A 44,575-nucleotide genomic window follows, 5' to 3' on the forward strand; every position below is an offset into this window, starting at 1 on the left:
CTACCCCGACCGTGAGCCGTTGCCGGCGCCGCCGCCGGGCGGCCGGCCGCCCGGCCCGCCCGCCGAGGCCCCGCCGAACCTGCAATCGACCCCCGGGCCGACACCTCTGCCGCAGTACGTGCCGGCGCCCGGCGGCATCCCGCCCGTCACACCCGCAGATGGAGGAGGCCAGTGACGCGTATGCCGCGGACCTTCCTCATCGCCGCGCTGGTGGTGATCCTCGCCGGCGGTGTCGTCGTGCTGCTTCGCACCACCGATCGGATCGACCGCACCCACGCGGTCGCCTACTTCGAGAACACCAACGGCATCTATGCCGGCGACTACGTCAGCATCGTCGGGGTGCCCGTCGGCAGGATCGAATCGATCGAGCCGCAGCCCGAGTCGGTGAAGGTCAGCTTCTGGTACGACAGCAAGTACAAGGTGCCTGCCGACGTCAAGGCGGCGATCCTGTCGCCGACTCTGGTGACGGCGCGCAGCATCCAGCTCACGCCCGCCTACACCGACGGGCCCGTCCTGCGCGATGACGCGGTGATCCCGCGGGAACGCACCGCAGTGCCTGTGGAGTGGGATCAGGTCCGCGAACAACTGGCCAAGCTGGCCGACAGCCTGCAGCCGACCGAGCCCGGCGGTGTGAGCCCACTGGGCTCGGCGATCAACACCACCGCCGACAATCTGCGGGGCCAGGGCGCCAACATCCGCGACGCCGTCATCAAACTGTCGCAAGCCATTTCAGCGCTGGGCGACAAGAGCACCAACGTCTTCTCCACCGTCAAGAACCTGGCCATCCTGGTGTCGGCGCTGCAGGACAGCACCGACGTGATGCGCCAGCTCAACCAGAATCTCGCCAGCGTGACCGGACTCCTCGCCGACGATCCCGACGAGGTGGCCAACGCCGTCCGCGATCTCAATGCCGTGGTGGGCGAGGTGCAGACGTTCGTGGCCGAGAATCGCGAATCGCTGGGCACCACCTCCGACAAGCTCGCCGGGGTCACCCAGGCGCTGACCGACAGCCTCGGTGATCTCAAGCAGTTCCTGCACGTCGGCCCGAACACGCTGCAGAACTACGTGAACATCTGGCAGCCGGCCCAGGGGGCGGTCAGCAGCGTCCCGATGATCAACAACTTCTCCGATCCGATCTCGTTCCTGTGCGGCGCCATCCAGGCGGCCTCCCGGCTGGGCGCCGAGGAGTCGGCGAAGCTGTGCGTGCAGTACCTGGCGCCCATCATCAAGAACCGGCAGTACAACTTCCTGCCCGTCGCGCAGAACGTGTTCGTCGGTGCCAGCACCCGGCCCAACGAGCTGACCTACAGCGAGGACTGGTTGCGGCCCGATTATGTTCCGCCGCAAGGCCCCTCGGCACCGTCCGTCGCTCAGGGGCCGGGTCCCGGCCCGGCACAAGCGCCCACCGAGGGGGCGCCGCTGCCCCCGTCGATGGGCCCGCTGCTGCCCGCCGAGGCGATTCCGACCACGCCCGACCCGGCCGCCGGCCTGCAGGGCATGATGGTGCCCCCGGGAGGGACGCCGTGAGGCCCGCGGTGCGCGCCGCCGCCGTCGCGGTCGTCTCGGTCGGACTGCTGTCGGGTTGCTCGGAGTGGCGTGGCCTGAACTCGGTTCCGCTGCCCGGCGTCGAAGGCACCGGGCCGGGGGCGTTCACCATCGAGGCGCAGATGCCCGACGTCAACGCGATCGAACCGAACTCCCGCGTGCGCGTCGGTGATGTCAACGTCGGCCACGTCCGCAAGATCGAGCGCCAGGGCTGGCACGCCCTGGTGACGATGGAACTCAACGGCAACGTCGTGCTCCCCGCCAACGCCACCGCGACCCTGGGGCAGACCAGCCTGCTGGGGTCTCAGCACATCGAGCTGGCCCCGCCCACCGACGTCGCCCCGGCGGGCCGACTGCACCAGGGGTCGCTGATCCCGCTGTCGTCGTCGAAGGCGTTCCCGACCACCGAGCAGGCACTGGCCGCGGTGGCGATGCTGCTCAACGGGGGCGGTATCGGGGACATCCAGGACATCACCGAGGCCTTGAGCGTCGCGTTCGCCGGGCGGGAAGGTGACCTGCGCAGCCTGATCGAGCAACTCGACCTCGCGATCGGCTACCTCGACGACCAGAAGCAGGACATCATCGACGCCGCCGACAGCCTCAACAACCTGGTCGGGCAGTTCGCCGACCAGAAACCGGTCGTGGACAAGGCGCTCAAGACGATTCCCGACGCTCTGTCGGTGCTCAAGGACCAACGCAAGAACCTGGCCGAGGCGCTGACGCAGCTCGGCAGATTCAGTGCACTGGCCGCAGATTCGGTCAATCAGACCAAGGAGGCCCTCGTCGCCGAGCTCCGCGATCTCGGTCCGACGGTGGAGCAGCTGGCCAATGCCGGACCGGCGCTGACCCGTGCGCTCAGCTTCCTGCCCACGTTCCCGTTCCCGAAGGAAACGCTGACCAACTGGATTCGCGGTGACTACGCCAATCTGACGCTGGTCCTCGATCTGACGCTGAGCCGCATCGATCAGGGCATCTTCACCGGCTCGCGGTGGGAGTGCGACCTGACGTGGCTGGAGCTGCAGTGGGGCCGGACCATCGGTCAGTTCCCGAGCCCCTGCAATGCAGGTGGTCCCGGCACCGCGGGCAACCCGCTGGTGGCCCCGTACCGATTCGACCAGGGGCGCTGACATGCGGCTGACGCGGCGAATACTCCTGCAGATGGCGATCTTCGCGCTCATCGCGACGATCGCGCTGACGATCATGGTCTTCGGTTACATGCGGTTGCCGGCGTTCTTCGGCGTCGGGCAGTACCAGGTCACGATGAAGCTGGCCGAAAGCGGCGGCCTGTACCCGCGCGGCAACGTCACCTACCGCGGCGTCGAGGTCGGCGAGGTCAAGAGCATCGCGCTGACCGACACCGGGGTGTCCGCGGTGTTGACGCTGAACTCCGACGTCCCGATCCCCGCCGACGTCGAGGCCGAAGTGCACAGTGTGTCCGCGGTGGGTGAGCAGTTCGTCCAGCTGTTACCGCGCAGCGCGGGCGGCCCGATGCTGCGCAACGGCGACGTCATTCCCGAGGACCGCACGACGGTGCCGACCGACACGAACACCGTCCTGGACGCCACCAATCGAGGGTTGCAAGCGATACCGCAGGAGAACCTGCAGACCGTGGTCGACGAGGCGTACACCGCCGTCGGCGGCCTGGGTCCGGAGTTGCGCCGTCTGGTCAGCGGCAGCTCGACACTGGCCATCGACGCCCGCGCGAATCTCGACTCGCTGATCACCGTCGTGGATCAGTCGCAGCCGGTGCTGGACAGCCAGATCGAGACCGGGGACTCCATCCGGGCCTGGGCGTCGAACCTGGCGACGGTCACCGGTCAACTGCAGCGGCAGGACCAGGCGGTGGGCGGCATCCTCGACAAGGGCCCGGGTGCCGCCGAAGAGGTGCGGGCGCTGTTCGACCGGCTGCGACCCACGCTGCCGATCGTGCTGGCCAATCTCGCCAGCGTGGGCGAGGTGCTGGTCACCTACCAGCCCAGCCTCGAGCAGCTGCTGGTGCTGCTGCCGCAGGGCACCGCGGTCACCCAGGCCGTCGGCGTGCACAAGCGCAACACCAAGCAGGACTACATGGGTGATGCGCTGAACTTCAACCTCAACCTCGCGATCCCGGCCTTCCCGGCGCCGATCCCGCTGCCCCCGCAGGCGTTGCCGCCACCGTGCACCACGGGCTTCTTGCCCGCGCAGCAGCGGCGGGTGCCGACGTTCGAGGACTATCCGGACCGTCCGCCGGGCAACGTCTACTGCAGGGTGCCGCAGGACGCGCCGTTCAACGTGCGCGGCGCCCGCAACCTGCCGTGCGTCGAGAGGCCCGGCAAGCGGGCGCCGACGTGGCAGGAATGTGAGAGCGACGAGGTGTACGTGCCGCTCAACGACGGATACAACTGGAAAGGCGACCCGAACGCCACGGCGTCCGGGCAGGCCGTGCCCGACATTCCGCCGGACATCCCACCCACCGGAGCTGCTCCAGCGCAACCCGCGCCCCCGCCGATCGCGGCCGCCGAATACGATCCGGCAAGCGGCACGTACGTCGGACCGGACGGACGTGTCTACACACAGTCCAATCTGGCCAACGGTGCCGCAGAGGAGAAGACATGGCAGACGATGCTCCTCCCCCCGAAGGGGAAGTGACGGAGACAGCACCGGACACCAGCGTCGAACCGACAGACACCGACAGCGCTGACACCGACAGCGCCGACACCGACGGTGCCGACACCGACGAGAACGCCGACGCGCGGCCGCCGCGCGAACCGTGGTCCTCGGTGAAGATCGCGCTCGTCGGGGGACTGGCCGGCGTCGTGGCGCTCGCGGGTCTGACGGGCTGGCTGGGATTCCGGACCTGGGAGTCGCAGCGGGCCGAGCAGGCTCACGAATTGTTCCTGCAGGTGGGCCGCCAGGGTGCGTTGAACTTGACCACGATCGACTGGCAGGAGGCCGACGCCGACGTGCAGCGCATCCTGGACTCGGCGACAGGCACGTTCTATGACGACTTCCAGAAGCGAGCCCAGGCGTTCGCCGATGTCGTGAAGCAGGCGAAATCGAAGTCCGAGGGGACCATCGCCGAAGCGGGCCTGGAGTCCTCGACGGACAACGAGGCCGAGGTGCTGGTCGCGGTGAACGTCAAGACGACGAATGCCGGGGCCCCCGAACAACAGCCGCGAGCCTGGCGGATGCGGATCTCGGTGGAGAAGATCGGCGACGAGGCCAAGGTGTCCAACGTGGAGTTCGTGCCGTGACCGACGAGAAGAGCACCGAGGTGACCGAGGTGACCGCCGAGACCGCCGACGAGACGGTCGACGAGACGTCGACGGCACAGGAGGCCCCACCGATCGAGGACCAGAGCGGCGCGGCCGCCCCGGCGACGCGGCGTCGGCCGACCTGGTCGCGGGTCGTCGCATTCGCGGTGCTGCCGGCGCTGGCGCTGCTCCTCGCCCTGGGTGCGGGCTACCTGAAGTGGCAGGACAACGGCGTGCGCAACGGTGAGGTCGCCGCGGCGACGTCGATGCAGGCGGCGCGGGACGGCACAGTCGCGTTGCTGTCCTACACGCCCGACAAGGTCGAGCAGCAGCTCGGCGCCGCGCGTGATCTGCTCACCGGCCAGTTCCGCGACTCGTACACGTCGCTGACCAATGACGTCGTGATCCCGGGCGCCAAGCAGAAGCAGATCGCTGCCGTGGCGTCCGTGCCCGCCGCGGCGTCGGTGTCCGCCACGCCCGAGAAGGCTGTCGTGCTGGTGTTCGTCAATCAGACCGTCACCGTCGGCAACGACGCTCCGACCGACACGAACTCGAGCGTGCGTGTCACGCTCGAGAAGGTTGGTGACCGCTGGCTGATCTCGGAGTTCGACCCGGTCTGATCACGTCCTGCGACCGGGGTGGCTGCGGCCCAGCAAGGGCAGCAGCAGCCGGTGCGGTGCATAGCGATAGAGCAGCGCAGCCGCCCTGTTGGGCACGCCGGGAACGATCACGCCGCGCCCCTTGTCGAGGCCGTCGATCGCTGTGCGCGCCACCGCATCGGCCTGCTCCCACAGGAACGGCGGCAGCATCTTCTCTGCCTCCTCGTCGGGAATGCCCGCGGTAGCGCCGAACTCGGTGCGTACGGGCCCGGGGCACACCACGGCCGCGGTCACGCCGCTGTCCCGCAGTTCCTCACGCAGGGCTTCGGTGTAGGACAGCACGAACGCTTTGGCCGCCCCATAGGAGGCCTGGAACGGCACCGGCCCGAACGCGCCGACCGAGGCGACGTTGAGCACCGCGCCGCGCCCGCGTGCCACCATCGCGGGCACGAATCGCGCACTCAGATCCACCACCGCCGCGACGTCGAGCTCGATCAGTCGCAGTTCGTCGGACACACTCACCCGCGCGACCGGTCCCAGGTTCGACATGCCGGCGTTGTTGACGAGTATCTCGACGGTCACCCCGAGTGCGGCCACCTGATCGGGCAGCGTGGCCCGCTGCGCCGGATCAGCCAGGTCGACGGGAAGCACATAGGCGCGGGAGTCGAGGGACTGCGCCAGCGCGGTCAGTTTGTCGGCACGCCGGGCCACCAGCACCACCGGGTAGCCGCGGGCGGCGAACTCGCGGGCGATCTGTTCGCCGATGCCCGACGATGCGCCGGTGACGAGCACCGCCCCGGTCTCCGAGACAGGTGGCAGCAGCGTCATGGCGTCAGCCTAGCCTTGGCGTCATGACGTCGCGCCGACTCACCGCTGTCGACGCGCAGATGCTCCTGCTGTCGGCGGCGACCCCGAACGACCAGTTCCTGCTCTACGGTTTCGGCGCACCGGTCGACGCCGCGGCGGCGCTCGCGGGGGTCCGTGACGCTGCCTCCCGCTGTGCCGAGCTGAGGGTCAGGGTTCGCGATCGCGGCCCGTGGCGCTACCCGGTGTGGCAGCGATGCGACGTGGGTGCCGACCAGTTCGTGGTGCACGACGCGACCACGTGGGCGGGTGCGCTCGCGACGGTGGCCGCGCTGGCCGGTGATCAGGTCGATGCCCATGTCCACCCGTGGCGGCTGCACGTCTTTCCCGACGTCGACGCGCTCCCTGGTGTCGGTGCGGGATCAATTGCGGTGCTGCAGATTTCGCATTCCCTGGCCGACGGCGGGCGAGCGTCGGCTTTGGCGGCTCGGCTCTTCGGGCGCGCGGGGGCCCTGGAGGCGGTGAGGCCGTTGCCGACCCACGGCTTCGTGTATCGGTCGGCGGCCGCTGCCCGTGCGCATCGCCGACTCGTCCGGGACACCGACGCGGGACTCGTTCCGGCGCCGGCGGTGTCGTGCCCGGCGTTGCGCAGCAACACCGCGCCGGTTGGCGCGGTCCACGTCCGCACCGTCGTCCGCCGTCGCGATGAGCTGGCCGGTCCGACGGTCACCGTCGCCGCGCTCTCCGCGATCTCGGCAGCCCTGTCCGCGCACCTGCGGGCGTCCGGCGACGATCCGGAGCGGCTCGGTGCGGAGATTCCGATGGCGAAACCCGGTGTGCGTCGGGCCAACAACCACTTCGGCAACGTCGGCGTCGGGCTCTACCCGCAGCTGCCGCATCGGCAGCGGGCGCAGGCGATCGTCCAGGACCTGCTCCGGCGCCGCCGGCGGGTGTCGCATCCGGCGATGGCCGCGCAAGATACGTCCTTCGCCGCCATCCCGGCCGCGCTGCTGCGGTGGGGGATGGGGCAGTTCGACCCGGCGCAACGCTCACCGACGGTCGCCGGCAACACCGTCGTCTCCAGCGTGAACAGGGGGCGGGCGGACCTCTCCTTCGGTGCCGCGCCTGTTGTGCTCACCGCGGGCTTTCCCGCACTGTCGCCGATGATGGGTCTCACGCACGGGGTGCACGGCATCGGCGACACCGTCGCGATCAGTCTTTACGCCGCCGAGTCGGCGATCGGCGACATCGACGCCTACACCGAGCGGCTCGTTCACGAACTCGGTTGAGCGGCAGGCTCGCTTCTCTCCGCGACCGCCCGCAACGACTGCTGCGCGGTCTCGCGATCATCGCCCATCCCGACCAGCGCGTCGATGATGAGGGGCCCCAGAACCTGTGTCAGACCGTGGCCCTCGTGGCCGAAGAAGCCGGCGGTCTCGAGCATCACCGCGCCATGGTTGAGGCTCCACAGTCGAGCAGCCACGGAACTCTCGTCGTCGGGTCGGATACGTCCGGCGGCCATCATCCGGTGCACGGCGTTGCGGAGCGCGCCGAACGAGGCCGCCCATTCGGCGCGATCGGTGGCGTTGCCGGTCGTCGTCAGATCCGACCGGTGCTGGGCGATGGACGCCGGGGCGGACGTGCCGAACATCAGCTGATAGCGCTGGGGGTTGGCCATCGCGAAGCGGTGATAGGCCAACCCCATGGCCAGGAAGTCGGCCACGGGATCGTCGGTCAGCGGCACTTCGGTGAGCACGGCGGTGAACCTGTCGAAGACCTCCCGAGCGATCGCATCGAGAAGCCCCGTCATACCGCCGAAGTGCGTGTACAGCGCCATCGTCGACGTTCCCGCTTCGGTTGCCACTGCACGTGCGCGCAACGCGGCCACGCCGTCGCGTTCGAGGAGGCGCACCCCGGCGTCGATCAGGGCTTCCGGCATCGAGCTCATGGTTGCCATCGTGCCATAACGGTGTTATACAAGACGCACGATAACGCTGTTATAGGAGGCGGACATGGGAAATCGCTACCTCGAAGGCGTCTACGCGCCGCTGTCGGAGGAAGTCACGCTCACCGACCTGGAGGTCACCGGGTCGATCCCCGAGCACCTCGATGGTCGGTATCTGCGCAACGGGCCCAACCCGATCGGCGAGATCGATCCGAAGCTGTACCACTGGTTCGTCGGCGACGGCATGGTGCACGGCATCCGGCTGCGTGACGGCCGCGCCGAGTGGTACCGCAACCGCTTCGTCCGCGGGCCGGGCACGGCGCGTGCACTCGGCGAGACAGTGCCCGATCAGCGGTACACGGTGTCGCCGATCGGCGCGAACACCAACGTGATCGGCCACGCCGGCAAGACGCTGGCCCTCATCGAGTCGGGCGTCGCGGCCTACGAACTCACCGACGAACTCGACACCGTCGGGGTCTGCGATTTCGACGGCACGGTGCGCGGCGGCTACACCGCGCACCCCAAGCGCGACCCCGAGACCGGGGAACTGCACGCGGTGTCCTACCGCCTCGGCCAGAAGAACACCGTGCAGTACTCCGTGATCGGAGTCGACGGTCGCGCCCGCCGCACCGTGGACATCGAGGTCACGGGAAGTCCGATGATGCACGACTTCTCGCTCACCGAGCGGTATGTGGTGTTCTACGACCTGCCCGTCACGTTCGACGTCGAGCAGGCCGTGGAGATGACCGTGCCGCGGGCACTGCGCCTGCCGGCCCGGTTGATGATGTCGGCTCTTCTCGGTCGGGTGCGCATCCCCGACCCGGTGGCCGCACGCATGCCGGCCGCGCCGAGCGCCGACCGTCGCTTCCCGTACTCGTGGAACCCGCGCTATCCCGCACGGGTCGGCGTGATGCCGCGCGAGGGCGGCAACGCCGACGTCCGCTGGTTCGACGTCGAGCCCTGCTATGTCTTCCACCCGATGAACGCCTACGACTCGGGCGACACCGTCGTGCTCGACGTCGTTCGCCACCCGAAGATGTTCGCCACCGACCATCTCGGCCCCAACGACGGGCTGCCGACACTCGAACGCTGGACGGTCGATCTGGCCGACGGCAAGGTCCGGGAGTCACGCATCGACGACCGCCCGCAGGAATTCCCCCGCGTCGATGAGAGGCTCGTCGGCAAGCGGCACCGCTACGGGTATGCGCCCGGCTTCTCTGCTGAGGGGGAGGAAACGTTGTTCAAACACGATCTGGTGGGCCACAATTCGGCGGCGCGCTCGTTCGGGGCCGGGAAGGCCGTCGGCGAGTTCGTGTTCGAACCCAACGCCGCCGATGCCGACGAGGACGGCGGCGTGCTGATGGGTTACGTGTACGACCGGGCCACCGATTCCAGCGAGCTGGTGATCCTCGACGCGCAGACCCTCGACGATGTGGCCGCGATCAAGCTGCCGCACCGCGTGCCCGCCGGCTTCCACGGCAACTGGGTGCCTGCCTGATCTGAGTCACTGATCCCTAGGGTCACCTGACCCCTAGGGTCACCTGACCCCCGCGAGCAGACGCATACTCGCGCGACACGCCGCAATTCCACGCGAGTTTGTGTCTGTTCGCGGCCACAAGAACTGGAACACGTTCTAGTCTGGGGAGCCATGGGGTTTCTCAAGCAAGACGCACCCGTCGTCGACTACGCCGAATGGAGCAAGGGAACCCGCGCGGAGCGGATCGTCCCGATGGCCAGACACTGGGCCGAGGTGGGCTTCGGCACGCCGGTGGTGATGCACCTGTTCTACGTCGTCAAGATCCTGCTCTACGTGCTCGTCGCGTGGTTGGTGGTTCTGACCACCACGGGCATCGACGGGTTCACCGATGTCGCGGCCTGGTACCACGAGCCGATCGTGTACCAGAAGGTCGTCTTCTACACGATGCTGTTCGAGATCATCGGGTTGGGCTGCGGCTTCGGACCGCTGAACAACCGGTTCTTCCCGCCGATGGGCTCGATCCTGTACTGGTTGCGGCCCAGCACCATTCGGCTACCACCGTGGCCGAACCGGATCCCGCTGACCCGCGGGGATGCCCGCACGCCGGTCGACGTGGTGCTCTACGGCGCCCTGCTGGTGATGCTGCTGGTTGCGCTGTTTTCTGACGGCACCGGACCCATCCCGGAGCTCGGCTCGCAGATCGGGGTGCTGCCGGTCTGGCAGACCGCGGCCATCCTGGCGCTGCTCGCCCTCGCCGGGCTGCGCGACAAGGTGCTGTTCCTGGCCGCGCGCGGCGAGGTCTACGGGGCACTGGCCGTGTGCTTCCTGTTCACCGGCGCCGACATCGTGATCGCGGCCAAGCTGGTGTGTCTGGTCATCTGGATGGGCGCGGCGACGTCGAAGCTCAACAAGCACTTCCCCTTCGTCATCTCGACGATGATGAGCAACAACCCGGTGATCCGCCCACGCTGGATCAAACGCAAGTTCTTCGAGCACTTCCCGGACGACCTGCGGCCCGGTCGGGCATCGCGCGTGCTGGCGCACGTCTCGACGGCCATCGAGATGCTCGTGCCGCTGGTGCTGTTCTTCTCCCACGGCGGCTGGGTCACCGCGATCGCGGCGTTCGTGATGCTGTGCTTCCACTTCGGCATCCTGTCGGCGATCCCGATGGGGGTGCCGCTGGAGTGGAACGTCTTCATGATGTTCTCGGTGCTGGCGTTGTTCGTCGGCAACGCCGGTATCGGGCTGGGCGATCTGCAGAGTCCGTGGCCGCTGGTGCTCTTCGCGGTGTCCGCGGGCACCGTCGCGATCGGAAACCTGTTCCCGCGCAAGGTGTCCTTCCTGCCCGGCATGCGCTACTACGCGGGCAACTGGGACACGTCGCTGTGGTGCGTCAAGCCCTCGGCCGACGCCAAGATCGCCGCCGGCGTTGTCGCGATCGCGAGCATGCCCGCGGCGCAGATGGAGAAGTTCTACGGCAGCCGCGAGACCGCCGAGATGTACCAGTACATGGGGTACGCCTTCCGCTCGTTCAACACCCATGGCCGCGCGATGTTCACCCTCGCGCACCGGCTGATGGCCGGACACGACGAAGCCGACTACGTGCTGACCGACGGAGAACGCATCTGCAGCACCGCGATCGGGTGGAACTTCGGCGACGGCCACATGCACAACGAGCAGCTGATCGCCGCGCTGCAGAAGCGCTGTCACTTCGAGCCGGGGGAGGTGCGCGTGCTGCTGCTCGACGCGCAGCCGATCCACCGGCAGCGTCAGGAGTACCGGCTGGTCGACGCCGCGACGGGTGAGTTCGAGCGGGGGTACATCCTGGTCGCCGACATGGTGACCCGGCAGCCGTGGGACGACACCGTGCCGGTACACGTCACGTGGCGTAAGGACATGTCCGAAACGGCTTGAGTCAGCCCATCACGTCGCGGATCGGCACACTCTCCAGACCGGTCAGCAGCAGCTCCCGCGATACGTCGAGGTGCTTGCGCCAGTGCTGCTCGGCGCCCGCGGCGTCGCCGGCCCGCAGGTAGGTCATCAACTTGCGGTAGGAGCGAATCAGCTTGTCGTAGTCGGCTTTCGACACGGGCCTGCGCTCGTTGAACACGAAGGCCGTGTGCCGCACCGTGATCTCGTGCAGCATGCCCGCGACGATGGACAGCGTCGTGTTGCCCGAGAGCTGCACCACCCGAAGATGAAAGGTGCCGGTGTTCTCGGCCAGCCGGTCGGACTCGCAGCCCTGGGCCACCAGATCCTCGAGCAGTGCGTCGAGTTCGGCGAAGGCCTCGGCCGAGCCGGATTCGGCCAGCAGACGTGCCGCGAGCGGTTCGATGCCGGCTTTCGCGGTGAGCAGATCGGCGATCGTGGCGCCGGAGAGTTCGAGTAGCAGCCCGGCCGGCCGGGCCACCACCTCGGGCCCGGGCACCCGCACGCGTGCCCCGGTGCGCGATCCTCGCCGCACTTCGACGAGCCGCTCGGACTCCAGCACGCGGACGGCTTCGCGCAGTGTCGGCCGGCTGACCCCGAAGTGGGCCATCAACTCGGCTTCGTTGGGCAGGAAATCCCCGTCGGTCAGCTGCCCGTCGACCACCATGCGACGCAGCGTGCCCGCGACCAGCTCGGCGGTCTTCGGTGACCGCACCCCAGGCCGCGCGCCGGTCGCGTCGATCATCGGCGCCAACCGGGTGCTTCGCGTCACGATGTCTCCACGATCTGAACAGGGTCCTGCCGCCGCGTTGTGCGGCGAGCTGTGCAACTCAGTAAACCATGTGAGGGCGATGTTGCCGGTGTCGGAATCGACCGGTGTTTGTCCGTCGGACGCGATGACCTGCATGGCAGGGTAGCGGCATGCCGGAGGAATTGACCGCCGAGCGGGCCGCGCAGCGGCTGCGCCCCGCCGACACGTTGGGCATCCCGCTCGGACCGGGGCAGCCGCCGGCCTTCCTGCGAGCGCTCGGCGCCCGCACGGACTGGACGGCGCTGCACGTGTACGGGGCGCTGCTGGCGGTCGGCACCGAACTCTTCTCCCGCCCGGGGGTCCGCTACCTGTCGGGTTTCTACGGTCCGCTCGAACGCGCGTTGCGCGACTCCGGCGCCGACGTCGACTTCATGCCGGCCGACTTCCGGCGTTTCGGGCCGCTGCTGCACCGGCAGCGGCCCCGCGTGATGGCCACGGTCGCGACGCCGCCGGATGCCGACGGTTGGTGCTCGCTGTCGTTGCACGCCGGTGCCACCGTCGCCGAACTGCACCGGGCCGGCTCCGATCCGGACCGGCTGCTGGTCGTCGAGGCGTCCGAGGGGTTCCCGCGCACCGGGGGGTGGGGTGAGCGACATCGCCACGCGCTGCACGTCGACGAGATCGACGTGCTGATCCCGTCGACGGAGCCGCCGCTCTCGCTGCCGAGCGCGGCGCCCACCGAAACCGACGCCGCGATCGCCCGGCACGTCGTCGGATTCATCCCCTCCGGGGCCACGCTGCAGACCGGGATCGGCGCTATCCCGAGCCAGATCGCCGCCCTGCTCGCCGAGGGGGAGGCCGGCGACTTCGGGCTGCACAGCGAGATGTTCACCGACGGGTGCATGCGTCTGCACGAGGCGGGAAAGGTCACCAACGCGCGCAAGGGCCAGTACGACGGTGTGAGCGTCACGACGTTCGCGTTCGGATCGCCGGACCTCTACAGCTGGCTGGACGGCAACGCCGAGGTCGCGTTCCTGCCCGTCGAGGTCGTCAACGCGCCGGAGGTGATCGCGGCCAACGCGGACATGATCTCGATCAACGGCGCGCTTGCGGTTGACGTGCACGGCCAGGTGGTGGCCGACACGATCGGCGACGAACAGTTCAGCGGGATCGGTGGCGCCGAGGACTTCGTCGCCGGCGTCGGGCTCGAACTGTCCGACCGGTCGCTGATCTGCCTGCCGTCCACGTTCGAGCGCGACGGCGTTCCGCACTCCCGCATCGTGGCGCAGTTCGCGTCCGGCGCGATCGTCACCACGCCGCGCCACCAGGTCGACGTCATCGTCACCGAGTACGGCGCTGCCGAGCTCGAGGGGCTGACGGTACGGGAGCGCGGCCATGCGCTGGCCGCTATCGCACACCCGCTGTTCCGGGACGAATTGATCGACGCGGCGGACCGCGCCGCCCGCCGTGCATGAGCAAGTTGACCTAGTAAACCTTGTCGTTTAACTTCGAAGAATCCGTCCAATGAAGGAGTGTCTTTCCATGCCAGAAGCCGTCATCGTCGAAGCTGTGCGGTCCCCTGTCGGCAAGCGCAACGGCGGACTCTCCGGAGTGCATCCGGCCGAGCTGTCCGCGCAGGTCCTCAACGGTCTCGTCGAGCGGGCCGGGGTCGACCCCGCGCTGGTCGACGACGTCATCTGGGGCTGTGTCATGCAGGCCGGCGAGCAGGCGCTCGACATCGCCCGCACCGCTCTGCTGACGGCCGGATGGCCGGAGTCCGTGCCCGGGGTGACCGTGGATCGTCAGTGTGGATCGAGCCAGCAGTCGGTGCACTTCGCCGCGGCCGGTGTGGTCGCCGGACATTACGACGTCGTCGTCGCCGGCGGTGTGGAGTCGATGTCGCGGACCCCGATGGGTTCGTCGTTGGCCGGTGGCGGAAACCCGTACCCCGCGGGCTTCAAGGACCGGTACAGCAAGACCCCGAACCAGGGCATCGGCGCCGAGATGATCGCCGAGCAGTGGGGCCTCAGCCGTACCGATCTCGACCAGTTCTCCCTCGACTCGCACGAAAAAGCCGCCGCCGCACAGGATGCCGGCGCTTTCGAGGATCAGATCGTGGCGATCAAAGACCAGGACGGCAACCCTGTGCTGAAGGACGAGGGCATCCGCCGCGGCACGACCCTGGAGAAGATGGGTCAGCTCAAGCCCGCGTTCCGTGAAGACGGTGTGATTCACGCCGGCAACAGCTCTCAGATCTCCGACGGCTCGGCGGCCCTGCTGTTCATGTCGGCCGAGAAGGCCAACGAACTCGGCCTCAAGCCGCTGGCGAAGGTGCACACCGCGGTGCTGGCGGGTGCCGACCCGGTCATCATGCTGACCGCCCCGATCCCGGCGACGCAGAAGGCGCTCAAGCGCTCCGGGCTCTCGATCGATCAGATCGGTGCGTTCGAGGTCAACGAGGCATTCGCACCGGTGCCGATGGCGTGGCTCAAGGACATCGGCGCCGACGAGAAGAAGCTCAACCCCAACGGTGGCGCGATCGCGCTGGGTCACCCGCTCGGCGGCTCCGGCGCCCGGATCATGACCACGCTGCTCTACCACATGCGCGACAACGGGATTCAGTACGGTTTGCAGACGATGTGCGAGGGCGGCGGCCAGGCCAACGCCACCATCCTGGAGCTGCTGTGAGCGAGGCGCCGGGCGCGCTGGTCGAGCGCCGCGGCAACGTCATGGTCATCACGATCAACCGGCCTGAGGCGCGCAATGCCATCAACTCGGCCGTGTCGATCGCACTTGGTGATGCCCTCGAGGAGGCGCAGAACGACCCCGACGTGTGGGTGGTGGTGATCACCGGCTCGGGGGACAAGTCCTTCTCTGCCGGAGCGGATCTCAAGGCGCTTTCGCGCGGTGAGGACATCGGTCACCCGGAGCAGCCGAAGTGGGGCTTCGCCGGTTACGTCCGCCACTTCATCGACAAGCCGACCATTGCCGCCGTCAACGGCACAGCTCTCGGGGGTGGCACCGAACTGGCGCTCGCCAGTGATCTCGTCGTCGCGGGACAGAGCGCCAAATTCGGTCTGCCGGAGGTCAAGCGCGGTCTCTTCGCGGCGGCTGGTGGGGTGTTTCGCCTCGTCGATCAGATTCCGCGAAAAGTGGCGCTGCAGATGATGTTCACCGGCGAGCCGATCACGTCGGAAGAAGCACTGAGCTGGGGCCTGATCAACGAGGTGGTACCGGACGGCACCGAATTGGATGCGGCTTTGGCGCTGGCGCAACGCATCACGGTCAACGCCCCGCTGGCCGTCCAGGCCAGCAAGCGGGTGGCCGTCGGTGCCGATGACGGTCTCGTCGTCGACGACGAACCCGGCTGGAAGCGCACGCGACGTGAGATTGCCGTCGTCTTCAGCTCCGAGGATGCCAGGGAAGGGCCGCTGGCATTCGCTCAGAAGCGGGAGCCAGTATGGAAAGCCAAGTGAGGGAACAGGTATGAAGCGCACCATTTACGAGGCCGAGCACGAGGCGTTCCGCGACACCGTGCGGGGATACATCGAGAGCGAACTCGTGCCCAACGCCGAGAAGTGGGAGGCCGATCGCATCATCGACCGGTCGGCCTACGTCGCGGCGGGCAAGCACGGGCTGATCGGCTTCAACATGCCCGAGGAGTACGGCGGTGGCGGCACCGACGATTTCCGGTTCAACGCGATCATCGACGAGGAGATCGCCAAGGCCGGTGTGCCCGCACCGGGGCTGAGCCTGCACAACGACGTCGTCGGGCCCTACTTCAAGGACCTCACGAACGACGAGCAGAAGGAGCGGTGGCTCCCGGGTATCACGAGCGGCGAGACGATTATCGCGGTCGCGATGACCGAGCCTGGCGCAGGCAGCGACCTCGCCGGCATCCGCACCTCGGCCGTGCGGGACGGGGACGACTGGATCCTCAACGGGTCCAAGACCTTCATCTCCTCGGGCATCAACAGCGACCTCGTCGTCGTCGTGACCCGCACCGACCCCGACGCGGGCCACAAGGGGTTCACGTTGTTCGTGGTCGAGCGGGACATGCCCGGCTTCACCCGCGGCCGCAAGCTCGACAAGATGGGCATGCACGCCCAGGACACCGCCGAACTGCATTTCGAGAACGTGCGGGTGCCGAACGCCAACATCCTCGGCAAGGAGGGTCGCGGCTTCTACCACCTGATGCAGAACCTGCCCTCGGAGCGGTTGTCGATCGCGATCTCCGCGATCGCCGGCGCGCGTGAAACCTGGCGCCAGACACTGCAATACGCGAAGGATCGCAAGGCGTTCGGCCAGCCGATCGGCAGCTTCCAGCACAACCGGTTCCTGCTCGCGGAGATGGACACCGAGCTCGATGTCACCGAGCAGTACGTGGACCGGTGCCTGCAGGCCGTCGTCGACGGCGAGCTGACCGCCGTCGAAGCGGCCAAGGCGAAGTGGTGGGCGACCGAGGTGGCCAAGAAGGTGGTCGATCAGTGCCTGCAGCTGCACGGCGGCTACGGCTGGATGATGGAGTACCGCGTCTGCCGTGACTATGTCGACGGGCGCATCATGACGATCTTCGGTGGAACCACCGAGATCATGAAAGAGATCATCGGCCGCGACCTCGGCCTGTAGAACAAACGATTTCGGCGTGGTTGTCGTCGCCAGGCGACGACAACCACGCCGAAATCACTAACCGATCGGGGCTTCTGCGGCCGGGGTGGTCGGCGTCTGGGCCGGCAGCGGCGCAGCCGACGTGGTGGCCGCGGTGGTCGGGGCCTCAGACGTGGCCGACGTGCTCGTCGATGTCGACGTCTTCGGGGCCGGCGCGTCCGCAGGGTTCAGCACGTGATCGACCAGGTAGATCCGCGCGTTCTCCGCCTGGATGCCACCGCACACCACCTGGGTGGTCTCGTTGACCTTGAGGTTGTCGCCGGAACCGGTCACCTCGATCTCGGTGCCCTCCTGCGTGGGCCGCTGGCCCTTGACGTCATCGGGGCCCAGCAGGCCGAGGAAGACGTGGTAGTACAGCAGGCTGGTCAGCGCGGCCGGGTCGGTGCGCAGCATCTCCTGCTGCTCGGGCGGCAGCTCGGCGAACGCCTCGTTGGTGGGCGCGAACACCACGAACGGGCCGTTGTCGAGCACCGGGTCGATGTTGACGGCCGGGTTCAGCTGGCCGGACACCGCGGCGTTGAACGAGCTGATGTCCGGGATGCTGGCCAGCACCTTGCTGACGGGCACATTGGCCAGGCTCTTCCAGTTCGGCACTGCTTGCTTGAACGGATCGCACTTGCCCTGCGGGTCGGGGATCTCAGCCGTCACGGTGGTCGTGGTCGGCTCGGCGGATGCGGTCACAGCCAGCGGAACCGACAGGGCGATCGCGGTGGCACTCGCAGCGATGCCGATGGCCTTGCTGGGGCGGGTCTTCACGTTCTGCTCCTCATGCTCGTCAGGTCGCTTGGCATGCTAAGCGCACGCTCGGGTCACGACCAAGTCGAGAATGTGTCGCGGTTGTGCCACGAACCGTTACAGAAGAACCGCTGACCAGCGGTTATCGCGCGCCGACAGCCGGCGTGCAGAGCTGCTCGGAGAGCTGCCACAACTCCAGCGCGCGGGCCTCGTCCACCGCATACGCCGCCGCCTCGGCGACCGCACAGTCGGACAGATACACACCCCCAGCAGGGGTCACGTCGTCGCTGACCGCGGCCCACACCTGCGTCGCCGCGCCGTACTCGGGCGTGGTGAACTGCCGGTTGGTGCGGCCACGCCGGGTCAGGTCGGCGAAGTCCTGGTCGTCCATGTGCCGGGCCAGCGAGGTGGCGACGATGCCGGGGTGCACCGCATAGGCGTGCACCCCGCTGTCGCGCAGGCGTCGGTCCAGTTCGACCGCGTGCAGCACATTTGCGGTCTTCGATGCGCCGTACGCGACGAACTTGTCGTAGTCGCGGTGCTCCCAGTTGGCGTCATCGAGGTCGATGTCGCCGAGCCGATGACCTTCCGAGGACAGGTTCACCACACGCGCGCCGTCGGCAGCGACCAGAGCGGGCAGCAGCGAGCGGGTCAGCTCGAAGTGACCCAGATGGTTGGTGCCGAACTGCATCTCGAACCCGTCGACGGTGCGCTCGAACGGCGTGAACATCACCCCGGCGTTGTTCATCAGCACGTGGACGGCCGGGGTCAGGTCGCTGATCTCCGCCGCTGCCGCAGTCACCGATTCGAGCGAGGTGAGGTCCATGCGCACCGTCGCGGTCGACGCCTGCGGTACCTGCTCGCGAACCCACGCCTGCGTATCGGCGAGCGCCGCCGCGTCGCGACCCGTCAGGACCACTCGTGCACCGGTGTGGGCCAGGCATCGGGCCGACTCCCGGCCCAGTCCCGACGTCGCGCCGGTGATCACGACGGTCTTACCGGTCAGATCGACGCCCTCGACGATCTGGCGGGCGGTGGGGGTCGACGTCATTGTCGAGTCGGAGGTCGTCACGACGAGAGGATCGCACGCGCCTGCCGAGCATGCGGCAGCCGACCCTACGATGGCGCCATGCCGGAGCCGCTGATCCTCCCCATCGCCGGGCACGCGCCTACGCTGCATCCGCAGAGCTGGGCCGCGCCGAACTCCACCCTCGTCGGCCGGGTGATCCTCGCCGAGGGGGCCAGCGTCTGGTACGGCGCCACGCTGCGCGCCGAGACCGAGGACATCGAGGTCGGGCCGGGCAGCAACATCCAGGACAACGTGACGATCCACGTCGACCCGGGTTTCCCTGCGCGCATCGGCAGCGGCGTGACCGTCGGCCACAACGCGGTCCTGCACGGGTGCACCGTCGGCGACGACACCCTGATCGGGATGGGAGCGGTGGTCCTCAACGGAGCCACCATCGGCGCGGGATGTCTGATCGCCGCCGGCGCGGTGGTGTCGCAGGGCGCGCAGATCCCGGCGGGACACATGGTCGCCGGGGTGCCCGCCAAGGTGCGCCGCGAGCTGGGCGACGCCGAGAAGGACGGCATCCGGACCAACGCGCTGCTGTACCAGGAGCTGGTCAAATTGCACCGTGACACAGGCAACGTCTGACATAGCGGCGGTTGGGGTACAGGCCAGTCGTGGGTAATCGGACTCTGGTCACCGGCGCGAGCGGGTACATCGGCTCTCGCCTGGTCGCGTCTCTCCTGGACGCCGGCAACGACGTCGTCGCGGTCAGCCGCCATCCCGAAAGGCTGCGCGAGTTCGGCTGGCACGACCGTGTTTCCGCAGTCGAACTGGATGCCGGCGACGCAGCGTCGGCGCGGCGGGCGTTCGACGAGGCCGGTCCGATCGACGTCGTCTACTACCTGGTGCACGGAATCGGCCAACCCGGTTTCCGGGAGGCCGACAACGAGGCCGCTGCCACTGTCGCCGAGGCGGCCAAGGCGGCGGGGGTGCGCCGCATCGTCTATCTCGGCGGATTCGTGCCGCAGGCCGCCGACGGCGGACCGCTGTCGGAACACCTGGCCAGCCGGGCCGAGGTCGCGCACGCGCTGCAGATCGACGGCGGACCCGATGTCGTGTGGCTCGGCGCGGCGATCGTTCTCGGGGCGGGGTCGACGTCCTTCGAGATGATGCGCTACGTCGCCGACCGGTTCCTGCTGCTGCCGATGCCCGAGTGGTCGGCCAATCCGATCGACCCGATCTCGATCCGCGACGTGCTGTACTACCTGGTGGCCGCAGCGGACGAGACGGTCCCCGCGGGCTCCTATGACATCCGGGGACCCGAGACCACCACGTACGGCGATCTGCTGCGCACCTACGCGCGCATCGCCGGCATCTTCCGGACCCCGGTCCCGGTCTACGGCATCGACACCGGTCTGGTGTCGAAGGTCAGCGGCGCCATCCTGCCGGTGCCCGGCGGTCTGGCCGGCGACCTGATCGAGTCGCTGGACTTCCCGATGATGGCGACCCAGAACGGGCTCGACGTGCCCGACCCGCCGGAGGGACTCACGAGTGTCGAGGACGCCATTCGCGCAGCCGTGACGAGCCCCTCGCGCCGACCCGTCGACCGTCTCGCCGACCCCCACCACCTCGCCGACACCGATCCCGATTGGGCAGGTGGCGACGCGTTGCGTTTGCGGCAGATCGCCTCCGCTGTGACGCCGCATGTCGTCCACCCGGTACTCGGACTGATCGGTCTGGTGCCCAAACCCGTCGCCGCTGCCGTCCGCACCGGTCTGGATCACGTGATCGGACTGGTGCCCAGGGGGAGTACTGCGTGAACAGCTCAGAGCACACGCCGCTGTCCGGCGAGATCAAGCAGATCGCGCGCACCAAGGCGCCTGCATTCAACGAGCCGCCGTCGATGGTGACCCGGCGCAAGTTCGTCGTCGGGGTGTTCCTGCTGATCGGCGCGGCACTGCTCGGCTATTCGCTCAGTCGTCCGCCCGGGGACAGCTCCTTCGTGTGGCTCACGCTGGCGCTGGCCGCGGTGTGGGCCATCGGGGCGTTCCTGTCCGGACCCTTGCACTGGGGGCATGTCAGCTTCCGCGGCCGTAACCAGCGCCCGGTCATCACCGGTACCGGCGTGGGCCTGGGCCTCGGCGCGATCTTCGTCGTAGGCGCTCTGGTGGCGCGGCAGATCCCGCCGGTGCGCGACTACATCACCAGCGTGCTCGAGTACGTGAACACCGCGCCGCTGTGGGTGATTGCGTTCATCACGGTGATCAACGGCCTGGCCGAGGAGATGTTCTTCCGTGGTGCGCTCTACACGGCGCTGTGGAAGTACAAGCCGGTGCTGGTCTCGACCGTGCTGTATGTGATCGCGACCGCGGCCACCACCGGTAACCCGATGCTGGGTTTCGCGGCCATCGTCCTGGGCACCGTGTGCGCGCTGGAGCGCCGTGCCACCGGCGGAGTACTCGCCCCGATGCTGACGCACTTCTTCTGGGGGCTGGTGATGGTTCTCGCCCTGCCCCCGCTGTTCGGCGTCTAATCCAGCGGGTGCGCGACCTCGTCGCGCCGCATCCGGGCGGCGGCCATCGCGATGCCCGCCAGCAGCACCGGCACCAGGCCCGCGGTGAGGAAGATCGTCGGCATCGACACCACCTTCGACAGCGGGCCGATGATCGCGAACGACACCGGCATGAACGCGAGTGAGACGAAGAAGTCCAGGCTGGACACGCGGCCCAGCATCTCCGGCGGTACCCGCCGCTGCAGCAGCGTGCCCCAGATGACCATGCCCGCGCCGTCGGTGACGCCGATGACGAAGGTGGCCAGCGCCATCACCGGGAACGACGAGGTGACGCCGACGACCGCCAGCGGTATCGAGCCCAGTCCCCACATCGTCATCATCACCGTCAGATAGCGGCGGGGCAGTTGCCGTGACGACACCGTCAGCGCACCCAGCGCGCTGCCGAGGCCGAAGAACGCGAGCACCAGACCATAGGTCTTCTCGCCGTCGGCGAACCTGTCGCCGACGATGAAGGGCAGTAGGACCTCGATCGGGCCCAGGACCACCAGCACGAACACGCTGGCGAACAGCAGCGTCCACAACAGCCACGGTGTGCGCCACACGAACGCGAAGCCCTCGCGTAGATCGCGCAGCAGGTGCGACTTCGGTTGTGTGACAACGCGTGTGCCGGCCGGCCGGGTCGCGATGAGCAGCGCGAGGCCGATGGCGAACAGGATCGCCACCACGAGTGCGCCCGCGGCCGGGAACGTCGCGCCGATCAGCACGCCCGCCACCGCAGGGCCGGCGGCGCGCTGGAACACCGGGCGTACGACGCCTTCGACGCCGTTGGCGGCCAGCAGCTGCTCGGCCGGCAGGATGCGCGGGAGCAGGGCGCTGTAGGCCGGGAAGAAGAACGCGGCGGCTACGCCCAGGGCGCCGGCTGCGATCGCGAGATGCCAGATCTGCAGCGTGCCGGCGAAGCCGAGCACCGCGATGACGGAAACCACTGTGGTGTTGACGAATTCGACGACGATGATGATGCCGCGTTGGGGGAGCCGGTCTGCGGCCAGGCCGCCGACGAGGACGAAGGCGACCAGGCCGAGCCCCAGGCAGGTCGCGACCAGCGACAGCGAGGTGGGATCGTCGTCGATGGCGATCACCTGCAGCGTCATCACCACCGCCCACATGCCCTCGGCGAAGATCGACAGGGAGACGGCGGCGATGAGCAGGCGGTACTCGCGGATTCGGAAGGGCGCGAGCACGCGCCAGCGGGCTTCTGCCGCCGGCGTCTCGATGTGGTAGTCCGTGCTCACTTGTCGATGGTGGCCGACGAGTGGTGCTCGCGTCGAACGATTTTCGAGGCGCGCTTGCGCCCAGATGGGCGAAAGGGCGAGAGTCTCTCGCACTTTTCCGCCCAAATGTCGGTTTGGGCGGGGGTGGGTCAGGTGTCGGTGAAGGTGGGCTCCCGGCGCTGCTGGAACGCACGCGCTCCTTCGCGGAAGTCGTTGGCGTCCAGCAGTATCAGCTGGCCCTGCTTCTCGCGCTCGAGGGCGCCCTCGAGTTCGGTCAGCGTCGCGGCGTTGACCGCGTCCTTGGTCTTGCGCAGTGCCACGGCGGGTCCGGCGGCCAACCTGGCGACGACGGCGTCGACCTCGGCGGCGAAGTCATCAGCCGGGAACACCGCGCTGACCAGCCCCCAGTCGAAGGCCTGTGCGGCGGGGATGCGCTCGGCCAACAGCGCCATCCGCATCGCCCGGATTCGCCCGACCGCCGCGGCGATCAATGCCGAGGCCCCGCCGTCGGGCATCAACCCGATCTTGGTGAACGCCAGCATGAAAAATGCCTTCTCCGAGGCCAAAACGACATCACACGCCAGCGCCAGTGACGCCCCGACACCCGCTGCCGCCCCCTGCACCACCGCGACCGCCGGCTGCGGCAGCGCCACGATCGCGCGGATGGCGCGGTTGGCGGCGTCGAGCACCTCGGCCGGCGTTCCCGCCCCGTCTGGATCGGCGTGGTCGGACTCGCTGATACCCGCGCCGGAGGAGAAGCCGCGCCCGGCCCCCTCGATGCGCACCACCCGCACCTCGGGGTCGCCCGCGGCGCGGTCCAGAGCGTCGGCCAGCGTGGTCAACATCGCTGCGGTCAGCGAGTTCAGGCTGTCCGGGCGGTGCAGTTGCAGAGTCAGCACACCGCCCTCGCGGCTCACCCGAAGGTCGTCGATACCCGCGTAATCCTGCGTCGTTGACATAGTCAGGCACCCTAGGTGGGTCGAGAAGGTTATACAAGTAAGCTATGTCGGGCTCGACCGAGCGACCGACGAAAAGGACGGGTGGAGATGGCTGGACCTCTGCAGGGACTGCGTGTGGTGGAGTTGGCCGGCATCGGCCCCGGACCCCATGCGGCGATGATCCTCGGCGACCTGGGCGCCGATGTCGTACGCGTGGAACGTCCAGGCAAGGGCGGTGGTGCGCCGAGCGGGGACTACCTGCTGCGTAACCGGCGTTCGATCGGCGCCAACCTGAAGGACCCGGCCGACGTCGAGAAGGTGCTCTCCCTGATCGCCAAGGCCGACGTGCTGATCGAGGGGTTCCGTCCCGGGGTCACCGAACGTCTCGGCCTGGGGCCCGAGGATTGCGCGAAGGTCAACGAGCGCCTGATCTATGCGCGGATGACCGGGTGGGGCCAGGACGGACCGCGGGCTCAGCAGGCCGGTCACGACATCAACTACATCTCGCTCAACGGCACGTTGCACGCGATCGGCCGGGCCGGTGAGCGCCCGGTGCCGCCGCTGAACCTGGCCGGCGACTTCGGTGGCGGGTCGATGTTCCTGATCGTCGGCGTCCTCGCTGCTCTCTTCGAGCGTCAGACCTCCGGCAAGGGGCAGGTGATCGACGCCGCGATGGTCGACGGCTCCAGCGTGCTGATGGCGATGATGTGGGCGTTCCGCGGCACCGGCATGTGGAGCGACGAACGCGGAACCAACATGCTCGACACCGGTGCGCCCTACTACGACACCTACACGTGCGCCGACGGCCGCTACGTCGCGGTGGGTGCGATCGAGCCGCAGTTCTACGCCGAGATGCTCAAGGGCCTCGGGCTCGATGCCGGTGATCTGCCCGGCCAGAACGACGTCAGCCGCTGGCCCGAGCTGCGGGCGCGGCTGACCGAGGCATTCGGCGCGCAGGATCGGGACCACTGGGCCTCGGTGTTCGCCGGTACCGATGCCTGCGTCACCCCGGTGCTGTCCTTCGCCGAGGTCGAGTCCGAGCCGCACAACACCGAGCGTGACACCTTCTACCGCGAGAACGGGAACCTGTACCCGGCGCCGGCGCCGCGGTTCTCCCGCAGTGTGACGGACGCCCCGAAGGCGCCGGGTGTACCGGGAGCCGATACCGAAGCTGTTCTGCAGGACTGGATTTAGCCAACAGAAAGGAACCGATCAATGGAGATCAAGGACGCGGTCGCGGTCGTCACCGGAGGTGCCTCCGGTCTCGGTCTCGCGACCACGAAGCGCCTGCTGGACCGAGGCGCATCCGTCGTGGTCATCGACCTCAAGGGCGCCGAGGCGGTCGCCGAATTGGGGCCGCGCGCCAAGTTCGTCGAGGCCAACGTCACCGATCCCGAGCAGGTCGCCGCTGCGCTGGACGCGGCGGAGGAGATGGGGCCGGTCCGTATCGACGTCAACTGCGCGGGCATCGGCAACGCGATCAAGACGCTCGGTAAAGAGGGGCCCTTCCCTCTCGACGGCTTCCGCAAGGTCGTCGAGGTCAACCTGATCGGTACGTTCAACGTCATTCGCCTTGCGGCAGAACGCATTGCCAGGACCGAGCCCATTGGCGGTGAGCGTGGCGTCATCATCAACACCGCGTCGGTGGCCGCGTTCGACGGGCAGATCGGGCAGGCCGCGTACTCGGCATCGAAGGGCGGCGTGGTCGGCATGACGCTGCCGATCGCGCGCGACCTGTCGCGTGATCTGATCCGCGTCGTCACCATCGCGCCGGGCCTGTTCAAGACCCCGCTGCTGGGCTCGCTGCCCGAGGAGGCGCAGGCCTCGCTGGGCAAGCAGGTGCCTCACCCGGCCCGCCTCGGTGACCCCGACGAATACGGCGCGCTCGCCACGCACATCGTCGAGAACCCGATGCTCAACGGGGAGACGATCCGGCTCGATGGCGCGATCCGGATGGCCCCGCGATGAGCGCTTGCGCGAAGAGCAGAGGACAGCGGTAGACCATGGCCATCAAGACGAAGTTCACCGAAACCTTCGGTGTCGAGCATCCGATCGCCCAGGGCGGTATGCAGTGGGTGGGTCGCGCGGAACTGGTTGCGGCCGTGGCCAATGCGGGCGGGTTGGGTTTTCTGACCGCGTTGACGCAGCCGACGCCGGCGGATCTGGCCAACGAGATCGCCAAGACGCGGGATCTGACCGACAAGCCGTTCGGGGTGAACCTGACGATCCTGCCGACGATCAATCCGCCGCCCTATGACGAGTACCGCCAGGTGATCGTCGACGCCGGTATCAAGATCGTCGAGACGGCGGGATCCAACCCTGCGCCACACCTGCCGATGTTCCACGACAACGGCATCAAGGTGCTGCACAAGTGCACCTCGGTGCGGCATGCGGTCAAGGCGCAGAGCCTGGGTGTGGACGGCATCAGCATCGACGGCTTCGAATGCGCGGGTCATCCCGGCGAGGACGACATTCCGGGCCTTGTGCTGATCCCGGCGGCCGCGGACAAGATCGAGATCCCGATGATCGCCTCCGGCGGGTTCGCCGATGCGCGGGGTCTGGTGGCGGCGCTGGCGCTGGGCGCCGACGGCATCAACATGGGGTCGCGGTTCATGTGCACCGTCGAGTCGTGCATCCATGAGAACGTCAAAGAGGCGATCGTCGCCGGCGACGAGCGGGGTACGGAGCTGATCTTCCGCAGCCTGCACAACACGGCGCGGGTGGCATCGAATGTGGTCTCGCGCGAGGTGGTCGAGATCCTCGAGGGCGGCGGCCAGTTCGACGACGTCAAGGATCTGGTGGCCGGCTCGCGGGGCCGAAGGGTGTTCGACGACGGCGACGTCGACGCCGGAATCTGGACTGTCGGCACGGCCATGGGCCTGATCAACGACATTCCGACGGTGGGCGACCTGGTGTCGCGCATCGTGGCCGAGGCAGAGGACCTGATCCGCGGCCGGCTGGCCGGGATGGTCGCACAGACCTCAGCGGTCTAGCAGGGTCGTACTACACGGTGAAGAGCGCGCGTCCGAGAGGGCGCGCGCTCTTTGTCACACGGCAGTAGGAAGAGTCTGCTCGTCGTCGAGCTGTTCCGACGTCAATCCCTCGACGAGAACATCGCCGTGGTAAAGGGCGTCGAAATCAACCTTGATGACATCAGCATTGGTGTCGTCGATCCACATGTACTGAACAGTAACCACGAGCTCTAAGGAATCTTTGAGCCTCGTTTCGGAAAACTGTGGCAATTCTTACCGGCGGGTAGGTTCAGCCCGGGTTCGGCGGTCGCCGGCGCGGCTACCATGGCGGCGTCATCGCAGGAGGCGAAGGTGCTGCAACGGATCGCGTCGTCGGCCATCGCCGCTCCGCGCCGCATCCTCGCGGCCGCGGCCCTGGTCATGGTGGCCTGCGGAATCTTCGGCATCCCGGTGGCCGGGAAGCTGTCCGCGGGCGGGTTCGGTGATCCCACCTCGGAATCGGCTCGGGCATCCCAGATCCTCATCGACCACTTCGATCAGGGCGATATGGACCTGCTGGTCAGCGTCACCTCCGACCGCGGTATCGAGGCGGCGCGTCCGGTCGCCGCGGAGATCGTGGCGGGGCTGGCCGCCTCGCCCCACGTCAGTCAGGTCACCTCGGCGTGGACCGCCCCGCCGCAGGCAGCGGCGGCACTGGCCAGCCGTGACGGGAAGACCGGGTTGATTCTCGCCGGCATCACCGGCGGGGAGACCGGCGCGCAGCGCCACGCCGAGGAACTCGACGAACGCCTGCTGTACGACCGCGACGGCGTGACCGTGCGCGCGGGCGGCGTCGCGATGACCTACGTGCAGATCAATGCGCAGACCGAACGCGATCTGCTGCTGATGGAGTCGATCGCGATCCCGCTGAGCTTCGTGGTGCTCGTGTGGGTGTTCGGTGGGCTGCTGGCGGCCGGCCTGCCGCTGGCTGTGGGCGGGTTCGCGATCCTCGGTTCGATGGCTGTGCTGCGGACCGTCACGCTCGTCACCGACGTGTCGATCTTCGCGCTGAACCTGTCGATCGCGATGGGCCTGGCGCTGTCCATCGACTACACCCTTCTGATCATCAGCCGATACCGCGACGAACTCGCCGATGGCGCGGACCGTGAGCGTGCGCTGATCCGCACGATGACGACAGCGGGCCGCACCGTGCTGTTCTCGGCGTTGACGGTGGCGCTGTCGATGGTCGCGATGGTGATCTTCCCGATGTACTTCTTGAAATCATTCGCCTACGCCGGGATCGCCGTGGTGGCGTTCGCGGCGCTGGCGGCAATAGTCGTGGCGCCCGCGGCGATCGCGCTCGCCGGTGACCGGCTCGATTCTCTCGACGTGCGTCGCCTGCTGGGCCGGTTGCCGCGCCGCCTCCCACGGCGACCCGAACCGGCACCCGTGCCCATCGAGCAGATGTTCTGGTACCGCTCGACGAAGTTCGTGATGCGTCGCCCGATTCCGATCGGCCTGGCTGTGGTGACACTTCTCCTTCTGTTGGGTCTGCCGTTCTTCGGGGCGAAATGGGGCTTCCCCGACGACCGGGTGCTGCCGCAGTCCGCCTCGGCGCGCCAGGTCGGCGACGAGATGAGGGAGAACTTCGCGGTCGATTCGTCGAACAACGTGGTCGTCGTGCTGCCCGACGTCCGTGACGTCACCCCCGAAGAGCTCGACGGGTATGCCGCGGCGCTGTCCCGGGTCGGCGACGTGACGACGGTGTCGGCGCCGGGCGGCACGTTCGTCGACGGGGCGAAGGTGGGCCCGCCGGCAGCTGCGACCGGAATGGCCGACGGGCGAGCGTTTTTGACTGTCGGCAGCACGGCGCCGCTCTTCTCCGACGCGTCGGAGACCCAGCTCGACGGGTTGCACGCCGTCGAGACGCCTGACGGCAGGGAGGCGATGCTGACCGGGCTGGCGCAGATCAACCGGGACAGCTCCGCATCGATCACCTCACGATTGCCTGCGGTGCTCGGTGTCATCGCGGCCATCACCTTCGTCCTGCTCTTCCTGCTCACCGGGTCGGTGGTGCTGCCGCTGAAAGCCCTGGTGCTCAACGTGTTGTCGCTGACTGCGGCGTTCGGTGCGCTGGTGTGGATCTTCCAGGACGGTCACCTCGGAGCGTTGGGCACGACGCCGACAGGCACGCTGGTGGCCAACATGCCGGTACTGCTGTTCTGTATCGCGTTCGGCTTGTCGATGGACTACGAGGTGTTCCTGGTCTCCCGCATCCGGGAGTACTGGCTGGCGTCGGACCGCAGCGCGGCGGCCAACGACGAGAGCGTGGCGCTCGGGCTGGCCCGCACCGGCCGGGTGGTCACGGCGGCCGCGCTGCTGATGGCGATCTCGTTCGCGGCCCTGATCGCCGCGCAGGTGTCGTTCATGCGGATGTTCGGCGTCGGTCTCACACTCGCCGTGCTGGCCGACGCGACGTTGGTGCGGATGCTGCTGGTGCCCGCCTTCATGCACGTGCTGGGCCGGTGGAACTGGTGGGCGCCGGCGCCGTTGGCCCGCCTGCACCAGCGCATAGGATTGCGGGAGACCTGACGGGGGCGTTGAGGAGTTCGCTGATGGCTACCACTGTCGATAATCCCTTCTTCGCGCGCATGTGGACCGTGATGTCGGCCCGAGAGCCCGAAACGGTGCGGCGGCTGCGCCGGGAGAACCTGGCCGGTCTGACGGGCCGGGTGCTCGAGGTGGGCGCGGGCACCGGAACCAACTTCGCGTTCTATCCCGCCACGGTCACCGAGGTCGTCGCGGTCGAGCCCGAGCGAAAGCTCGCCGCCGTCGCGGAGCACGCAGCAGCACTGGCCGCGGTGCCCGTCACGCTCACGGCCGACACCGTCGAAGGGTTCGGTACCGGTGAACAGTTCGACGCGGTGGTGTGCTCACTGGTGCTGTGTTCGGTGGAGCGCCCCAGCGATGTTGTGGCGCAACTCTTTTCGCTGCTGAAACCCGGGGGCGTGATGCGCTATCTGGAACACATCGCCGAACCGGGGGTCAGGGGCGGCTTGCAGAAGGTCGCCGACGCGACGATCTGGCCCCGGCTGGCGGGCAACTGCCACACGCATCGCCACACCGAGGAGACCATCGCGGCCGCGGGATTCGCGCTGGAAGGGCGCCGGGAGTACACGATGCCCCGGTGGGTGCCGCTGCCGGTCTCCGAGGTCGCGATCGGCCGGGCGGTGAAGCCGGCATCCTGACGGGAGCGGGCCCCCGCTAGACGCCGCCGCGGCGCAGCATCCGGCCCTGCGGAGTCGTGAAGTCGATCTCCTTGCCGCGCAGCCACGTACTCGTCACCACACCGGCGAGCGCGCGCCCGTCATAGGGGCTGATCGGATTCTTGTGATGCAGTCTGTGCACGTCGACCACCTGTGCGGACTCGGGCTCGAAGATCGCGAAATCGGCGTCATGCCCCAGCGCGATCTTGCCCTTGTTGGTCAACCCGGCGAGCGCGGCGGGCTTCGCCGCCATCCAGTCGATCACCTGGGTGAGCGCGATCCCGCGGCGCTTGGCCTCCGTCCAGATCAGGGACAGGCCGAGCTGCAGCGACGCGACGCCGCCCCACGCCACACCGAAGTCGCCGTTCTCGACGTCCTTGAGGTCGACGGTCGACGGTGAGTGATCGGACACGATGCAGTCGATGGTGCCGTCGAGCAGACCCTGCCACAGGAGTTCCCGGTTCGACGCCTCACGGATCGGCGGACAGCACTTGAATGCCGTTGCACCGTTGGGGATCTCCTCGGCGAGCAGCGTCAGGTAGTGCGGGCACGTCTCGACGGTGATCCTGACACCGTCGCGCTTGGCGGTCGCGAGCATGGGCAAGGCGTCCGAGGACGACAGGTGCAGGATGTGTGCGCGGGCACCGGTCCACCGTGCGCGCTCGATCACTTCGGCGATCGCCACGTTCTCGGCGCCGCGCGGCCGCGAGGCGAGGAACCGGCTGTAGCGGTCTCCCTCGGCCGTCGGCGCGCGGTCGATGGCGCGGGAGTCCTCGGCGTGCACGATCATCATGGAGTCGAAGCCGGCCAGCACGGCCATGTCCTTCTCCATCTCGTCCGCGTCGAGGTGCGGGAATTCGTCGACACCGGAATGCAGCAGGAAGCACTTGAACCCGAAGACCCCGTCGTCGTGCAGACTCCGCAGATCGCCGGTGTTGCCGGGGATGGCGCCGCCCCAGAATCCGACGTCGATGTGCAGCTTGCCCGTCGCCGCTTGCCGTTTGGCGTTGAGCGCGTCGACGTTGACCGTCGGCGGTATCGAATTCAGCGGCATGTCGATCAACGTGGTGACACCGCCGGCCGCCGCCGCTCGGGTGGCGGAGTCGAACCCTTCCCACTCGGTGCGCCCGGGCTCGTTGACGTGCACGTGCGTGTCGACCAAGCCGGGGATCATCACCTGCTCGTCGGTGAGTTCGATCGTCTCAGCGCCGGTGAGGTTGCTGCCCAGCGGCTCGATCGCGACGATGCGGCCGTCGCGGACACCGATCTCCCTCGCGACGATCCCCGCGGTCGTCAGCATGCGGGTACCGCGCACCACCAGGTCGAAGTCCGGTCGGTTCGTGGGGGCGTCGACGGTCATGGATACCCTCCGTTACGACGTACGTGAATTCCTCATCGTGGAATTCGATTCCAGTCTGTGCGCGACTGTAGGGGTGAGCGGGGCCACAGTCAATCGCGTCAGATGCTTGACAGGTGACGCCTGCGTGCGAGTTACTTGAGCCGCAGTGGAATATTTCTTCCACAAGATGGAATTCCAGCGACGGCGCCGGGCGTCGGAGCTCCGACTGTGACAGGCGTGTCCATTGAGCACAGAGCCCTCCCAACTCGTCGATGAACCCGGCCGTGGCTTCACCACCGACGCCGCCGCGGCCGCTCGGGTGAGTCCGTCGCTGTACAACCCCGATCTCGCACCCATCAGACGCGAGGGGCGGCGCTGGAGTGCCTACAACATCTTCACGTTGTGGGCCAACGATGTTCACAGCCTGGGCAACTACTCGTTCGCCATCGGTCTCTTCGCGTTGGGGCTCGGCGGGTGGCAGATCCTGCTCGTGCTCGGGCTCGGGGGCGCCTTCCTCTTCCTGCTGCTGAGCCTGTCCGGCTTCATGGGGGAGAAGACCGGCGTTCCGTTCCCGGTGATGAGCCGCATCTCGTTCGGCATCCGCGGCGCCCAGATACCCGCTGTCATCCGCGGCGCGGTCGCGATCGCGTGGTTCGGCATCCAGACCTACCTCGCCTCCGTGGTGCTGCGCATCCTGATCGTCGCGCTGGCACCGTCGGCCGCGACGCTCGACACCAACAGCGTTCTCGGGCTGTCGACCCTCGGGTGGATCTCATTCGTCGCGCTGTGGGTGGTCCAGGTCATCATCGTCAGCTACGGCATGGAGATGATCCGCAAGTACGAGGCGTTCGCCGGTCCGGTCATTCTGATCACGATGGTCGCGCTCGCGATCTGGATGCTCAGCAGCGCCGACTGGTCCATCGCGTGGACGACGCCGGATTCGCTGACCGGTGTCGACATGTGGCTGCAGATCGTCGGCGGGGCCAGCCTGTGGGTCGCGATCTACGGGACGTTCGTGCTGAACTTCTGTGACTTCACCCGCAACGCCACGTCGAAGCGCGCCATCGTCGCGGGCAACTTCTGGGGAATCCCGCTCAACATGTTGGTGTTCGGCGGAATCGTCGTGACGCTGGCGGGCGCCCAGTTCCGTATCGACGGGCGCATCATCGAAGCGCCCGCCGACATCGTCAAGGAAGTGCCCAACACCTTGGACGTCTCGGGCGAGCCCATCGCCGTGGCGAGCACCCACTAGGACCGCGATGAGAATCCTGGTGGCCAACGTCAACACCACGGCGTCGATGACCGACGCGATCGCCGAGTCGGCGCGCGGGGTCGCATCGCCGGATACCGAGATCGTCGGCATCACACCGCGTTTCGGCGCGGATTCGTGTGAGGGCAACTTCGAGAGCTATCTCGCGGCCATCGCCGTCATGGACGCGATCACGTCCTACCCCGAACCGTTCGACGCGGTGATCCAGGCCGGGTACGGCGAGCACGGCCGTGAGGGCCTGCAGGAACTGCTGGACGTCCCGGTCGTCGACATCACCGAGGCGGCCGCGTCGACCGCGATGTATCTCGGACACAAGTACTCGGTCGTCACCACGCTCGACCGCACCGTCCCGCTGATCGAAGACCGTCTCAAGCTCGCGGGACTCGACGCGCGGTGCGCGTCGGTGCGGGCCTCGGGACTCGGTGTCCTCGAACTGGAGTCGGATCCGGACCGGGCGGTCGAGGCGATCGTGCGTCAGGCGCGAGAGGCGGTCGAGCGCGACCACGCCGAGGTCATCTGCCTCGGGTGCGGCGGCATGGCCGAACTCGAGGCGAAGGTACGGGCCGCCACCGGCGTCCCGATCGTCGACGGAGTCCGCTCGGCGGTGACCATCGCCGAGGGTCTGGTCCGGATGGGCCTGTCCACGTCGAAGGTGCGGACCTATGCGACGCCGCGCGCGAAGAAGGTCACCGGCTGGCCGTTCCGGTTGTAGCGCAACCGAATCGGGTCAGAGCATGACCTGGCGGTTGACATCCTTGTACAGCAGGTACCGGAAGTTCGACGGCCCGCCCGCGTAGCACGCCTGAGGGCAGAAGGCCCGCAGCGAGAGGAAGTCGCCGGCCTGGACCTCGACCCAGTCCCCGTTGAGGTGATAGACCGCCTTGCCTTCGAGCATCAGCAGGCCGTGCTCCATCACATGGGTCTCGGCGAACGGAATCGTGGCGCCGGGCTCGAACGTGACGATGTTGACGTGCATGTCGTATGCCAGGTCCTGGGGGTCCAGCATGCGCGTGGTGCGCCACTTGCCGTCGGTTCCCGGCATGGCTGACGGCTCGATGTCCTGCTCGTTGCCGAACAGGACCGACGGGGTGTGCCCCTCGACGGCCTCGTAGCGCTTGCGGATCCAGACGAACGTCGCGGTCTCGTCGCCGTCGTTGGCGGCCGACCACTCGGTGCCCGCCGGAAGGTACGCGAAGCCGCCCGCGGTGAGGGTCTGTGACTGACCTGCCGCATCGACGGTGAGCGCGCCGGACGTCACGAACAGGAAGCCGGCCACCTCGGGTTGCGGCTCGGGGCGCTTGGCTCCGCCGCCGGGTGCGACCTCGACGATCGCCTGGTAGTACGTCGTCGCGCCGCCGGCGACAGGGCGGTTGATGATCCACGCACGCGTGTCGGTCCACTCCGGGAACACCGAGGTGACGATGTCGGAGAGGACGCCGCGCGGGATGACCGTGTAGGCCTCGGTGACGATCGCGCGGTCGGTCAGCAGATCGGTCTGCGGGGGGAGGCCGCCGCGGGGCGTGTAGTACGACGCTCGTGTCTTCGCGTGGGTCACGGAATGCTCCTTGGTGGGCGGCCGAGCGCGATGTCGCGTACGGAGGACAGGGGAAGGTCGACGGCCGTTTCGATCTCGTCGTCGGTGAGGGCGCCGCAGACGCTGCCGCGATGGATCACGTTGGCCAGTGCACGCGCGGTCGCCGGCTCGTCCATGACGGTCGAGTCGAGCCCGTGGACGTAATTGCGCAGTCGGGTCGCGGCCGGGGCGAAGGCGCCGCGATAGAACGCATAGGTCGCCAGGTATCGGGTGACGAGCTGAGCGGGATGCAAGTCCCAGCCCTGGTAGATGCCGCGTTCGAGATGGCGTCGGACCAGGCGCGCGTGCAGTTTCCATGCCATCGCGACGTTGTCGGGGTCGCCGACGGGAAGGATGTTGGTCGAGCCGTCGGACAGGTGGACGCCGGTGCCCGCGACGGCGGTCTGCATGACGTTCTTGGCGTGGTCGGCCGCCGGGTGCTCCATCGACTGGTGAGCGGCGGCGATACCGAGGGAGGCCGAGTAGTCGTAGGTCCCGTAGTGCAGCGAGCTGACCCGGCCCGCACCGGCGTGGATGAACTGAGCGACGGGCGCGCGGCCGTCGGCGCCGAGGATCGCCTGCGGTGTCTCGACCTGGACTTCGAAGCGAATCCGCCCGTCCGGCAATCCATTCGCGGCTTCCAGGGCACTCGCCACCGCCACCATGGCCTCGACCTGCTCGACGGATGTCACCTTGGGCAGCGTGAGCGTGAGGCCCTCCGGCAGACCTCCGTTGTCGACGAGTCCGCTGACGAACATGTCGAGCGTGCGGAGCCCGCGTGCCCGGGTGGCTGCTTCCAGACACTTGAAGCGCGTCCCGACGAACGGTGTCGAGGTGCCGGCGTCGAGCGCGCCGCGCAGCGCGGTGATCGCGCGCGTCACGTCGGCGTCCTCGGTGGCGTCGTCGACTGTGCCGTACCCGTCTTCGAAGTCGATGCGGAGGTCTTCGATCGGCTCGGTGGTGAGCTTGTTCTCGACCAGTGCCGCGAGAGTCGCCGGTTCGCAATCGGTGTCACCGCTCGCGCCGACCATGTCGGCTATCGCGTCGAGTCCGTGCGCGTCATTCGCGGCGGCCAGCGCTGCAGATCCCCATTCGGCAGGCATGGTCGCCGAATACTTGTCACCGGGTATGTAGACGGTGTGGACCGGTTGCCGGCGGCCGTCGTCACCGGGATATCGATCCGCGAATCGGGCATCGGCGGCCGCGAGACGGCGATCGATGTCGGCGAGCACCGCGTCGCCGAGGGATCGTGTCACGTCTGGCCCCCTGTCGGCGTGGAGAAATCTCGCATGAATTCCGCATTGTGGAGTTTAGTTCGTGAGCTGCGAAATGTACACGGCACGCCGCAGTGCGGACGAAGACTTCCATATTGTGGAACTCGATTCCGGCCTGTTCAATGGATGCACATCGGCGGGCCAGGAGTGGACACATGGCGGACAGATCAGGCGGCGTGCAGTCGGTCGAGCGTGCATTCGAGCTGATGGAACTCATCGGGCGCGCGGGCGGGGAGTGCTCGCTGACCGAACTGTCCGCAGAGTCTCCGTTGCCGCCGCCGACGATCCACCGGTTGCTGCGCACCCTCGTCACCCTCGGCTACGTGCGCCAACTACCTAATCGTCGCTATGCGTTGGGCCCCAGGCTGATTCGACTCGGAGTGGTCGCCAATCGGCAGTTGGGTGCGGTGGCCGGTCCGGTGCTGCAGTCGTTGGTCGACGAGCTGGCCGAGACGGCGAGTCTGGCGGTGCTCGACGGCGACATGGTCATCTACACGGGGCAGGTCGCGTCGACGCAGATGATGCGGACCGCCGACGAGGTCGGCAGGCGGGTGGGCCTGCACACGTCCGGTGTCGGTAAAGCCGTCCTGGCCGAGCTCGACGATGCGCGCATCCTCAAACTGGTGACGCAGTCAGGACTGCCGGCGCCGACGGGCAACAGCGCGGCCACGTTGTCCGCGGTGTTCGCCAACGTGGAGCGCGTGCGCGCCGACGGGTACGCCGTCGACGACGAGGAGTTCGAGATCGGCGTCCGGTCGGTCGCGATGGCCGTGCCGGGTGCTCCGACTCCGATGGCCATCGGCATCTCGGGTCCGGTGGCACGGATGGGCAAAGACGTGATCGCTCGTGCTGTGCCCGCGCTCGAGAAGGCGGCCGGGGTGATCTCCGAGGCGTTGATCGGTGCGCGAGAACGCTAGCCGATCAGGGCGGGCAGCCGCTGCAGCAGGCCGGGCAGTGCGGTGCCCGCCTTCTCGCGCAGGGACACCGTGGCGCTGCGTGACAGTGGCGTCGGTTCCGGATTGATCTCGATGACCGGGGTTCCGCTGGCCACCGCCAACTCGGGGAGGCCGGCGGCCGGGTAGACCACCGACGACGTTCCGACCACCACGACGACATCGGCGCCGACGACCGCGTCGACCGACTGCTGCCATGCCCGGTCCGGCAGCGACTCACCGAACCACACCACGTTCGGCCGGATCAGTCCTCCGCAGACCCCGCACCGCGGGGGATCGACGGATTCGACCGGCTCGGGCATGTCGGGTACCTCGCCCGGGTACGCGGTTCCGCAACGGTCGCAATGGAATTCGAACAGGCTGCCGTGGACGTGGTAGACCTGCGTGCTACCGGCCCGCTCGTGCAGATCGTCGACGTTCTGCGTGACGACGTGCACGTCGGCGTAGTCCTGCCACGCTGCGACGGCGCGGTGCGCATCGTTGGGTTCGACGGCGGCCATCATGTGGTGGCGCCACAGGTACCACGCCCAGACCCGGTCGGGATGCGCCTGCCAGCCCTCCGAACTCGAGATCTCGTAGGGGTCGACCTGGGCCCACAGCCCGGTCTCGACGTCGCGGAACGTCGGCACACCGCTTTCGGCCGAGATCCCGGCGCCGCTGAAGACCGTCACCTGCACTCCACCAAACTAGTCGCTGTGAGTGATACTGAGCACGTGGCCGAGTTGGGGGATTGGGTACACGTCGACACGCAGGCGGCCCGGCCGCTGTTCGACCAGCTCAGAACGCAGATCATCGAGGGCATCCGGGACGGCCGGCTCACCCCGGGCACGCGCCTGCCCACCGTGCGGGAACTGGCGGGGCAGCTGGGGCTGGCGGTGAACACCGTGGCGCGGGCGTACCGCGAACTCGAAGCCGCGGGCATCCTGGAAACCCGCGGCAGATTCGGCACCTTCGTCGCCAGCTCCGACCCCGCCGACTCCGCGTTGGCGACCGCAGCGCACACTTATGTGTCGGCGGCCAAGGCTCTCGGGGTCGGCAAAGGGCAGGCGCTGCGCTATGTGGAGGCGGCGTTCGGCTGATCAGCCGAATTCGAGCAGTGTCGTCAGGGGCCGCAGCGGGTCGAGCAGCGGCAACCGCTGCCACGTCCAGATGATCGCGTTGAGCAGCCGCCCCCGGGCCGGTTCGGCCGGCAGGTCGTGCACGGCTCGGACCCCGGGCACCGTGTTGGCCAGGTCGGCGGCCTCGGCGACGGTCAGGGAGAACGGCATCGGCGGAACCCGGTAGCGCAGCGAGGCGGGCATCCCGCGGCGAACCAGCGCGGCGAGTGCCGACGGCGGCAGATCGAAGATCATCTGACCGCCCGGGAAGCGGGAGGCGCATGCGGAGATGATCGACATCGCCTCATCGGGTTGCAGGTACATCAGCAGGCCCTCGGCGGTGATGAACACCCCGCCGTCGGGGTCGACCTCGTCCATCCAACTGAAGTCGAGCGCCGACTGTGCGCGCTCGGTGATGCGATCCGACGGAGGCAGGATGGCCCGCCGTAGCTCGATCATCGGCGGCAGGTCGACGCTGAGCCACGAGAAGTCGTGGCCGACTCCGCCGGTGGTGTCGAGTCGGTAGAAGCTCGTCTGCAGACCCTCGGCCAGCGCCACCACCGTCGCCTTCGGATGGTCGCGGAGATAGCGGCGGGTGTACTTGTCGAACAGGTTGGCCCGCAACGCCATATCCTGCCGGCGGGTGAAGCCGAACTTCGCGAAGTCGAAGTGGATGGAATCCATCAGGTGGATGGCCATCGGATCGTCGATGATGCCGTCGGGGCGGCGAGCTTCGGCTGCCCGCACCGCGAGCGTCATCAACGCGGTCTCCGAGACCCCGGTCAGATCGGCGGTGTGTTTGGGTGAACGTGTCATCGGTGTGATGCTCCTTGGTCAGCCGGCCAGCAGCTTGTCGATGGTGCGAAGATTCCGCGTCGTGGTCGAGGGCTTGAAGCGCTTGTCGCCCATGGTCTTGCCGATGGTGCTGTCGAGGGTCGATCCCTTGGGGACCTGCCAGTAGATGACACCGTCGCCGGCGTCGATCTTCTCCGTCGGGCCGGCCGACAGGCTCGCCAACTCGTCGAACGCCTTTCGGTCACTGACGAACGTGACGTAGGACTGGTGACCGTCGCGCTCCCGCTCGAACGGGTAGGCCGCCGAGATCTCGGCCAGCGTGTCCAGGTCGTACACCAGAACCCATGCGTCGTAGCCGAACTCGTCGCGCAGCGCCTTCTCGGCCTTCGTACGCACCCCGGCGGCGGCGGCCCTGCTGCTCAGCAACACGTTGCCCGTCGCCAGCACCGTCCTCACATCGGTGAAGCCGGCCTGCTCGAGGGTGTGCGCAACGTCGGACATCTTTAGCTTCACGCCGCCCACGTTCACTCCCCGCAGCAGTGCGACATACCGGGTCATGGGGGAGTCATCTCGGGGGCGCCGCACTCTGCCAGGAGGTCCACCTGTTCGATCATTCCACTCGCCGCGCCGACGTACCCTCAGGTGATGACACGCGATGTGTTCGACGACAAGCTGCTGGCGCTGATCGCCGGGAACTCGCTGGGCGTGTTGGCCACCCTCAAGCGCGACGGCAGACCGCAACTGTCGAACGTGTCCTATCACTTCGATCCGCGCACGCTGACGATCTCGGTCTCGATCACCGAACCACGAGCCAAGACGCGCAATCTGCGCCGCGATCCCCGTGCGGCCATCCATGTCAGCTCCGACGACGGGTGGGCCTACGCGGTGGCCGAAGGCGATGCGATTCTCACGCCGCCGGCGGCGAACCCGAACGACGACACCGTCGAAGGGTTGGTCGCGCTCTACCGTGAGATCGCCGGGGAGCACCCCGACTGGGACGACTATCGCCGGGCGATGGTCGACGACCGGAGGGTGTTGATGCGCCTTCCCATCGGACACCTCTATGGCATGCCGCCGGGCAAGCGCTGAGCCGCTACGCTTGCGCCATGGCATCCCACGAGTCGGCCGCGCCGTCGGATACTCCGGAGGACGAGAACAAGCGCAAGTTCCGCGAGGCGCTGGAGCGCAAGAAGGCCCAGGCGGCCGGCGGCTCCTCGCACCGCGACGGAGGGACGAAGCAGCCCCGGGCGCACGGCCCGGTCGAGAACCGTCGGGAGTTCCGCCGCAAGAGCGGATAGCTCACCTCCCGGCGGCAGCCGCCTCGCGCGGCGGCTGGGTGACCGCACGTTGCTCGTCGGCCAGCGCCCGTGCGGCTGCCAGGGCACACAGCATCACCGCCACCAACGGCAGGCCCAGATCTTTCAGGCCCCAGCCGACCGACGCCAGCGTCGCTGCCCCCGCGATGCACAGCAGGGTCCCGACCGCCGCACTGCGCAACCCCGGCCGGGCGACACGTCCGCCGTCCCACCAGGGGAGTGGCCCGTTCTCCAGCGGCCGCAGCAGGACGAACGCCGCGCCCACTGCCACCGCCATGATCGCCACCTGCAGCACCGACACCACCAGGAAGAGCGGCGCGGCGGGATCGAAGCGCGGATAGCCCAGGTAGTCGAACGCCAGATGCACGGCGAGCAGCGGCGGGATGTGCCAGAGGTACAGCGTCATCGCGCCGCTGTTCCCGATGGCTGTCGCCCACCACACCCGCGGTCGGCGCGCCCACTGTCCGATTGCCGGTGCAGCCGCAATCGCCAACGCGCACATCATGATTGCGTGCCCGGCCAGTAGCAGCGACGGCGGTGTCATGTTCTTCAGCTGCTGGCTCTCCAACCCCACCAGGCTGAGCTCGTAGGGGCCCGACGCCACCAGCGCCACGTTGACACCGAACGCGACCGCCGCCGTCGTCAGCGCAGCACGCCCGGTCACCAGGCCGCGCCGATAAGCGACCCCGAAAGCCCCGGGAATCAACCACATCGCAAAGTTGACATAGCCCAGCGCAGACAAGCCGTCGCGGGTGATGCGCAGCAGGTCGACGGCGGCGACCATGACGTACAGCAGGGCCACCGTGGCGACGAAGCGGCGGGTCGTGGTGATCCGCGCCAGCAGTGGCACCGTGGCGAGCACCAGTACGTAGGCGCCCAGGAACCACAGCAGCTGGATGGAGATGCCGGCCACGGGTTCGTACACGTGCACCGGCAGCACCTGTTTCGCCACCGCCAGCGTCACGCCCCAGAACGCGAGGTAGGAGAACACCGGCCGGTACAGCCGCGTGCAGCGGCGCGTCAGCCAGCCACCCCAGCTCGTACCGGGCGTCCAGGTCTGCACCGACGCGGCCACACCGGCGAAGAAGAACAGCGGCATGATCTGGAAGACCCACGTCAGCGCCTGGAACACCGACGACACCGACAGCAGGTTGGTCCAGACGAACACGTCGTCGCGAATCGTGCTGGTGGCCATCACGGTGTGGCCCACCACGACGCCCGCCAGAGCGGTGATGCGGATGACGTCGATCGCGCGGTCCCGCTCGGGCGGGGTGGCAGCCTCTACGTCATCGGGGCGGGGAAACGGCGTCCGAGGACTCATGCTCCGAAACTAGCTGCGGCGCGGCATCCTTCGAATGAGTAGAAGCACTCAGGATCGCGATCAGACAGCCCGCCGCGAGCACCGCGACCGCGATCGCGAACACCACCCCCGAGGTGCGCAACCCCCACGCCTGGGCGGCCAGGCCCTCGCCGATCACCGGGACTGCGATCGCGACATAGGCGACGACGAAATAGGTGGAGCTGACCTCGGCGCGGCGGTCGGGCGGGGTGCGTTCGGACACGGCGGCCAACCCGCGGCTGAAGCTGATGCCCTGGCCGATACCGGAGACCACGGCCGCCGCGATCAGCCCCGGCAGCGAGCCCGCGTGCAGCGCCACCGCGAGCGTCGCCATCCCCGCGATGAGGATCGCGCAGCCCAGCGCGACCGCACGTTCGGGATTCATCGACCGCGCCACAACCTGCGCGACCGCGGAGGTGAGGAAGATCGTGCCGGCGATCAGTCCCGCGAGGGCGTGATTGCCGATGCCGATCACCTCGGCCAGGAAGGACGGTGCGACCGCGGCGAACAGGCCGGTGACAGCGAACCCGGCGAACGCCGCCAGCGCGGCCACCACGAACACCGACCGCGCTTCGGCAGGCACGGCGAGACGCTGCAATCCGAGCTTTCCCTGCCGTGGCGAGGTCTCCCGCGAGCACAGCACCGCCACCGCGGCGGCGACCGTCAACGCCAGATGCACGACGAAGCTCAGGTCCAGCGGCCGCGGCGCGTACTGCACGAGCACGCCGGCCAGTACCGGACCCAGACCCAGCCCGCCGATGTTGACCACCGAGGCGACCGCGGCAGCGCGCCCCCGCCACGCCTCCGGCGCCGCCTCGATCACCGCCGCCGTCGCCGTCCCGGTGAACAGGCCGGCCGACAACCCCGAGAGCACGCGGCCGATCAGCAGTTCGGGCACCGAATCGGCCAGCACGAACACCACGGCGCTCGCCGCTGCCATCGCGATGCCCGCCAGCAGCACGGGCCGCCGACCCACGACGTCCGACCAGCGGCCGAACAGCAGCAGCGCGGCCAGCACCCCGCCGGCGTAGGCGGCGAAGATGATCGTCGTCGTCAGCACGTGGAAGTGCAGTTCCTCGGCGAACAGCGCGTACATCGGGGTGGGCAGCGTCGTGCCGACCATGATCGCGGCGAACGCGTAGGCCAGCAGAGCCATCGAGAAACGGTGCACGGACATTCTCAGCGGCATACCCGCCGAGGCTATTCCGCAGACGGGGTCAGTGCGCGACCGCCTTCTCTGCGCCGATACCGGTGAGCGACCGCACCTCCATCTCGGCGTTGACCTCGGGGTTGCCGCGGTCCGAGGAGGTCAGGGTGCCGACGATGCCGAGCGCGAACGCCAGCGGAATCGACACGATGCCCGGGTTGGCCAGCGGGAACCAGGCGAAATCCGCTCCCGGGATCATCGAGGTCTTGGCACCCGACACCGCGGGGGAGAACACGATCAGCACGATCGTCGAGATCAGCCCGCCGTACATGCTCCACAGCGCGCCGCGGGTGTTGAACCGCTTCCAGTACAGCGAGTACACGATCGTCGGCAGGTTGGCCGCCGCGGCGACGGCGAATGCGAGCGCGACGAGGAACGCGACGTTCTGGCCGTTGGCGAGAATGCCGAGGCCGATCGCGAACACGCCGAGCACCACCGCGGTGATCCGGGAGACCCGCACCTGCTCGGCCTCGGTCACCTTGTGCTTCTTGAGCACCGACGCATAGATGTCGTGGGCGAACGACGCCGACGCGGTGATGGTCAGGCCGGCGACGACGGCGAGGATGGTCGCGAACGCCACCGCCGAGATGACACCGAGCAGGATCACCCCGCCCAGCTCGAATGCCAGCAGCGGCGCCGCCGAGTTCACCCCGCCGGCGGCCGACAGGATGCGGTCGGGGCCGACCAGGGCGGCCGCGCCGTAGCCGAGCGCCAGCGTGAACAGGTAGAAGGCGCCGATCAGCGCGATCGCCCACACCACGCTTCGCCGCGCCTCTTTGGCCGTCGGCACCGTGTAGAAGCGCATCAGCACGTGCGGCAGGCCCGCGGTGCCCAGCACCAGCGCCAGGGCCAGAGAGATGAAGTTGATCTGCGAGGTCAGGGAGCCGCCGTATTGCGCGCCGGGGGCGAGGACGTCGCGCTTCGCGACGCCTCCGGTGGTGGCGCCGCTGATCGCCGACTGCGCGGAGCCCAGGATCTCGGAGAAGTTCAGCCCGAACTTGGCGAGCACCATCACGGTCATGAAGCCGGCGCCGACGATGAGCAGCACCGCCTTGATGATCTGCACCCACGTGGTGCCCTTCATGCCGCCGACCAGGACGTAGACGATCATCAACACACCGACGACGGCGATGACGACCGACTGGCCGGTGCGGCTGCGGATGTCGAGCAGCAGTGCCACCAGGCCGCCGGCCCCGGCCATCTGGGCCAGCAGGTAGAACAGCGACACCGTCAACGTGTTGGTGGCCGCGGCGAGTCGCACCGGGCGCTGCTTGAGCCGGAAGCTCAGCACGTCGGCCATCGTGAATTTGCCGGTGTTGCGCAGCAATTCGGCCACCAGCAGCAGCGCCACCAACCAGGCGACGAGGAAGCCGATCGAATAGAGGAAGCCGTCGTAGCCGTAGACCGCGATCGCGCCGGCGATGCCGAGGAAGCTCGCCGCCGACAGGTAGTCGCCGGCGATCGCGATGCCGTTCTGTGGGCCGGAGAAGCCGCGGCCGCCGGTGAAGAACTCGTCGGCGGTGGCGTTGCGCTTGCTGGCGCGGATCACCACCACCATCGTGACGACGACGAACAGGCTGAAGATGCCGATGTTGGCGATCGGGTTGCCGACGGTCTCGGACGCTGCCAGGACAGTGGTCATCGGAGGTCGCCTTCCAGTTCGGTGCGGATCGCCTCGGCGCGCGGGTCGAGCTCGCGGTTGGCGAAGCGGACGTAGAGGCCGGTGATGAGGAAGGTCGACAGGAACTGCCCCAGGCCGATGATCAGCCCGACGTTGATGTCCCCCCAGACCTTGGTGGCCATGAAGTCGTGGGCGAAGGCGCCCAGCAGCACGTACACCGCGTACCAGGTCAGGAAGACCGCGGTCATCGGGAAAACGAAGCGGCGCAATCTGTTTCGCAGCTCCTGGAACTCAGGGCTGGCCTGGACCTCGAGATAGCGTTCGCCGCTGATCGCGTCCGGGCGGATGGGTAGGTCGGTGTCGGACACGGTGATGACGCTCCTGACTGCTGTGAACCGGCTGTGGGGAGGACGCTAGTTGAGATGTGGGTCACAACAACAGGCACAATCGGGTGAACACGGCGAGGTCCGGCAGCGCTGCGGTGAGCGGTCGGTCGGTGACGACGAACGGCTCACGAACGGCTTATGTGTCCGGCACGCGGTCGACGACCATCCCGAGGTTCTCCGGCAGGTGCATGCGCGCGAACGTCCGCGCGACGTCGGCGGGCGTTGGCGCACGGGTGAGCCGGCTGACCACGATCATCGTCGCGAACGCCAGCGGCACGCTGATCGCCGCCGGATATCCGATCAGGACCGCCGGCCATCCACCGGCGACGTTCTCGTCGACGCCTCCCGCGACGGCGACGGTGACCGCCACCCCGGACATGAGCCCTCCGACGGCCAGCCCCCACCCGGCGCCCGCGGCGGTCAGGCCCCGCCACCAGATGCCGAGCACCAGCAGCGGGCACAGCGTCGAGGCCGCCACCGCGAAGGCCAACCCGACGCTGCGGGACAGCTCGAGACCGCCGGACGCAGCCAGCGCCAACGGAATCGGAACGAGTCCGCCGATGATCGCGGCCACCCGGAAGTCCCGCACACGTCCCCCCAGCACGTCGGTGGCCAGCGCACCGGCGAAGCTGACCAGCAGTCCTGACGAGGTGGCCAGGAAGGCGGCGATCGCGCCCGCGGCCACCAGCGCCGCCAGCAGCTGCCCCGCCGCGCCCCCGACCGCCGACCCCGGCGCCAGCAGCACCGCCGCATCCGCGGTCCCGGTGAT

The 44,575-nt window shown here is 68.3% G+C and carries 43 protein-coding genes and 2 pseudogenes; 26 read left to right on the top strand and 19 right to left on the bottom strand.

From position 1 onward, the window contains the following. Positions 1-180: 180 nt before the first annotated feature. From DMB80_RS23170 to DMB80_RS23190, 5 genes are read left to right on the top strand one after another with little or no spacing between them, the layout of a single operon-like run. Positions 181-1,527, top strand: coding sequence for a virulence factor Mce family protein (locus DMB80_RS23170; protein WP_111512012.1), 1,347 nt, complete (start codon positions 181-183; stop codon positions 1,525-1,527). Further along, positions 1,524-2,672 (top strand): virulence factor Mce family protein, encoded by a 1,149-nt coding sequence (locus DMB80_RS23175; protein ID WP_111512013.1) that lies wholly within the window; start codon positions 1,524-1,526, stop codon positions 2,670-2,672. Before DMB80_RS23170 ends, DMB80_RS23175 begins: the two co-directional genes overlap by 4 nt. A 1-nt stretch (position 2,673) precedes the next feature. Next, positions 2,674-4,173: an MCE family protein gene (locus tag DMB80_RS23180; RefSeq protein WP_111512014.1), complete on the top strand. Its 1,500-nt coding sequence runs from the start codon at positions 2,674-2,676 to the stop codon at positions 4,171-4,173. After that, positions 4,137-4,778, top strand: a complete 642-nt coding sequence (locus tag DMB80_RS23185) for a tetratricopeptide repeat protein (protein WP_111512015.1) — start codon at positions 4,137-4,139, stop codon at positions 4,776-4,778. Before DMB80_RS23180 ends, DMB80_RS23185 begins: the two co-directional genes overlap by 37 nt. Beyond that, a complete protein-coding gene (locus tag DMB80_RS23190; protein WP_240431353.1) occupies positions 4,775-5,398 on the top strand; it encodes a hypothetical protein in 624 nt (207 codons plus the stop codon). The genes DMB80_RS23185 and DMB80_RS23190 overlap by 4 nt, the downstream gene beginning before the upstream one ends. Here the strand turns inward: DMB80_RS23190 and DMB80_RS23195 are convergent, their stop codons facing one another. Next, entirely contained in the window at positions 5,399-6,205 is an 807-nt protein-coding gene (locus tag DMB80_RS23195) for an SDR family NAD(P)-dependent oxidoreductase (protein WP_162938675.1), read from the bottom strand. Between the two features lie 23 nt (positions 6,206-6,228). On the opposite strand from DMB80_RS23195, the gene DMB80_RS23200 reads away from it, so the two are divergent. Continuing rightward, entirely contained in the window at positions 6,229-7,470 is a 1,242-nt protein-coding gene (locus DMB80_RS23200; protein WP_111512016.1) for a WS/DGAT domain-containing protein, read from the top strand. Here the strand turns inward: DMB80_RS23200 and DMB80_RS23205 are convergent. Next, on the bottom strand, positions 7,455-8,129 hold the full coding sequence (locus DMB80_RS23205) for a TetR/AcrR family transcriptional regulator (RefSeq protein WP_111512017.1): 675 nt from the start codon (positions 8,127-8,129) through the stop codon (positions 7,455-7,457). The genes DMB80_RS23200 and DMB80_RS23205 overlap by 16 nt on opposite strands. Positions 8,130-8,193: 64 nt before the next feature. Between DMB80_RS23205 and DMB80_RS23210 the strand changes: the two genes are divergently transcribed. After that, a complete protein-coding gene (locus tag DMB80_RS23210; protein WP_111512018.1) occupies positions 8,194-9,624 on the top strand; it encodes a carotenoid oxygenase family protein in 1,431 nt (476 codons plus the stop codon). 150 nt (positions 9,625-9,774) lie between these two features. Next, a complete protein-coding gene (locus DMB80_RS23215; protein WP_111512019.1) occupies positions 9,775-11,517 on the top strand; it encodes a DUF3556 domain-containing protein in 1,743 nt (580 codons plus the stop codon). A 1-nt stretch (position 11,518) separates the two neighbouring features. On the opposite strand, the gene DMB80_RS23220 is transcribed toward DMB80_RS23215, so the two are convergent. Next, positions 11,519-12,304 carry a FadR/GntR family transcriptional regulator gene (locus DMB80_RS23220; RefSeq protein WP_046365783.1) on the bottom strand — a complete coding sequence of 262 codons (786 nt, stop codon included), beginning with the start codon at positions 12,302-12,304 and terminating at the stop codon, positions 11,519-11,521. 149 nt (positions 12,305-12,453) lie between these two features. On the opposite strand from DMB80_RS23220, the gene DMB80_RS23225 reads away from it, so the two are divergent. From DMB80_RS23225 to DMB80_RS23240, 4 genes are all read left to right on the top strand, one after another. After that, on the top strand, positions 12,454-13,758 hold the full coding sequence (locus DMB80_RS23225) for an acetyl-CoA hydrolase/transferase family protein (protein ID WP_111512020.1): 1,305 nt from the start codon (positions 12,454-12,456) through the stop codon (positions 13,756-13,758). Between the two features lie 67 nt (positions 13,759-13,825). After that, positions 13,826-14,971, top strand: a complete 1,146-nt coding sequence (locus DMB80_RS23230; RefSeq protein WP_111512021.1) for a thiolase family protein — start codon at positions 13,826-13,828, stop codon at positions 14,969-14,971. Further along, on the top strand, positions 14,968-15,759 hold the full coding sequence (locus tag DMB80_RS23235) for a crotonase/enoyl-CoA hydratase family protein (RefSeq protein ID WP_111512022.1): 792 nt from the start codon (positions 14,968-14,970) through the stop codon (positions 15,757-15,759). Before DMB80_RS23230 ends, DMB80_RS23235 begins: the two co-directional genes overlap by 4 nt. A gap of 10 nt (positions 15,760-15,769) precedes the next feature. Further along, positions 15,770-16,912 (top strand): acyl-CoA dehydrogenase family protein, encoded by a 1,143-nt coding sequence (locus DMB80_RS23240; protein ID WP_046365770.1) that lies wholly within the window; start codon positions 15,770-15,772, stop codon positions 16,910-16,912. Between the two features lie 57 nt (positions 16,913-16,969). Here DMB80_RS23240 and DMB80_RS23245 read toward each other — a convergent pair whose 3' ends face one another. After that, positions 16,970-17,707: a fasciclin domain-containing protein gene (locus tag DMB80_RS23245; protein ID WP_111512023.1), complete on the bottom strand. Its 738-nt coding sequence runs from the start codon at positions 17,705-17,707 to the stop codon at positions 16,970-16,972. A gap of 121 nt (positions 17,708-17,828) precedes the next feature. Then, the gene (locus tag DMB80_RS23250) at positions 17,829-18,737 is read right to left on the bottom strand and encodes an SDR family NAD(P)-dependent oxidoreductase (protein ID WP_111512024.1); all 909 of its coding nucleotides are present in this window, start codon (positions 18,735-18,737) and stop codon (positions 17,829-17,831) included. Positions 18,738-18,815: 78 nt separating this feature from the next. On the opposite strand from DMB80_RS23250, the gene DMB80_RS23255 reads away from it, so the two are divergent. The 3 genes from DMB80_RS23255 to DMB80_RS23265 are packed head-to-tail and all read left to right on the top strand — an operon-like array spanning position 18,816 to position 21,231. Further along, a complete protein-coding gene (locus DMB80_RS23255) occupies positions 18,816-19,343 on the top strand; it encodes a gamma carbonic anhydrase family protein (protein WP_048422974.1) in 528 nt (175 codons plus the stop codon). Between the two features lie 29 nt (positions 19,344-19,372). Beyond that, a complete protein-coding gene (locus DMB80_RS23260; protein WP_240431354.1) occupies positions 19,373-20,518 on the top strand; it encodes an NAD(P)H-binding protein in 1,146 nt (381 codons plus the stop codon). Further along, positions 20,515-21,231, top strand: a complete 717-nt coding sequence (locus tag DMB80_RS23265) for a CPBP family intramembrane glutamic endopeptidase (RefSeq protein WP_420812215.1) — start codon at positions 20,515-20,517, stop codon at positions 21,229-21,231. The genes DMB80_RS23260 and DMB80_RS23265 overlap by 4 nt, the downstream gene beginning before the upstream one ends. On the opposite strand, the gene tet(V) is transcribed toward DMB80_RS23265, so the two are convergent. Further along, the gene (gene tet(V), locus DMB80_RS23270) at positions 21,228-22,484 is read right to left on the bottom strand and encodes a tetracycline efflux MFS transporter Tet(V) (protein ID WP_240431356.1); all 1,257 of its coding nucleotides are present in this window, start codon (positions 22,482-22,484) and stop codon (positions 21,228-21,230) included. The two genes, DMB80_RS23265 and tet(V), sit on opposite strands and share 4 nt — an antisense overlap. 146 nt (positions 22,485-22,630) lie before the next feature. Next, positions 22,631-23,440 (bottom strand): enoyl-CoA hydratase, encoded by an 810-nt coding sequence (locus tag DMB80_RS23275; protein WP_111512027.1) that lies wholly within the window; start codon positions 23,438-23,440, stop codon positions 22,631-22,633. Positions 23,441-23,527: 87 nt separating this feature from the next. Between DMB80_RS23275 and DMB80_RS23280 the strand changes: the two genes are divergently transcribed. The 3 genes from DMB80_RS23280 to DMB80_RS23290 are packed head-to-tail and all read left to right on the top strand — an operon-like array spanning position 23,528 to position 26,412. After that, the gene (locus tag DMB80_RS23280) at positions 23,528-24,613 is read left to right on the top strand and encodes a CaiB/BaiF CoA transferase family protein (protein ID WP_111512047.1); all 1,086 of its coding nucleotides are present in this window, start codon (positions 23,528-23,530) and stop codon (positions 24,611-24,613) included. 21 nt (positions 24,614-24,634) lie between these two features. Then, on the top strand, positions 24,635-25,387 hold the full coding sequence (locus DMB80_RS23285) for a 3-hydroxyacyl-CoA dehydrogenase (protein WP_111512028.1): 753 nt from the start codon (positions 24,635-24,637) through the stop codon (positions 25,385-25,387). A 35-nt stretch (positions 25,388-25,422) separates the two neighbouring features. Then, complete coding sequence (locus DMB80_RS23290; protein ID WP_111512029.1) at positions 25,423-26,412, top strand: NAD(P)H-dependent flavin oxidoreductase; 990 nt, start codon at positions 25,423-25,425, stop codon at positions 26,410-26,412. A 54-nt stretch (positions 26,413-26,466) separates the two neighbouring features. On the opposite strand, the gene DMB80_RS28855 is transcribed toward DMB80_RS23290, so the two are convergent. Next, positions 26,467-26,598, bottom strand: coding sequence for a hypothetical protein (locus DMB80_RS28855; RefSeq protein WP_110797964.1), 132 nt, complete (start codon positions 26,596-26,598; stop codon positions 26,467-26,469). Between the two features lie 144 nt (positions 26,599-26,742). Here DMB80_RS28855 and DMB80_RS23300 point away from each other — a divergent pair, with 144 nt between their 5' ends. Beyond that, positions 26,743-28,962: an MMPL family transporter gene (locus tag DMB80_RS23300; RefSeq protein WP_111512048.1), complete on the top strand. Its 2,220-nt coding sequence runs from the start codon at positions 26,743-26,745 to the stop codon at positions 28,960-28,962. A 23-nt stretch (positions 28,963-28,985) separates the two neighbouring features. Then, positions 28,986-29,618, top strand: a complete 633-nt coding sequence (locus tag DMB80_RS23305) for a class I SAM-dependent methyltransferase (protein ID WP_111512030.1) — start codon at positions 28,986-28,988, stop codon at positions 29,616-29,618. A gap of 16 nt (positions 29,619-29,634) precedes the next feature. Here the strand turns inward: DMB80_RS23305 and allB are convergent, their stop codons facing one another. Next, positions 29,635-30,996 (bottom strand): allantoinase AllB, encoded by a 1,362-nt coding sequence (allB, locus tag DMB80_RS23310; protein WP_111512031.1) that lies wholly within the window; start codon positions 30,994-30,996, stop codon positions 29,635-29,637. A 223-nt stretch (positions 30,997-31,219) separates the two neighbouring features. On the opposite strand from allB, the pseudogene DMB80_RS23315 reads away from it, so the two are divergent. Together DMB80_RS23315 and DMB80_RS23320 are read left to right on the top strand one after the other, a co-directional pair. Continuing rightward, a pseudogene (locus DMB80_RS23315) lies at positions 31,220-32,182 on the top strand (cytosine permease); the annotation flags it as partial. Between the two features lie 52 nt (positions 32,183-32,234). Beyond that, positions 32,235-32,957 (top strand): aspartate/glutamate racemase family protein, encoded by a 723-nt coding sequence (locus DMB80_RS23320; RefSeq protein ID WP_111512032.1) that lies wholly within the window; start codon positions 32,235-32,237, stop codon positions 32,955-32,957. 15 nt (positions 32,958-32,972) lie between these two features. Here the strand turns inward: DMB80_RS23320 and DMB80_RS23325 are convergent, their stop codons facing one another. Next, complete coding sequence (locus DMB80_RS23325; RefSeq protein WP_111512033.1) at positions 32,973-33,800, bottom strand: bifunctional allantoicase/(S)-ureidoglycine aminohydrolase; 828 nt, start codon at positions 33,798-33,800, stop codon at positions 32,973-32,975. Continuing rightward, a complete protein-coding gene (locus DMB80_RS23330) occupies positions 33,797-35,074 on the bottom strand; it encodes a DUF6986 family protein (RefSeq protein WP_111512034.1) in 1,278 nt (425 codons plus the stop codon). The genes DMB80_RS23325 and DMB80_RS23330 overlap by 4 nt, the downstream gene beginning before the upstream one ends. A 173-nt stretch (positions 35,075-35,247) precedes the next feature. On the opposite strand from DMB80_RS23330, the gene DMB80_RS23335 reads away from it, so the two are divergent. Then, positions 35,248-36,009: an IclR family transcriptional regulator gene (locus tag DMB80_RS23335; protein WP_111512035.1), complete on the top strand. Its 762-nt coding sequence runs from the start codon at positions 35,248-35,250 to the stop codon at positions 36,007-36,009. On the opposite strand, the gene DMB80_RS23340 is transcribed toward DMB80_RS23335, so the two are convergent. Then, positions 36,006-36,722 (bottom strand): NAD-dependent deacylase, encoded by a 717-nt coding sequence (locus DMB80_RS23340; protein WP_046364348.1) that lies wholly within the window; start codon positions 36,720-36,722, stop codon positions 36,006-36,008. The two genes, DMB80_RS23335 and DMB80_RS23340, sit on opposite strands and share 4 nt — an antisense overlap. Before the next feature lie 36 nt (positions 36,723-36,758). On the opposite strand from DMB80_RS23340, the gene DMB80_RS23345 reads away from it, so the two are divergent. Further along, entirely contained in the window at positions 36,759-37,124 is a 366-nt protein-coding gene (locus DMB80_RS23345) for an Rv1152 family transcriptional regulator (protein ID WP_111512036.1), read from the top strand. On the opposite strand, the gene DMB80_RS23350 is transcribed toward DMB80_RS23345, so the two are convergent. Next, positions 37,125-37,958, bottom strand: a complete 834-nt coding sequence (locus DMB80_RS23350; protein ID WP_111512037.1) for a class I SAM-dependent methyltransferase — start codon at positions 37,956-37,958, stop codon at positions 37,125-37,127. 18 nt (positions 37,959-37,976) lie between these two features. Further along, positions 37,977-38,495, bottom strand: a complete 519-nt coding sequence (locus DMB80_RS23355; RefSeq protein WP_111512038.1) for a DUF1697 domain-containing protein — start codon at positions 38,493-38,495, stop codon at positions 37,977-37,979. Positions 38,496-38,582: 87 nt separating this feature from the next. Between DMB80_RS23355 and DMB80_RS23360 the strand changes: the two genes are divergently transcribed. Together DMB80_RS23360 and DMB80_RS23365 are read left to right on the top strand one after the other, a co-directional pair. Then, positions 38,583-39,026: a PPOX class F420-dependent oxidoreductase gene (locus DMB80_RS23360; RefSeq protein ID WP_046364352.1), complete on the top strand. Its 444-nt coding sequence runs from the start codon at positions 38,583-38,585 to the stop codon at positions 39,024-39,026. A gap of 17 nt (positions 39,027-39,043) precedes the next feature. Beyond that, complete coding sequence (locus DMB80_RS23365) at positions 39,044-39,235, top strand: DUF5302 domain-containing protein (protein WP_111512039.1); 192 nt, start codon at positions 39,044-39,046, stop codon at positions 39,233-39,235. A gap of 1 nt (position 39,236) precedes the next feature. Here DMB80_RS23365 and DMB80_RS23370 read toward each other — a convergent pair whose 3' ends face one another. From DMB80_RS23370 to DMB80_RS23390, 5 genes and pseudogenes are all read right to left on the bottom strand, one after another. Further along, positions 39,237-40,574 carry an acyltransferase family protein gene (locus tag DMB80_RS23370; RefSeq protein ID WP_111512040.1) on the bottom strand — a complete coding sequence of 446 codons (1,338 nt, stop codon included), beginning with the start codon at positions 40,572-40,574 and terminating at the stop codon, positions 39,237-39,239. Then, complete coding sequence (locus DMB80_RS23375; RefSeq protein WP_111512041.1) at positions 40,540-41,781, bottom strand: MFS transporter; 1,242 nt, start codon at positions 41,779-41,781, stop codon at positions 40,540-40,542. Before DMB80_RS23375 ends, DMB80_RS23370 begins: the two co-directional genes overlap by 35 nt. Before the next feature lie 28 nt (positions 41,782-41,809). Then, positions 41,810-43,441 carry a solute symporter family protein gene (locus DMB80_RS23380; protein ID WP_111512042.1) on the bottom strand — a complete coding sequence of 544 codons (1,632 nt, stop codon included), beginning with the start codon at positions 43,439-43,441 and terminating at the stop codon, positions 41,810-41,812. Continuing rightward, positions 43,438-43,788 carry a DUF485 domain-containing protein gene (locus DMB80_RS23385; protein WP_111512043.1) on the bottom strand — a complete coding sequence of 117 codons (351 nt, stop codon included), beginning with the start codon at positions 43,786-43,788 and terminating at the stop codon, positions 43,438-43,440. The genes DMB80_RS23380 and DMB80_RS23385 overlap by 4 nt, the downstream gene beginning before the upstream one ends. A gap of 154 nt (positions 43,789-43,942) precedes the next feature. Next, a pseudogene (locus DMB80_RS23390) lies at positions 43,943-44,575 on the bottom strand (sodium/solute symporter); the annotation flags it as partial.

Origin of the sequence: Mycobacterium kyogaense (assembly GCF_003254575.1) — a bacterium.
Lineage (GTDB): Bacteria > Actinomycetota > Actinomycetes > Mycobacteriales > Mycobacteriaceae > Mycobacterium > Mycobacterium kyogaense.

Bases quoted from the DNA above. Each gene is read 5' to 3' on its own strand.
- DMB80_RS23170 (WP_111512012.1), top strand. From the start codon at position 181: ATGCCGCGGACCTTCCTCATCGCCGCGCTGGTGGTGATCCTCGCCGGC.
- DMB80_RS23180 (WP_111512014.1), top strand. From the start codon at position 2,674: ATGCGGCTGACGCGGCGAATACTCCTGCAGATGGCGATCTTCGCGCTC.
- DMB80_RS23185 (WP_111512015.1), top strand. From the start codon at position 4,137: ATGGCAGACGATGCTCCTCCCCCCGAAGGGGAAGTGACGGAGACAGCA.
- DMB80_RS23195 (WP_162938675.1), bottom strand. From the start codon at position 6,205: ATGACGCTGCTGCCACCTGTCTCGGAGACCGGGGCGGTGCTCGTCACC.
- DMB80_RS23200 (WP_111512016.1), top strand. From the start codon at position 6,229: ATGACGTCGCGCCGACTCACCGCTGTCGACGCGCAGATGCTCCTGCTG.
- DMB80_RS23205 (WP_111512017.1), bottom strand. From the start codon at position 8,129: ATGAGCTCGATGCCGGAAGCCCTGATCGACGCCGGGGTGCGCCTCCTC.
- DMB80_RS23210 (WP_111512018.1), top strand. From the start codon at position 8,194: ATGGGAAATCGCTACCTCGAAGGCGTCTACGCGCCGCTGTCGGAGGAA.
- DMB80_RS23215 (WP_111512019.1), top strand. From the start codon at position 9,775: ATGGGGTTTCTCAAGCAAGACGCACCCGTCGTCGACTACGCCGAATGG.
- DMB80_RS23225 (WP_111512020.1), top strand. From the start codon at position 12,454: ATGCCGGAGGAATTGACCGCCGAGCGGGCCGCGCAGCGGCTGCGCCCC.
- DMB80_RS23230 (WP_111512021.1), top strand. From the start codon at position 13,826: ATGCCAGAAGCCGTCATCGTCGAAGCTGTGCGGTCCCCTGTCGGCAAG.
- DMB80_RS23240 (WP_046365770.1), top strand. From the start codon at position 15,770: ATGAAGCGCACCATTTACGAGGCCGAGCACGAGGCGTTCCGCGACACC.
- DMB80_RS23250 (WP_111512024.1), bottom strand. From the start codon at position 18,737: ATGACGTCGACCCCCACCGCCCGCCAGATCGTCGAGGGCGTCGATCTG.
- DMB80_RS23255 (WP_048422974.1), top strand. From the start codon at position 18,816: ATGCCGGAGCCGCTGATCCTCCCCATCGCCGGGCACGCGCCTACGCTG.
- DMB80_RS23275 (WP_111512027.1), bottom strand. From the start codon at position 23,440: ATGTCAACGACGCAGGATTACGCGGGTATCGACGACCTTCGGGTGAGC.
- DMB80_RS23280 (WP_111512047.1), top strand. From the start codon at position 23,528: ATGGCTGGACCTCTGCAGGGACTGCGTGTGGTGGAGTTGGCCGGCATC.
- DMB80_RS23285 (WP_111512028.1), top strand. From the start codon at position 24,635: ATGGAGATCAAGGACGCGGTCGCGGTCGTCACCGGAGGTGCCTCCGGT.
- DMB80_RS23290 (WP_111512029.1), top strand. From the start codon at position 25,423: ATGGCCATCAAGACGAAGTTCACCGAAACCTTCGGTGTCGAGCATCCG.
- DMB80_RS28855 (WP_110797964.1), bottom strand. From the start codon at position 26,598: ATGTGGATCGACGACACCAATGCTGATGTCATCAAGGTTGATTTCGAC.
- DMB80_RS23305 (WP_111512030.1), top strand. From the start codon at position 28,986: ATGGCTACCACTGTCGATAATCCCTTCTTCGCGCGCATGTGGACCGTG.
- allB (WP_111512031.1), bottom strand. From the start codon at position 30,996: ATGACCGTCGACGCCCCCACGAACCGACCGGACTTCGACCTGGTGGTG.
- DMB80_RS23320 (WP_111512032.1), top strand. From the start codon at position 32,235: ATGAGAATCCTGGTGGCCAACGTCAACACCACGGCGTCGATGACCGAC.
- DMB80_RS23335 (WP_111512035.1), top strand. From the start codon at position 35,248: ATGGCGGACAGATCAGGCGGCGTGCAGTCGGTCGAGCGTGCATTCGAG.
- DMB80_RS23350 (WP_111512037.1), bottom strand. From the start codon at position 37,958: ATGACACGTTCACCCAAACACACCGCCGATCTGACCGGGGTCTCGGAG.
- DMB80_RS23355 (WP_111512038.1), bottom strand. From the start codon at position 38,495: ATGACCCGGTATGTCGCACTGCTGCGGGGAGTGAACGTGGGCGGCGTG.
- DMB80_RS23360 (WP_046364352.1), top strand. From the start codon at position 38,583: ATGACACGCGATGTGTTCGACGACAAGCTGCTGGCGCTGATCGCCGGG.
- DMB80_RS23365 (WP_111512039.1), top strand. From the start codon at position 39,044: ATGGCATCCCACGAGTCGGCCGCGCCGTCGGATACTCCGGAGGACGAG.
- DMB80_RS23370 (WP_111512040.1), bottom strand. From the start codon at position 40,574: ATGAGTCCTCGGACGCCGTTTCCCCGCCCCGATGACGTAGAGGCTGCC.
- DMB80_RS23375 (WP_111512041.1), bottom strand. From the start codon at position 41,781: ATGCCGCTGAGAATGTCCGTGCACCGTTTCTCGATGGCTCTGCTGGCC.
- DMB80_RS23380 (WP_111512042.1), bottom strand. From the start codon at position 43,441: ATGACCACTGTCCTGGCAGCGTCCGAGACCGTCGGCAACCCGATCGCC.